Annotated in this window: 44 protein-coding genes and 1 tRNA gene (1 of these 45 running past the window's edge); 20 read left to right on the top strand and 25 right to left on the bottom strand. The window is 66.8% G+C overall.

Annotated elements, in window-relative coordinates:
• Positions 1 to 92: 92 nt before the first annotated feature.
• From JMF86_RS22985 to JMF86_RS23000, 4 genes are all read right to left on the bottom strand, one after another.
• Positions 93 to 1187, bottom strand: a complete 1095-nt coding sequence (locus JMF86_RS22985; protein WP_012338488.1) for a triacylglycerol lipase — start codon at positions 1185 to 1187, stop codon at positions 93 to 95.
• A gap of 219 nt (positions 1188 to 1406) precedes the next feature.
• Positions 1407 to 3539: a TonB-dependent copper receptor gene (locus tag JMF86_RS22990; protein WP_011548120.1), complete on the bottom strand. Its 2133-nt coding sequence runs from the start codon at positions 3537 to 3539 to the stop codon at positions 1407 to 1409.
• A gap of 84 nt (positions 3540 to 3623) precedes the next feature.
• Positions 3624 to 3992 (bottom strand): DUF2946 domain-containing protein, encoded by a 369-nt coding sequence (locus tag JMF86_RS22995; RefSeq protein ID WP_011548121.1) that lies wholly within the window; start codon positions 3990 to 3992, stop codon positions 3624 to 3626.
• Positions 3993 to 4147: 155 nt separating this feature from the next.
• Positions 4148 to 4684, bottom strand: coding sequence for a cytochrome b (locus JMF86_RS23000; RefSeq protein ID WP_006479377.1), 537 nt, complete (start codon positions 4682 to 4684; stop codon positions 4148 to 4150).
• Between the two features lie 226 nt (positions 4685 to 4910).
• On the opposite strand from JMF86_RS23000, the gene JMF86_RS23005 reads away from it, so the two are divergent.
• Positions 4911 to 5549, top strand: a complete 639-nt coding sequence (locus JMF86_RS23005; RefSeq protein WP_041489490.1) for a Pr6Pr family membrane protein — start codon at positions 4911 to 4913, stop codon at positions 5547 to 5549.
• Between the two features lie 65 nt (positions 5550 to 5614).
• On the opposite strand, the gene JMF86_RS23010 is transcribed toward JMF86_RS23005, so the two are convergent.
• Positions 5615 to 6349 carry a peptidoglycan DD-metalloendopeptidase family protein gene (locus JMF86_RS23010; RefSeq protein WP_011548123.1) on the bottom strand — a complete coding sequence of 245 codons (735 nt, stop codon included), beginning with the start codon at positions 6347 to 6349 and terminating at the stop codon, positions 5615 to 5617.
• 410 nt (positions 6350 to 6759) lie between these two features.
• Here JMF86_RS23010 and JMF86_RS23015 point away from each other — a divergent pair, with 410 nt between their 5' ends.
• Positions 6760 to 7080: a hypothetical protein gene (locus tag JMF86_RS23015; RefSeq protein WP_011694691.1), complete on the top strand. Its 321-nt coding sequence runs from the start codon at positions 6760 to 6762 to the stop codon at positions 7078 to 7080.
• Between the two features lie 109 nt (positions 7081 to 7189).
• Here JMF86_RS23015 and JMF86_RS23020 read toward each other — a convergent pair whose 3' ends face one another.
• From JMF86_RS23020 to JMF86_RS23035, 4 genes are all read right to left on the bottom strand, one after another.
• On the bottom strand, positions 7190 to 7534 hold the full coding sequence (locus JMF86_RS23020; RefSeq protein ID WP_011548125.1) for a DUF4148 domain-containing protein: 345 nt from the start codon (positions 7532 to 7534) through the stop codon (positions 7190 to 7192).
• A gap of 200 nt (positions 7535 to 7734) precedes the next feature.
• On the bottom strand, positions 7735 to 9147 hold the full coding sequence (gndA, locus tag JMF86_RS23025; RefSeq protein WP_006479382.1) for an NADP-dependent phosphogluconate dehydrogenase: 1413 nt from the start codon (positions 9145 to 9147) through the stop codon (positions 7735 to 7737).
• A gap of 97 nt (positions 9148 to 9244) precedes the next feature.
• The gene (locus tag JMF86_RS23030; RefSeq protein WP_006479383.1) at positions 9245 to 9886 is read right to left on the bottom strand and encodes a DUF938 domain-containing protein; all 642 of its coding nucleotides are present in this window, start codon (positions 9884 to 9886) and stop codon (positions 9245 to 9247) included.
• Complete coding sequence (locus JMF86_RS23035) at positions 9883 to 10797, bottom strand: NAD-dependent protein deacetylase (protein ID WP_012338489.1); 915 nt, start codon at positions 10795 to 10797, stop codon at positions 9883 to 9885. The genes JMF86_RS23030 and JMF86_RS23035 overlap by 4 nt, the downstream gene beginning before the upstream one ends.
• A 1218-nt stretch (positions 10798 to 12015) precedes the next feature.
• On the opposite strand from JMF86_RS23035, the gene JMF86_RS23040 reads away from it, so the two are divergent.
• A complete protein-coding gene (locus tag JMF86_RS23040) occupies positions 12016 to 12975 on the top strand; it encodes an LLM class oxidoreductase (protein ID WP_011548127.1) in 960 nt (319 codons plus the stop codon).
• 270 nt (positions 12976 to 13245) lie between these two features.
• Positions 13246 to 15714 carry a mechanosensitive ion channel family protein gene (locus JMF86_RS23045; RefSeq protein ID WP_011548128.1) on the top strand — a complete coding sequence of 823 codons (2469 nt, stop codon included), beginning with the start codon at positions 13246 to 13248 and terminating at the stop codon, positions 15712 to 15714.
• Between the two features lie 27 nt (positions 15715 to 15741).
• Here JMF86_RS23045 and JMF86_RS23050 read toward each other — a convergent pair whose 3' ends face one another.
• A complete protein-coding gene (locus JMF86_RS23050) occupies positions 15742 to 16578 on the bottom strand; it encodes a CerR family C-terminal domain-containing protein (protein WP_011548129.1) in 837 nt (278 codons plus the stop codon).
• Between the two features lie 91 nt (positions 16579 to 16669).
• Here JMF86_RS23050 and JMF86_RS23055 point away from each other — a divergent pair, with 91 nt between their 5' ends.
• The 12 genes from JMF86_RS23055 to JMF86_RS23110 all read left to right on the top strand — a co-directional run bounded on the left by JMF86_RS23055 (position 16670) and on the right by JMF86_RS23110 (position 35515).
• Positions 16670 to 17794 (top strand): HlyD family secretion protein, encoded by a 1125-nt coding sequence (locus JMF86_RS23055; protein WP_011548130.1) that lies wholly within the window; start codon positions 16670 to 16672, stop codon positions 17792 to 17794.
• Positions 17787 to 19373, top strand: coding sequence for an MDR family MFS transporter (locus JMF86_RS23060; protein ID WP_011548131.1), 1587 nt, complete (start codon positions 17787 to 17789; stop codon positions 19371 to 19373). The genes JMF86_RS23055 and JMF86_RS23060 overlap by 8 nt, the downstream gene beginning before the upstream one ends.
• A 13-nt stretch (positions 19374 to 19386) precedes the next feature.
• Positions 19387 to 20874, top strand: coding sequence for an efflux transporter outer membrane subunit (locus JMF86_RS23065; protein ID WP_011548132.1), 1488 nt, complete (start codon positions 19387 to 19389; stop codon positions 20872 to 20874).
• Positions 20875 to 21109: 235 nt separating this feature from the next.
• Complete coding sequence (locus JMF86_RS23070; protein ID WP_011548133.1) at positions 21110 to 22645, top strand: catalase; 1536 nt, start codon at positions 21110 to 21112, stop codon at positions 22643 to 22645.
• A gap of 79 nt (positions 22646 to 22724) precedes the next feature.
• The gene (locus JMF86_RS23075; protein ID WP_011548134.1) at positions 22725 to 23336 is read left to right on the top strand and encodes an ankyrin repeat domain-containing protein; all 612 of its coding nucleotides are present in this window, start codon (positions 22725 to 22727) and stop codon (positions 23334 to 23336) included.
• A gap of 404 nt (positions 23337 to 23740) precedes the next feature.
• Entirely contained in the window at positions 23741 to 24901 is a 1161-nt protein-coding gene (locus JMF86_RS23080) for an efflux RND transporter periplasmic adaptor subunit (RefSeq protein ID WP_011548135.1), read from the top strand.
• 20 nt (positions 24902 to 24921) lie between these two features.
• Entirely contained in the window at positions 24922 to 28065 is a 3144-nt protein-coding gene (locus JMF86_RS23085) for an efflux RND transporter permease subunit (protein ID WP_011694690.1), read from the top strand.
• Between the two features lie 4 nt (positions 28066 to 28069).
• Positions 28070 to 29500 (top strand): efflux transporter outer membrane subunit, encoded by a 1431-nt coding sequence (locus JMF86_RS23090; protein ID WP_011548137.1) that lies wholly within the window; start codon positions 28070 to 28072, stop codon positions 29498 to 29500.
• A gap of 101 nt (positions 29501 to 29601) precedes the next feature.
• The gene (locus JMF86_RS23095; protein ID WP_011548138.1) at positions 29602 to 30294 is read left to right on the top strand and encodes a response regulator; all 693 of its coding nucleotides are present in this window, start codon (positions 29602 to 29604) and stop codon (positions 30292 to 30294) included.
• 119 nt (positions 30295 to 30413) lie between these two features.
• Positions 30414 to 30917, top strand: coding sequence for a histidine kinase (locus JMF86_RS23100; protein WP_226292253.1), 504 nt, complete (start codon positions 30414 to 30416; stop codon positions 30915 to 30917).
• A 630-nt stretch (positions 30918 to 31547) separates the two neighbouring features.
• The gene (locus JMF86_RS23105; protein ID WP_011548140.1) at positions 31548 to 33380 is read left to right on the top strand and encodes a protease pro-enzyme activation domain-containing protein; all 1833 of its coding nucleotides are present in this window, start codon (positions 31548 to 31550) and stop codon (positions 33378 to 33380) included.
• Positions 33381 to 33832: 452 nt separating this feature from the next.
• Positions 33833 to 35515 (top strand): DUF3300 domain-containing protein, encoded by a 1683-nt coding sequence (locus JMF86_RS23110; protein WP_011548141.1) that lies wholly within the window; start codon positions 33833 to 33835, stop codon positions 35513 to 35515.
• 69 nt (positions 35516 to 35584) lie between these two features.
• Here JMF86_RS23110 and JMF86_RS23115 read toward each other — a convergent pair whose 3' ends face one another.
• Positions 35585 to 36235, bottom strand: coding sequence for a pyridoxamine 5'-phosphate oxidase family protein (locus JMF86_RS23115; RefSeq protein ID WP_011694689.1), 651 nt, complete (start codon positions 36233 to 36235; stop codon positions 35585 to 35587).
• Positions 36236 to 36469: 234 nt separating this feature from the next.
• On the opposite strand from JMF86_RS23115, the gene JMF86_RS23120 reads away from it, so the two are divergent.
• Positions 36470 to 37936, top strand: a complete 1467-nt coding sequence (locus JMF86_RS23120; protein WP_011548143.1) for a PLP-dependent aminotransferase family protein — start codon at positions 36470 to 36472, stop codon at positions 37934 to 37936.
• Between the two features lie 7 nt (positions 37937 to 37943).
• Here the strand turns inward: JMF86_RS23120 and JMF86_RS23125 are convergent, their stop codons facing one another.
• The 7 genes from JMF86_RS23125 to JMF86_RS23155 all read right to left on the bottom strand — a co-directional run bounded on the left by JMF86_RS23125 (position 37944) and on the right by JMF86_RS23155 (position 46601).
• The gene (locus tag JMF86_RS23125) at positions 37944 to 39494 is read right to left on the bottom strand and encodes a phospholipase D family protein (RefSeq protein WP_011548144.1); all 1551 of its coding nucleotides are present in this window, start codon (positions 39492 to 39494) and stop codon (positions 37944 to 37946) included.
• Positions 39495 to 39751: 257 nt separating this feature from the next.
• Positions 39752 to 39830: transfer RNA gene (locus JMF86_RS23130), tRNA-Ile, on the bottom strand.
• A gap of 137 nt (positions 39831 to 39967) precedes the next feature.
• Positions 39968 to 42385, bottom strand: a complete 2418-nt coding sequence (rpoD, locus tag JMF86_RS23135; protein ID WP_011694687.1) for an RNA polymerase sigma factor RpoD — start codon at positions 42383 to 42385, stop codon at positions 39968 to 39970.
• An 88-nt stretch (positions 42386 to 42473) separates the two neighbouring features.
• Entirely contained in the window at positions 42474 to 44351 is a 1878-nt protein-coding gene (gene dnaG, locus JMF86_RS23140; RefSeq protein WP_011694686.1) for a DNA primase, read from the bottom strand.
• Positions 44352 to 44422: 71 nt separating this feature from the next.
• Positions 44423 to 44869: a GatB/YqeY domain-containing protein gene (locus JMF86_RS23145; protein WP_006479409.1), complete on the bottom strand. Its 447-nt coding sequence runs from the start codon at positions 44867 to 44869 to the stop codon at positions 44423 to 44425.
• A 194-nt stretch (positions 44870 to 45063) separates the two neighbouring features.
• Complete coding sequence (gene rpsU, locus JMF86_RS23150; RefSeq protein WP_006479415.1) at positions 45064 to 45276, bottom strand: 30S ribosomal protein S21; 213 nt, start codon at positions 45274 to 45276, stop codon at positions 45064 to 45066.
• A 104-nt stretch (positions 45277 to 45380) separates the two neighbouring features.
• Positions 45381 to 46601 (bottom strand): NAD(P)/FAD-dependent oxidoreductase, encoded by a 1221-nt coding sequence (locus JMF86_RS23155; RefSeq protein ID WP_006479417.1) that lies wholly within the window; start codon positions 46599 to 46601, stop codon positions 45381 to 45383.
• A 130-nt stretch (positions 46602 to 46731) separates the two neighbouring features.
• Here JMF86_RS23155 and tsaD point away from each other — a divergent pair, with 130 nt between their 5' ends.
• On the top strand, positions 46732 to 47772 hold the full coding sequence (gene tsaD, locus JMF86_RS23160) for a tRNA (adenosine(37)-N6)-threonylcarbamoyltransferase complex transferase subunit TsaD (RefSeq protein ID WP_011548147.1): 1041 nt from the start codon (positions 46732 to 46734) through the stop codon (positions 47770 to 47772).
• A 94-nt stretch (positions 47773 to 47866) separates the two neighbouring features.
• Here tsaD and folE2 read toward each other — a convergent pair whose 3' ends face one another.
• The 4 genes from folE2 to JMF86_RS23180 all read right to left on the bottom strand — a co-directional run bounded on the left by folE2 (position 47867) and on the right by JMF86_RS23180 (position 51991).
• On the bottom strand, positions 47867 to 48676 hold the full coding sequence (folE2, locus tag JMF86_RS23165; RefSeq protein WP_011548148.1) for a GTP cyclohydrolase FolE2: 810 nt from the start codon (positions 48674 to 48676) through the stop codon (positions 47867 to 47869).
• Between the two features lie 154 nt (positions 48677 to 48830).
• Positions 48831 to 50735, bottom strand: coding sequence for a 1-deoxy-D-xylulose-5-phosphate synthase (gene dxs / locus JMF86_RS23170; protein ID WP_012338492.1), 1905 nt, complete (start codon positions 50733 to 50735; stop codon positions 48831 to 48833).
• 81 nt (positions 50736 to 50816) lie between these two features.
• Positions 50817 to 51701 carry a polyprenyl synthetase family protein gene (locus JMF86_RS23175; protein WP_011548150.1) on the bottom strand — a complete coding sequence of 295 codons (885 nt, stop codon included), beginning with the start codon at positions 51699 to 51701 and terminating at the stop codon, positions 50817 to 50819.
• Positions 51698 to 51991: an exodeoxyribonuclease VII small subunit gene (locus JMF86_RS23180; protein WP_006479428.1), complete on the bottom strand. Its 294-nt coding sequence runs from the start codon at positions 51989 to 51991 to the stop codon at positions 51698 to 51700. The genes JMF86_RS23175 and JMF86_RS23180 overlap by 4 nt, the downstream gene beginning before the upstream one ends.
• A gap of 269 nt (positions 51992 to 52260) precedes the next feature.
• On the opposite strand from JMF86_RS23180, the gene JMF86_RS23185 reads away from it, so the two are divergent.
• Positions 52261 to 53367, top strand: coding sequence for an aromatic ring-hydroxylating dioxygenase subunit alpha (locus JMF86_RS23185; protein ID WP_011548151.1), 1107 nt, complete (start codon positions 52261 to 52263; stop codon positions 53365 to 53367).
• A 117-nt stretch (positions 53368 to 53484) separates the two neighbouring features.
• Entirely contained in the window at positions 53485 to 54354 is an 870-nt protein-coding gene (locus tag JMF86_RS23190; RefSeq protein WP_011548152.1) for a sulfurtransferase, read from the top strand.
• Between the two features lie 84 nt (positions 54355 to 54438).
• Here JMF86_RS23190 and JMF86_RS23195 read toward each other — a convergent pair whose 3' ends face one another.
• The 3 genes from JMF86_RS23195 to polA all read right to left on the bottom strand — a co-directional run.
• Positions 54439 to 55314 carry a dienelactone hydrolase family protein gene (locus JMF86_RS23195; protein ID WP_011548153.1) on the bottom strand — a complete coding sequence of 292 codons (876 nt, stop codon included), beginning with the start codon at positions 55312 to 55314 and terminating at the stop codon, positions 54439 to 54441.
• 371 nt (positions 55315 to 55685) lie between these two features.
• A complete protein-coding gene (locus JMF86_RS23200) occupies positions 55686 to 57020 on the bottom strand; it encodes an NAD(P)/FAD-dependent oxidoreductase (RefSeq protein WP_011548154.1) in 1335 nt (444 codons plus the stop codon).
• Between the two features lie 277 nt (positions 57021 to 57297).
• A protein-coding gene (gene polA / locus JMF86_RS23205; RefSeq protein ID WP_011548155.1) for a DNA polymerase I crosses the window boundary here: on the bottom strand, positions 57298 to 57671 show its 3' end. It continues 2380 nt past the right edge of the window; only the last 374 of its 2754 coding nucleotides appear in the window; the start codon falls outside the window, past its right edge; it ends in the stop codon at positions 57298 to 57300.

Consider the following 57671-nt stretch of genomic DNA (forward strand, 5'->3'; position numbering starts at 1 on the left):
ATCGCGACGCCGGCGATCGCCGCCAGCCCCACGACACCATAGATCGCAGCGCGCCGCGCCAGCGGCGCGCGTCCCTCACGTGCCGCCATCGATCACACGCCCGCGAGTTTCAACCGGTTCGCATGCGTGCGGATCACCGCGACCGGATCTTCCGCATAGGCGCCGCGCACACCGAGCAACTGGTTGATCTCGTCGATATGGTTCCACTTGTAGCTCGTGCTCAGCACCTTGCCGTACAGCGCGCTGCACTTCGACACGAGCCCGTCGTTCTGGCCCGAGGCGCGATTGATCATCACCGTGCCCGTGCCGAGCAGCGCGAGTGTCGACAGGTCGAGCACGTTCGCCGGATCGACGAGCGGAATCGTGCTCGTGTCCGTCGCGCCCGTCACGCCGAGCACGGAAAACGTCGGCTGGATCGCCGTGCCGGCCCATGAATACAGCAGATGCGTGTTGCCGCCGACGGTTTCCGTCGGCGCGCCGGTCTGGCAGCTTCCGGGGGCGCCGAGGCCCGCGCTCGGATAGTTCTGGTTGTAGGTGGCGGCCTGCCCGGTCGTCAACGTCTTCAGTGCGGCGAGGGCGTCCTGGTTCGTGTTGTGGCTGCTGCTCGTCAGGATACCGAACACATTGACGAAAGCGGCGATCACCGTCGACGACAATCCGGTCGGATCGTATGCGAGCACGCCCTGCACGAAGTCGGCAAACTCGGAGCCGCGATGCGGCGTGCCGATCGTCGTCACCGACGCGACGAGATCGGGCGCGACGGCCGCGACATAGCGCGACGTCAGCCCGCCCTGGCTGTGACCGACGAGATTGACCTTGGTCGCACCGGTCGCGGCGAGCACCGTCTTCACGTAGGCCAGCAGCTGTTCGCCGCGCCCGTTCGGGCCGTCGTCGCTCTGGAAGCCCGACAGATTCGCGACGTAGACGGTCGCGCCATGCTGCTGCAGGTTTTCCTGGATGCCGTACCAGTACTCGAGTACGCCCGCGTACTTGTCGGTGCCGGTCAGCCCGTGCACGAGAATGATCGGATAGCGCGTCGCCGCATAGTTGTCGGCGGGCGCGGTTGCCGCCATCGCCGTGTGCGTCGTCGCGAGCGTCATCAGCGCGGTCGTCCCCGCGAACGGCGCGACGCTCATCGCGCATGCCACTGCCCCTGCCATTACCCTGGAACGCATCGATCTGGCCATGCATGTCTCCTGATTATTGTGCAGCCGGCGCGAATGACACCGGATCGACACGCACGCCGCATCGTGCACACGGTGGGTGTCGAAGCGGGAGTGAAGCACGACTCTCGAACGTTTGCGCCCCGACTAGACACGGTTCTCTAATCGGTTGACGCGCGCCGCCCGTTCGGGCGGTGCGGCGTTCAGGCGTGCGCATGCTGCGATGCACACGCGCGCTGCGGGCTACAGCTTCGCGCTCACGCGCACCCACGCGGTACGCCCCGGCTCCATCACCGGCGCGTTCGCCGGATAGCCGAAACCCGCGTTGCCGGCGAGGTTCAGATGCTCGGTGTAGGCCTTGTTCAGTACGTTGTCGACGCCGACCGAGATTTGCACGGTCTTGCTGACGTTGTATTGCGTATGCAGCGACAGCACGCCGAATCCGGCGCTCGGGCCGAAGTCCTTGCCGACCACGTTGCCCTCGTTCAGCGCGTAGCGATGCTGCGGCGCAACGATGCGCCACAGGCCGCCCGCCGACCACGCGCCGCGCGTGTATTCGAGGCCGATGCGCGCCTCGAGCGGCGGCATCTGCGGCAGCGGATCGCCGCTCGCCACGTTGCGCCCCCACGCATACGCGAGCGACGTCTCGACGCGCAGCGGCGCGACCGGCCGCCACGACACGCCGGCTTCGCCGCCCATGATCTGCGCGTTGACGTTGGTTGCCTGCGTGATCGGGCCCATCATGCCGGCCGCATAGTTGAACAGGATGAAGTCCTGGACGTAGCCCGCGTACGCCGACACCCATGCATCGAACCGGTCGCTCTTGTATTGCGCGCCGATATCGAGCTGCGTGGTCTTCTCCGGCTGCACCGCCGAGAACGCGTTGATCGAACCGGCCGGCCCGCGCGTCGCGGAGAACAGTTCCCAGTAGTCCGGATAACGCTCCGCGTGGCCGATCCCCGCGTACCACGTGACGGGTAGCGACGCGAGATCGCGCTCGTAGCGCACGAAGCCGCTCGGCAGCACCTTCGTCCGATCGTCGTCGAAAGTCGGGTTCGGCTTGCTCATCATCATGCCGCTCTTCATCGCGCGCTTGTCGCGTGCGCTCGCATAGTCGACGCGCGCGCCGCCGATCACACGCGAGACGTCGCTCGCATACCACGTCAGCTCGCTGAACACGCCCGCGCTCCACATGGTCGCCTGGGCATCCCACGGCTGGTCGCGGTAGTTCTGCTGCCCCATCGACGCACGCGAATCGAGCCGGTTCGATTGCGCATCGACGCCCGTGACGAGCTTGAAATCGTCGCCGAAGCGGAACGTCGCGGCGGCACGCGCGCCGACCGTGCGGCGCCGCACGTCCGCGGCCATGCGCATCGGCATGCTGCTCGTCGGGTCGGGCTGCCGCAACGTGTAGTTGTCCATCACGTGATCGGCTTCGTTGTAGTACACGCGCGCCTCGATCCGGTCGAGCACGTCGCCGAGATGCCGCTTGTCGAACGACAGGCCGAACGTCTCGCGGCGGAAATGCGCGCCATCCATCCCGCGGCCCGCGTAGCGCGCATAGCCGTCGCCGGTGCCGGCGGTCAGCTCGAGTCGCGTATGGTCGTCGGGCGTCCAGCCGAGCGCTGCATCGGCGTTCCATTTGTCCCACTGCGACGGCACGGTGTTGCCGTTGCCGTCCTTGTAGTCCTGCGAATGCGCGTGGTTCGCGGTCACGCGGCCATAGATGTCCGGCGTGCCTGCGGTCAGGTCGATGTTCTGGTCGTTGCGGCCGAACGACCCGCCGACGAGACTGCCGTCGAAGCGCATGCCGGGGCGCTCGAAACGCGGCGTCACGCGCTCGAACAGCACGGTGCCGGCCGACGCACCCGGACCGTACAGCACGGTCTGCGGCCCCTTCACGACGGTGACCTTGTCATAGCTTTCCGGCGCGATGTACGAGGTCGGCGCATCCATCCGGTTCGGGCACGCGCCGAGCGTCGGCATTCCGTTCGCCAGGATGTTCAGCCGCGAACCGAACATCCCGCGCAGCACGGGGTCGCCGTTCGTACCGCCGCTACGGATCGACGTGAAGCCGGGAATCGTCTTCAGGTAATCGGCGCCGTCGCTGGCGGGCAGCGGCTGGCGCGGCGCCTTCGGATCGGTGACGACGACGAGCGGCGTCGACAGCGGCGACGCGACGACTTCGACGGGCGGCAACAGCATCGCCGCATCGCCCGACGGCGCACCGGCCGCCGGCGTGGTTTCGGCTGCGGCAGCGCTCGCGGCCAGCGCGCCGACAGCCAGCGCAGGAACGGTGAGTTTCAGTACGCGCGGCAGAGGCCGCGCACCGGCATTGCGTGGCGCCCGCGGCGCACGCAACAGGAAATTGGTCATGATCGAAAGCCCGAGTGACGCCCTCCACGCGGCCTCGACGGACCGCACGGATATCGGCGGAAAATAGGAACGGCGGGAAACGCGTCAGGCGCGCTCGGGCGGTGCGCGCGGATAGGCGCGCGGATAGCGGTCGCCGCGCGCCGCGACGGCAGGCGACGCGACGGCGGAAACGAAAACGACGGGAATGAAGGCGACCGACGTGGCGGCAGGCGCGCCGATGGCCGGGCTATGAGCGAAGAAGCCGCAGTAGCCGCACGCGTCGAGATGCAGCGCATGATCGTGCATGCCGCCCACATCCGACGAGCGATGCGCACCATGCTCGGTACTGCAGACGATCGCCTCGGGCACGGCCGCCTGCGCGATACGCCACTGCGACACCAGCGGCGCCGCGATCGCGATCCAGATCGCGAGCAGGCCAAGCCAGGCAGTCAGGTGACGATGTCGGTGCAGCATGTGCGGCGACGAGTAAGCGGAATGTAAAAACAGCCGAGATGTTACAGAATGTTCAACGCGATGGCCAGCTTGGACGAAGGTAAACGAAGCGAGGGCGCATGGTTGTCAACACAACCATGCGCCCTCGCCTTCCGTGCGCGTCCGGAGCCGGACGATCAGGGCGCCATGCGCCGCAGCACGTCGTCGCGCCGGATGAAGTGATGGTAAAGCGCGGCCAGCGCATGCAGGCCGATCACGAAATAGAACGCGTTGCCGATCAGCTCGTGCGCTTCCTTGATCGTCGGCCGCAGCGCCTTGTCGGGGCCGAACAGCGTGAACGACACGCCGAGCCAGTCGAGCGACACCGGCTTGCCGCCCATGTTGACCATCATGATGCCGAGCAGCGGCTGCGCGATGATGAACACGTAGAGCGCGACATGCGCGAGCTTCGACAGCCAGCGCAGCAGCGTGGCCTGCGGAATCGCTTCCGGCACGCGGCTGACGACCCGCCACAGCACGCGCAGCACCGACAGCACGAGGACGAACGTCCCGGCCATCAGATGCACGTTCATCCAGAACGCCCGGCTGTCGCTACCCTTCGGTCCGCGGATCTCGATGGCCAGGTAGGCCAGCGCAACCAGCAGGAAGATGGCCCAGTGGAAGAAGATCGCGGGCGAGCTGTAGCGCGTCTGTTTCGCGAGGATGTTTTTCATGCTTCGTCTCGTGTTGTATGCGGGGAGGGGCGCCAGCTGCAACCGGCCTGCGCCCGGAAAGGCTGTGACGATTGTAGCCGCAGGGGCGGCCGGTTTTGCACGGCGCGATCAAATATCCGACGAATCGTCGACACGCGCCGCACGCGGCCCGCCTATGGAAAATCCGCATCGCGCGCCCGAGCGGCTGTGGCACGATGAAGCTTTGGTGCGACGGCGCGCGGGCATCATGAGCAAAGCGTTCTTCGTTGCAGCCTACCGGCTGATCGCCGCATTGCTCGCGGTGTCCACCACGCTGCACAGCGTCGCCGACTACTGGCGCCTGCCGACCTTCCATCTCGGCAACTACCTCAGCTACTTCACGCAACTGAGCAGCCTCTACGCGGCCGCGATGCTGGCCGCTGGGCTGTGGCGCATCGCGCGCCCCGGCTCGGCCCGCTACGAATCGATGCGCGGCGCGGCGGTGCTGTACGTGCTGATCACCGCGATCGTCTACGAACTCCTGCTCGCGCGGCTCGATGCGCTGCGCCACGTCACGCCGGCGTTCAACAACTGGGTACTGCACCGGATCGTGCCGCTCGTGATGCTGTGCGACTGGCTGTACGTCGAACCGCGCTCGCCGATTCCGCGCCGCAGTGCGTTCGCGTGGCTCGGCTTTCCGGTCGTCTATCTCGGCTATACGCTGGTGCGCGGCGCGGTGGAGGACTGGTATCCCTACCCGTTCGTCGATCCGCGTCCGCACGGCTACCTGCCCGTCGCGATCCAGTGTTCGCTGATCGCGCTCGGCGCGGCGGCGCTCGCACTGGGCATTCGCTGGCTCGGCAATCATGCGAGACAGTCTGGCAGCGCGACGCTTAAGGAAGGATGAAGGTGGAAAAATGAAGTGGGCGGGAACGTGTGCGCCGCCCGGCGCACACGTGGCGCTGGCAACAATCAGCCGCCGTTGCGCGGCAGGAAGTTCATCGGATCGACGACCTTGCCGTTCTGGCGGACTTCGAACTCGAACGTCGAACGACCGCTCGCGTCGGTGCCCATTTCGGCGACCGGCTGGCCCTGGCGCACCGCGTCGCCTTCATTGACGAGCAGCTTGCCGTTGTGCCCGTAGGCCGTGATGAGCCCGTTGTCGTGCTTCAGGATCACGAGCGGACCGTACGCCTTGACGCCGGAGCCCGCGTACACCACCCGCCCGTTTGCCGCGGCCCGCACCGAATGGTCGGGCCCGGATGCGGCGATCACGAGGCCGCGCGTCTTGCCGGCCGAGAACGGTGTCGCCACGACGCCCGTGGCCGGCCATGCGAGCGAACCCGGCTGGGCGGCTGCCGCGGGCGGCTGCCCGTACGAGGTCGCTGCCGGCGGCGGCGCGACCCGCAGTACCTGGCCCGGCGACACGGCGTCCGTGGGCGCCATGTGGTTCCAGCTGGCCACGTCCTGCACGCGCTGCCCGTAGGCGTTCGCGATGCCCGCCAGCGTATCGCCCGGGTTCACGCGGTAATAGCCGGCAATCACGCCCGGCGTCGCGGCCGACGTGGGTGCCGATTGGCGCGCGGGTTGCCAGCTGTCGGTCCACGGCGTCATCGTGCAGCCCGTCAGCGCGATGGCCGCGGCAACGAGCGCCGCCTGCGGCAGCCAGCGCGTGAGCGTGTCGTGGATGGGAATAGTTTCTCTCAAGGGTCCTCCCGGATTTGCGTCGTCGCGCCGCCCACCGCCCCCCGGCGCGCGACGCACGATGTCCGGCCCGACGGCCGGATCAACCAGTATCCGACCGCTCGCGCGGCCGTCAGTTTCCACAGCGGAACGTGGGCGCGAATGAGCTCACCGGCCCCTTTTTCGCGTCGTTCCGATCGGCAAAGATACCATTTGTCGCGGTCAAGGCCCCGACAGTTGCCCGGGCCGGAAACAATCTTGCGGCGTCGCCTGGGCACGCCAATCGCCGGCGAGCCGTGCCAGGCGGGCGCTTTGGGGAGTTCGCGGGCGCGGCCGCCACGCCTGCCGTATCGGCCCCGTCATATTGTCCGCTTCGATCGCCGCCTATACTCGGTGATGCGCAGCGCGATCCAACGACAACGAGGAGCATGACAATGAATAACGCGACGTTTCTCTCCGTGCAGCTCGACGCCGACGATTTCGCCGGTTCCAGCGGTCTGGTCGAATTGCTCAACCGGCACCTGTTGTTCGCGACCGACGTCGCCGAAGCGGCCGACGCGCTCGTTCAGCTGGCGAGCGTCACGCACCTGACCGGCGCCACGCGCCACAGCGTCGAGCTGCCGGTCCTCGCGATCGAACGGCTGCGCGACGCGCTCGACACGCTGAGCGGTTACGACGAAACGTGGCTGCAGGTACTGGAGCCGGCCGAAGCGCTGTTCCGCGATATCGGGCGCGGCCGACGCCCGCTGCACTGAACGCCGGCGCTTGGCGCGCCGCCAATGAAAAAGCCCGTTGTTCCGCATAGCGGAACAACGGGCTTCGTACTACAGGGGGTCGGATGCGGTCGCCAGCGCGGCCGTACCATTAACGACCCTTGTAGACCGGTGCGCCGTCCGAGACGCGCTTGACTTGCCAGCCGGTCTTGGCCGCAGCCGGGGCGCCCGATTCCTGGCCGGCGGCCGGTTGCGCACCGTAGCCGGTCGTATCGGCAGCGGCGACGTTCTGTTGCGGGTTCACGCGAGCTTCAGCAGCCTGGATGCCTTCCGGGTAGTTGGTCCGGTCGCTGCCCAGCTTGTAGCCAGCCTGTTGCAGCTGGACCAGTTCGGCCTTCACCTGGGCACGGGTGACGGGCGCGTTCTGTTGGGCGAACGAGACGGCGGGGACAGCGAGGACAGCAGCAGCAGCGAACGTTGCGATCAGCGATTTCATGATTACCTCCGGGATTTTTTTGCTTCGCCGCACACACCATGTCTGCAGCGATGGAACAGAGTTTAGTCCCGGCAGCACCTAGGGAAAACCATGAAAGAACGAAAACACTGTTTCCCCGGAGCCAACAATGTCGGCATCCGGGATAGAAAAACCCTATTCAAAGAATAGATTTTCGCAACAATGCCGCCTCGCCCAGCCGGTTACGACCAGTTCGCGTGGAAGCTGCCCGGCTTGTCGGTGCGCTCGAACGTGTGCGCGCCGAAGAAGTCGCGCTGCGCCTGCACGAGGTTCGCCGGCAGCCGCTCGGAACGGTAGCTGTCGAAGTACGCGACCGCCGATGCGAACGCCGGGACCGGCACGCCGGCCTTCACCGCGGCCACCACCACATCGCGCAGCGCCGTCTGGTAGTTCGCGGCGATGTCCTTGAAGTACGGGTCGAGCAGCAGGTTCGCGAGCGCCGGATCCTTCGCATACGCGTCGGTGATCTTCTGCAGGAAGCGCGCGCGGATGATGCAGCCCGCGCGGAAGATCTTCGCGATCGTCCCGAGATCGAGGTTCCAGCCGTATTCTTCCGACGCCGTGCGCAGTTGCGCGAAGCCCTGCGCGTACGAGATCACCTTGCTCAGGTACAGCGCGCGGCGCACCGCTTCGACGAACGCGGCGCGATCGCCGTCGAACGGCGCGGCGGCCGGGCCCGACAGGATCTTGCTGGCCGCGACGCGCTCCGTCTTCAGCGACGACAGCACGCGGGCGAACACCGACTCCGTGATCAGCGGCAGCGGCACGCCGAGATCCAGCGCGTTCTGGCTCGTCCACTTGCCGGTGCCCTTCTGCGCGGCGCGATCGAGGATCACGTCGACGAGGTGCTTGCCGGTTTCTTCGTCCTTCTTGCCGAAGATCTTCGACGTGATCTCGATCAGGTAGCTGTCGAGCTCGCCCTGGTTCCATTCGGTGTACACCGCGCCGAGTTCGTCGTTGGTCAGGCCCGCGACGTCCTTCAGCACCGAATAGCTCTCGGCGATCAGCTGCATGTCGCCGTATTCGATGCCGTTGTGGACCATCTTCACGTAGTGGCCCGCACCGTCCGGACCCATGTACGCGACGCACGGCTCGCCGTCCGACGGCGCCTTCGCGGCGATCTGCTTGAGGATCGGCTCGACGAGATCGTACGCGTCGCGCTGGCCGCCAGGCATGATCGACGGGCCACGCAGTGCGCCCTCTTCGCCGCCCGACACGCCGGTGCCGATGAAATGCAGGCCCGACTGCGCGAGTTCCTGGTTGCGGCGGATCGTGTCGGTGAAATGCGTGTTGCCGCCGTCGATCAGCACGTCGCCCTTCTCGAGCAGCGGCTTGAGCGAGGCGATCGTCGCATCGGTCGCTTCCCCGGCCTTCACCATCATCAGGATCCGGCGCGGCGTTTCGAGCGACGCGACGAATTCCTCGAGCGTATAGGTCGGCACGAGATTGCGGCCGGGGAATTCGGCGATCAGTTCGTCGGTTTTCTCGCGACTGCGGTTGAACACCGACACCGCGTAACCGCGGCTCTCGATATTGAGTGCGAGATTGCGGCCCATCACCGCGAGCCCGATCACACCGATTGCTTGTTTGCCCATTAGTCAATTCTCCGGAAAAAACGGGGCGCGACCCGAGCCGGGCCGCGCGCACAGGCGAAAGGATAGAGGAAACCCGGCCGCGCTGCCCGCTTGCGTGTCATTGCTCCGCGTGCGGCAGGCGCCGGAACACGACGCTCAGGTTGTTCGCCGGCATCTCGACGACCTCGCTGCAGTCGAGGCCGAGGTCGAGCCCGAGCGCGACCACGGTCTCGAGATCGCGCACGCCCCACGACGGGTCGCGGCTGCGCAACTGCCGGTCGAACGCTTCGTTCGACGGCGCCGTATGCCGGCCTTCGCGACGGTACGGACCGTACAGGAACAGCACGCCGCCCGGACGCAGCACGCGCGACGCGCCCGCGAACAGCGCGTCGGTACAGGCCCACGGCGAGATATGGATCATGTTGATGCAGACGATCGCGTCGAGCGCCGCGACCGGCCACGGCGCGTCGCGCACGTCGAACGCCAGCGGCCCGGCGACGTTCGCGAGGCCCGCATGCGCGACCCACGCGGCGATCGAACGCCGCGCCTGCGCATCGGGATCACTCGGCTGCCAGTGCAGGCCCGGCAACGCTTGCGCGAAGTGAACGACGTGCTGCCCGGTGCCGCTCGCGATTTCGAGCACGCTGCCGCTCGCCGGCAGCACACGGCGCAGCACGTCGAGGATCGGCCCGCGATTGCGTTCGGCCGCCGGCGCGGACAGCCGCTCGGACGGATCGGGCGAAGCAGCGGCGCCGGTCACGATGCATGCTCCGTCGTGTCGCTGGTGCTGGCGCTGTTGCGCCCGAGCCCCAGCCGCGCCACGAGTGCGTCGAGCGCGGGCGCGCAGTGCGCCTCGACCTTCAGCGTCAGCATCGGGTCGGCGCGCGTATGGCCGAGATTGAGTGCGGCAACCGGCTTGTGCTGCGCCTGCGCCCACACGCAGAAGCGGTAGCCGGAATACACCATCAGCGACGAGCCGACGACGAGCAGCGCGTCGGCCGCATCGAGCGCCTGCGACGCCAGCGCCACGCGCTCGCGCGGCACGTTCTCGCCGAAGAACACCACCGCAGGCTTCAGCAAGCCGCCGCACGCGGGGCACGCCGGAACGCGGAACGTATCGAGCGCGGCCCATTCCAGATGCGCGTCGCCGTCCGCGGCGGGCTCGGCCTGCGCGCCCAGCAGTTCGGGATTGTCGGCTTCGAGCACGGTCTGAATCGTCGCTCGCGCGTGATGCGCGCCGCATTCGAGGCAGGTCACGCCGTTGATGCCGCCGTGCAGTTCGATCACGTCGTCGCTGCCCGCGCGCTGATGCAGGCCGTCGACGTTCTGCGTGACGAGGCGCTCGATTCGCCCTGCGTCGCCGAGCCGCGCCAGCGCGACATGCGACCCGTTCGGCCGCGCGCGGCCGACGACCGGCCAGCCGATCATGCTGCGCGCCCAGTAGCGGCGCCGCGCGGCATCGGAACCGAGGAATTCCTGGAGTTGGATCGGCGGCGAGCGCATCCATTGGCCGTTGCGGTCGCGATAACCGGGAATGCCGGAATCGGTGCTGATGCCCGCGCCGGTCAGCACGAGCAGGCGCGGATGACGCTCGACGAAGGTCTGCAGCGCATCGAGCGCGGCCGGATCGGCGTCGGCGAGGGAGGAATCGGGCAAGGCTTTGTCGTTCATGTTGGCAACGTGATCGGTCGCGCCGGCAGGCCGTGCGCCCGCACGGGCAGCCAGGCACGCCAGCACATGATACAGAACGCCGTGCGATCGGGCGGGCCGCCGCCACGACGAGCCGTCGCACGCAAAAAGACGCCCGTCGCCGCTCGGCGACGGGCGCTTCAACAATTGATCCATCGGGGTAGTGGATCAACTGACAGCACAATATTGCGACGTCCGTCATGCCGCGATCGACGGACGCTCCCCGGACTCCACGTGTTCCTCGCTGCCGCGCACATCGGCGCGTCACCGGCTGTCCCGGCCCGGTCCTGTGCCGCTGGCTCGTCACGCCGACACGATGCGCGGCATGCAAACGCATTCGCCGCGCGGCGCCATGCGTTGCGCCATGGCATGACGATTCCGGGATCCAGGCCAGGGGCCATCCGCCTGCGTTCGTGGTGCATCCCCGACGGCCGACCGGCACGGGTCGGCCTCGTGCGTCACGGCTGCACGTCGTCGTTCAGAACGAACCTGATTGCTCGGATGGAACGGAAAGCCGCTCGCTCACGTCGCCGCAATCAATGGCGAAGCGAATACCCGGGCAGGTCGGCGATTCATGTTTGCAACACGCTGCGTTGCGTTTCGGTCTTTTTTCATTCTCTTGTCCCCGTCTCCGATACATCCGACCCACTGAAGCGATTGCCGGGTCGACAACACCCGCGATCGCGCTCACGGCCCATATAACCATGCAAGGAGCGCACCATGCTTCACGCCGCAAGGCCTCGCGGGCACATGCCGGGCCGCGGGTAGCCATCGCACCCCGTCAGAAAGCGCGAACGTTTCGAAACTGAAACGCGCCGCCAGACCAATTGGCATCGTCGCGTCGGCTCTGCGTGGGACGGGCAGTCGCCTTACAATCGCCTCACAGCTGGCGACGCGCCTCGACCGGATGCGTGCGCCGGCCTTGCCCTTTCCCGCGGCTCGCCGCCGCCCGCCCCGAACCCACCCTCGCCGTGATCACACTCGCCGTCGCTTCGCACACGCATGCCGTTCTACGGCACCGACCGCGACCACCGCGCATCGCGACGCGTGGCGTCACGCGGGGGGCTCGTGTTGCGTGGCACGACGCCGCAGGTCGTTTAGCGCAGCGCGGCGCCGTCCCGCTCGGGCATCGCGCAAACACGCTAGCATTCGGACACGGAACACTGTGCGTTCGCCCTGCCTCGCCTTCAAGGATTCGCCATGCCCCCAACCGTTCCCGCCCGCCCCGACGTCGCGCAGCGTGTCTTTGCTGACGGGCGGCTGTCGATCGGCCTCACGCTTCCGTTGCTTCGCAGCGGCCACATCGTCGCGGACTTCGACGAACAACTCGAACTCGCGGCGCTGGCCGATTCACTCGGCTTTCGCGCGCTGTGGATTCGCGACGTGCCGCTGAACAGCGCCGACTATCCGGACCCGGTCGGCCATCTCGACCCGTGGGTGCTGCTCGGCGCACTGGCGTCGCGCACCCGCCGGATCGCGCTCGCCAGCGGCGCGATCGTATTGCCGCTGCGCCATCCGCTGCATATCGCGAAAGGTGCGCTGTCGGTCGCGACGCTGTCGGGCGGACGCTTCATCCTCGGGCTCGGCTCCGGCGACCGGCCGCCCGAATATGCGGCGTTCGGCGTCGACGCGGAAACCCGGCGCGACCGCTATCGCGCGCACTGGGACGTCGTCGCGGCCGCGCTCGGCGCGCCGTCGCGCGTGCTGCCCGACCAGGCGCCGCCCGATGCGCCCGAATTCACGCTGCTGCCGCGCGACGGCGACGCGGTGCCGATGCTTGCGGTCGGCTCGGGCGGACAGAGCGTCGACTGGATTGCCCGCCATTCGATCGGCTGGATGACCTATCACCGCGATCCGGATACGCAGCGCGCCCGCTATTCGATGTGGCGCGCGGCGGTCGACCGGCTCGCGTCGCCGCAATTTCGCGCGTTCGGCGTATCGATGCGGCTCGACCTCGCCGCACATCCCGATACGCCCGCCACCGCGCTGCCGCTCGGTTATGCAACCGGGCGCCATGCGTTGGCCGATATCCTGCGGGACATGCGCACGGCGGGAACGCACCATGTCACGCTGAACCCCGGATCGGACCGGCCCGTGCGCGACGTCATCGAAGAAATCGCGGCGCACGTCTTGCCGGCATTTCACGACGATCCGGCCTGATTCATAGGAATCCGAATTCACCTGACGTGATGCCAGCGTGGAACGAGACCGGACGAACGCTCATCGGGTGACGCTTCGCCCATCGGCATCGGAAAGCACGCGTTACAGACGCCTTACGATCGGGAACGCAGGACACCCGCGTCGCGCCGCTCATGCCCGATCCGAATAGCCGGCGACGGAACTATTCGGTCGCGATCGCAATCATGTTAACTTCCGTCCATCATTCAGCCTCGCGGGCCGCGTGACGAGACGCACCCGCATGCCCACTCCATGCGACATATCCTCCTCGGCTGGCTGCTCGCCGCCGTCGTGTCGGCCGCCCACGCGGCCGCTCCCGCTCCGGCCGCCGCGTCGGCCGCCTCCGGCGCCGCGCCCGCACTGACGCCACAAGAGGCGCGGCAGGCACTGAACGTGCTCGAAAACCCGCGCGATCGCGCGCAGGTCGAAACGACGCTGCGCGCGATCGCGGCCGTCGGCGCGTTGAGCGCGCCCGCCGTGCCGGCCAGCGCGGCGCCTGCCACCAGCGGCGCCTCGGCTGCCGCGGCGCCGGCCGCGCTCACGTCGAACGGGCTCGCCTCGATGCTCGTCCGCCAGGGATCGCGCTGGGCCACGCAGATCGGCAACGCGCTGCAGGAATCGCTGCGCTCGCTGCTCGATATCGGTTCGGTGGGAAGCTGGTGGCACGACAAGCTCGTCAGCGCCGACCAGCGCGCGGATCTCACTCGCACGCTCGGCATCCTCGTCGCGGTACTGCTGCCTGCGCTCATCGTCGAATGGCTCGCGAAGCGGCTGCTGCGACGCGCGCTGGCCACGGTGGCCGCGCGCCGCGCCGACACGTTGCGCCACACCGCATCCGATTCCGCCGCGTCGGACGAAGTCCACGCGCCGCCGCCCGATACGTCCACCCCACCCGACACCGCAGCCGCAGACACCGCAGGCGCCACCCCCGCATCCTCGCAAAGCCGAGGCCACGCCCGCCGGCACACCACGCTGCTGCAGCGGATGCCGCGCGCACTCGTCAGTCTCGCGCTGCGCGCGGTGCCGCTGCTCGTGTTCGTCGGCGTCGCGAGCCTGACGATGTCGGTGCTCGTCGAAGCAGACACGCCGATCGAAGCCGCGCTCGAAGCGTTGATCGACACCTACGTGATCTGCCGACTCATCACGATCGTCAGCCGGCTGTTCTTCCAGCCCGATGCGCGGCAGTTGCGGCTGCTGCATATCAGCGACGCATGGGCCGATTTCGTGCAACGCTCGATCGCACGGATCGTGATCGTGGTCGGCGCGTGCACGGCGGCCGTCGAGATTGCCGCGAACTTCGGCCTGAGCGAAGCCGGCCATGTCGCGCTGCTGAAGGCCGTCGCCCTCGTCGGGCACGTGATGATCTCGGTGCTGATCCTGCAGTGTCGCCGGCCGGTCGCGGCACGGATTCGTGCCGCCGGCGCGGATCGTCCGGCCTTCACGGTCGTCGGCAACGCGCTCGCGGACGCGTGGGCGCCCGTGTCGGTCTTCATCGTGATGGCACTGTGGTTCGTGTGGGCGCTCGACGTCCACAACGGCTATCGCGTGCTGATCACGCTCGGCGGCCGCTCGATCGCCGTGATGATCGCGATGCGGATGGTGTCGATCGTCGTGTTCGGCGCGCTCGCGCGGCTGTTCCAGCGCCGCGACGACGACCGTACGCTCGTTCATCTGCACGCGTACCGCTACTACCCGCTGCTGCGCCAGATCGTGTCGGGGGCGATCGGCATCGTGACCGTCGTGCTGCTGCTGCAGATCTGGGGCGTGCCGATCTTCCGCGCGTTCGAGACGGGCACGATCGGCCACCGGCTCGCGTCCGCGCTGGTGACGATCGCGATCGCGGCGATCGTCGCGCTCGTCGTGTGGGAGGCGGCCAACATCGCGATCGAGCGCCGGCTGCAGCGCTGGACGCGCGAAGGCAACCTGGTGCGCGCCGCGCGGCTGCGCACGCTGCTGCCGATGCTGCGCTCGCTGCTGTTCGTGATGATCGCGCTCGTCGTCGTGCTGACGGGCCTCAGCGAGCTCGGCGTCAACGTCGGCCCGCTGCTGGCCGGCGCCAGCATCTTCGGCGTCGCGCTCGGTTTCGGGTCGCAGAAGCTCGTGCAGGATTTCATCACCGGGATCTTCCTGCTGATGGAAAACGCGATGCAGGTCGGCGACTGGGTCACGCTCGCCGGCGTGTCGGGCACGGTCGAATACCTGTCGATCCGCACGGTGCGGCTGCGCGCCGGCGACGGGTCGCTGTACACGATCCCGTTCAGCTCGGTGACGACCGTCAACAACACGAATCGCGGGCTCGGCAACGCGGCCGTCAAGGTGAGCATCGCGTACGGCGAGGACATCGACCGCGCGATCGCGACGCTGAAGGAAATCGGCGCCGCGTTGCGCGACGATCCGAAATACCACGACGGCATCCTGTCGGACTTCAGCTACTGGGGTATCGATCAGGTCGACGGCGCGGCGCTCGCGCTGGCCGGGCAGATGCAATGTACGGACTCGGCACGCTGGGGCGTGCAGCGCGAATTCAACCGGCGGATCGCGGAAACGTTCCGCGAACGCGGAATCCGGATCGCCAATCCGCAGCGCAGCGTCGTCGCCTATGCGGACGGATCGCGGCCGGTCGGCAGCGAGGAAAACGACCCGCGCCCCGACACGCGGAATGCCGCCGAGACGGCAGCGCCGTCGCCATCGCCCGACGGAGCGGAGCGCAAGCCAGGCTGATCGCCCCCAGCCGGTGACCCGCCGCGCTCAACGCGCGGCAGGCTTCTTCACGCGCGTCGTGCTTTTCGCGGCGGGCGGAACCGCCCCCGGCTTCGCCGCACGTCGTTTCGCCGCGGCACCCTGCGCCCGCTTTGCAGCGGATTCCGCGCTGGAGGCATGCGCATCGCGCTGCGCATGCCATTGCTCGAGCAGCACGCGCGTCTGGTCGGCAATCGTGTCGGTCACCAGCGCCGCGCGCTCGCCCTCGAACGCCTCCCATTCGAGCAACTGCAGCGCCGAACGCTGCGCGATGTGGAACACCGTGATCTGTCCGAACAGGCTCAGCGCGCGCAACCGCGTGACGGGATCGTCGGCCGGCCGCCCCGTGATGCGGCCGATCAATTCCGCGCTCACGTCGTTCAGCGGCTTGCGCATGCGCGTCATCAGGATCTCGCTCGCGCTCGCCGGCTCCTGGCCGCCCTGCTCGCGCGCGAAGAACATCCGCTGGTTCATCGTCTTCGGCGCGGTGAACATCCGGTCCGACAGCGCACGCAGCAGCCCGATGAACGCATCGATCAGCGCATCGACGCTCGCATGGCCGTCGAGCATCGCCCGCGCATGGCCGACCGCCGGCGCGAACACTTGCCAGCCGTGCTCGGCGATCGTCTCGACGCACGCGCGGTACACGCCTTCCTTGTTCTCGAAGTAGTACTGGAGCGCCGGCGCGTTCACGCCCGCCATCGCGGCGATCTCGCGCGTCGACGCGCCCGCGAACCCGCGTTCGCCGAACAGTTCGATCGCCGCCTCGATGATCCGCTGGCGCGTCTCGTCGCCGCGCGCGTAGCCGCCCGCCGACGTGCGGCGCAGCTTCTTCGCTTCGTTCATGCCTTCCTCGTCATTCGATCGATCCACATTCTACTTGACACAATTTTATCAACTGGAATAATTCTTCCACTTGGAATAATTTGGATCACGCATGTCGACGCCACAAGACCCGCCACAGAAAGCAGATCGTCAGGAAAACAAAACAACGCCGCGCAACGGCAACGGCGGAACGAGGCGGCGCATCCTGCTCGTGGTCGCCGTGCTCGCGGCCGTCGGCGGCGCGGTCTGGCTCGGCCGCTGGTGGACGGTCGGCCGCTTCATCGAAAGCACCAACGACGCGTACCTGCAGGCGGACAGCATGACCGCCGCACCGAAGGTCGCCGGCTACGTGACCGACGTCTACGTGCGCGACAACCAGCCCGTGAAGGCCGGCGATCCGCTCGTGCGGCTCGATGTCCGCCAGTACCAGGTGGCGCTCGCGCAAGCGCAGGCGACCGTCGACGCCCGCCGCGCCGATATCGCGCGCGCCGAAGCCGACATCAGCCAGCAGCGCGCGAATCTCGAGCAGGCCGACGCGCAGGCGAAGGTGTCGCGCATCAACGCGCAGCACGCAAGCGACGAGTACACGCGCTATGCGCCGCTCGCGGCGACCGGCGCCGAAACGCACGAACGCGTGGCCGATCTGAAAAGCACGCGCGACCAGGCGGCGGCGACACTCGCCGCGAACAACGCGTCGATCGCCGCCGCACGCACGCAGATCGCGTCGTTCACCGCGCAGCTCCAGCAGGCGCGCGCGCAGCTCGAGGCCGCGCAGGCCAGCGCCGCGCAGGCGCAGCTCGACCTCGACAATACGATCGTGCGCAGCACGCTCGCGGGCCGCGTCGGCGATCGCACGGTGCGCGTCGGGCAATACGTGCAGCCCGGCACGCGCCTGCTGACCGTCGTGCCGGTCGATTCGATCTACCTCGTCGCGAACTTCAAGGAAACGCAGATCGGCAACATGCGCATCGGCCAGCCCGTCGAGCTGCACGTCGATGCGCTGCCGGACGGCCCGCTGTCCGGCGTCGTCGACAGCTTCGCGCCCGGCACCGGCGCGCAGTTCGCGCTGCTGCCGCCCGAGAACGCGACCGGCAACTTCACGAAGATCGTCCAGCGCGTGCCGGTGCGCATCCGTCTCGCCGCGAACGCCCGCGCGCAACGCATGCTGCTGCCCGGGCTGTCGGTGACGGTCGACGTCGATACGCGCTCGGCCCGCGACGAGCAGCATCATGGCTGATACGCCCGCCACGATCCCCCTGCCGCCGCATGAAGGCCGCGCGAGCGTGACCGACTGGATCGCGGTCGCGGCCGGCGCGCTCGGCGCGCTGATGGCAACGCTCGACATCTCGATCACGAATTCTGCGCTGCCGCAGATCCAGGGCGAAATCGGCGCGACCGGCACCGAAGGCACGTGGATCTCGACCGGCTACCTGATGTCGGAAATCGTGATGATCCCGCTCGCCGCCTGGCTCACGCGCGTGTTCGGGCTGCGCAATTTCCTGCTGACGAACTCCGCGCTGTTCATCGCATTCTCGATGATGTGCGGCTGGTCGCATTCGCTGCCGATGATGATCGCGGGCCGGATCGGCCAGGGCTTCACCGGCGGCGCGCTGATTCCGACCGCGCAGACGATCATCCGCACGCGATTGCCGCTGTCGCAGTTGCCGGTCGGGATGACGCTGTTCGGCCTGATCGTGCTGCTCGGGCCGCTGTTCGGCCCCGTGCTCGGCGGCTGGCTCGCGGAAAACGTGAACTGGAGCTGGTGCTTCTTCCTGAACCTGCCGGTGTGCCTGCTGCTGATGGCCCTGCTGGTGTTCGGCCTGCCGTCGGACCGCCCGCAATGGAGCGCATTCTTCAACGCGGACTGGCTCGGCATCCTCGGCCTCGCGATCGGCCTCAGCTCGCTGACCGTCGTGCTCGAGGAAGGCCAGCGCGAACGCTGGTTCGAATCGCAGATGATCGTCACGCTGAGCATCGTGTCGTTCATCGGGATGGTCCTGATCGCGCTGTCGCAGCGCTTCGCGAAGCGGCCGATCATGCGGCTGTCGCTGATGCGCAACCCGCGCTACGCGAGCGTCATCGTGATCGTGTCCGCGGTCGGCGCCGGGCTGTACGGCGTGTCTTACCTGCTGCCGCAGTTCCTCGCGATCGTCGCCGGCTACAACGCGGAACAGGCTGGCGCGATCATGCTGCTGTCGGGGTTGCCGGCCTTTCTCGTGATGCCGATCCTGCCGCGCCTGCTCGGCAAGGTCGATTTCCGCATCCTCGTGATCACGGGGCTGCTGCTGTTCTGCCTGAGCTGCATGCTCGACATCAGCCTGACCGCACAGAGCGTGGGCCACGATTTCGTATGGTCGCAACTGATCCGCGGCCTCGCGCAGATGCTCGCGATGATGCCGCTCAACCAGGCGTCGATGGCGGCCGTCGCGCGCGAAGACTCGGGCGATGCGGCCGGGCTCTACAACATGGCGCGCAACCTCGGCGGCTCGATCGGGCTCGCGATCATCGGCACCGTGATCGACCGGCGCACGACTTTCCATACGGCCGCGCTGCGTGAATCGGTGACCGCGAACTCGCTGATCGGGCAGGATCGCCTGTCGGCCTATGCGGCCAACTGGTTCGCGCACACCGGCGATCTCGCGTATTCGAACCTGCGCGCCCTCGGTCAGCTGGCGCAGCAGATCCAGATCCAGGCCGTCGTGATGACCTATTCCGAAACCTTCTATCTGCTGGGCCTCGCGCTGCTCGCCTGCGTGCCGCTCGCGCTGCTGCTGAGAACGCCGCGCGGGCCGCAACCGATGTCGTCCGGCCATTGACCCGTCATACGCGATGAAACCCTTCTCCCTGCCCCGCCGCCCCGCGCTCACCCTGTGTGCGGCCGCGTGCCTGCTCGCCGGCTGCACGGTCGGCCCCGACTACCACGGCGCGCCCGCCGCACCGGATGCATCGACCTTCGTGCGTGCGCCGGCCACTGGCGTCGACACCGCGTCGCCCGCACCGAGCGCGTGGTGGCATGCACTGAACGATCGCCAGCTCGACGCGCTGATCGTCGCCGCGCTCGTGTACAACCCCGATCTGCACGCCGCGCAGGCCCGCTTGCGCGCGGCACGCGCACAGCTCTCGCAACAGCGCGCCGCGCAGATGCCGAAATCGTCGGCCACCGTCGCGGCCATCCGCATGCGCGAGCCGGACGTCAGCGCGCTCGGCTCGCTGCTGCCGTCGAACGGCTCGGAGCAATCGGGCGGCACGTCGCCGTCGCTCGGCGGCTCGGGGCCGCTGCAACTCTATTCGGCGGGCTTCGACGCGACGTGGGAAATCGACCTGTTCGGCGGCACGCGCCGCGCGGTCGAAGCCGCATCCGCCCAGGCCGAAGCGGTCGATGCCGATCTCGCCGACACGCAGGTGTCGATCGCGGCCGAAGTCGCGAATGCGTATGTCGACCTGCGCGACCAGCAGCAACGACTTGCGTTGTCGAAGCGCACCGCGCAACTGCAACAGCAGATGCTCGAACTGACGCAGCAGCGCCGCGCGCGCGGCGTCGCGGCCGATGCCGACATCGAGCGACTGACGACGCAGGTCGAGAACACGCGCGCGTCGCTGATCCCGCTCGACGCCCAGGTGACCGAATCGCTCGACCGGCTCGCGATCCTGACGGGCCGCGCGCCGGGCGCGCTCGACGCCGCGCTGTCGACCCCGGACGCGGCATTGCCGACGCTGCCCGGCAGCGTCGCGATCGGCGATCCGGCCACGCTGCTGAAACAGCGCCCCGATATTCGCGCGGCCGAACGCCGGCTTGCGTCCAGCAATGCGCAGATCGGCGAGCATGTCGCCGACTATTTTCCGAAGGTGACGTTGCTCGGCGATCTCGGCTTCAGCGCGACGGACCCGGGCCATCTGTTCCGCAAGCAGAATTTCACGTGGGTCGGTGCGCCGTACCTGCAATGGAACATTCTCGACTTCGGACGCACGCGTGGCGCGGTACGCGCGGCAGAAGCATCGCGCGATGAAGCGGAGGCGAATTATCAGAAGGCCGTGCTCGGTGCATTACAGGATGCCAACACCGCGTTGCAGCGTTACGGGCATCAGCGCGAGCACGTCGTCGCATTGACGAAGGTGCAGACGTCGGCCGTTCATTCGCGCGCGCTGATGGACCAGCGCTATCGCGCGGGCGTCGCGTCGATGATCGACCTGCTCGATACGCAACGTGAAGCGTTCGCCGCGCAGCAGAACGTGATCGCCGGGCAGGCCGAACTGATCAAGAACTACGTGTCGGTGCAGAAGAGCCTCGGGCTCGGCTGGCAGACGAGCGCCGGTTGACGCACCGCCGCAAATCATGCACGACCAATGCATCATGCTCGTTGAAACAATCCAGCAATAACTCATTGCGCGCGCAACAATCCCGCTTCGTTTCTTGCGCAACGAACGAGCTCGCGCCGCATCGACCCCACGGCTATCGAAAACATATCGAATATCAATTAGCCAATCGTCTGACGATCTCTTCTAATTCAGTCGGCTTCCCCACCACCGATCGGATTCAAGGAGTTCCATCGTCATGTCCTCATCTTCCCATCGCGTGCTGCGGCACGCAGTCGCCGCAATCTGCGTGGCACTCTCCGCCTCTCCGTACGCCGCCGAACTCACGCGCGACACCGGCGCGCCCGTCGGCGACAACCAGAATTCGCAGACGGCCGGCCCCGCCGGCCCGGTGCTGCTGCAGGATTCCGCGCTCATCGAGAAACTGCAGCGCTTCGATCGCGAACGCATTCCCGAGCGCGTCGTGCATGCGCGCGGCACCGGCGCATTCGGCGAGTTCGTGCCGAGCGCCGACATCTCCGACCTGACGAAAGCGAAAGTCTTCACGCCGGGCACCCGCACCCCCGTATTCGTGCGCTTCTCCACCGTGATGGGCTATCGCGGCTCGCCCGAGCAGGCGCGCGACCCGCGCGGCTTCGCGGTGAAGTTCTATACGCAGCAGGGCAACTGGGACATGGTCGGCATCAACTGGCCGGTGTTCTTCATTCGCGACGGCATCAAGTTCCCCGACTTCGTGCACGCGAACAAGCCGAGCGCCGTGACCGGCGTGCAGGACCCGAACCTCGCGTTCGACTTCTTCGCGCACACGCCCGAAGCGACCCACATGCTGACGCGGCTGTACACGGACGAGGGCATGCCCGATTCGTATCGCCGCATGGACGGCTTCGCGGTGCATGCGTTCAAGTTCGTCAATGCGCAAGGCGACGTGCACTACGTGAAGTTCCACTGGAAGAGCCAGCAAGGCGTGCACGGCCTGCGCCCGCAAGAAATCCCCGCGTCGATCGGCCGCGACTGGAACCTGATGACGAACGACCTGTACGGCGCGCTCAAACAGGGCGATTTCCCGAAGTGGGACCTGTACGTGCAGGTGCTCACGCCGAAGGATCTGAACCGCTTCGACTTCGATGCGCTCGACGATACGAAGGTGTGGACCGGCGTGCCTGAACGCAAGATCGGCACGATGACGCTCAATCGCGTGCCCGACAACTACTTCCAGTCGACCGAGGAATCGGCCTTCGCACCGTCGCGCCTCGTGCCGGGGATCGAGCCGTCCGAGGACCGGATGCTGCAGGATCGCCTGTTCGCGTACGCCGACACGCAGATGTACCGGCTCGGCGCGAACTACATGGATTTGCCGATCAATCGCCCCGTTGTGCCGGTCGTCAACAACAACCAGGACGGCAAGATGAACGCCGGCGACCGCAAGGGCGAGGTGAATTACGAACCGTCGACGCTGAACGAACTCGCGCAGGACCCGCAGTACAAGTCGGTCCGCATGACGCTCAGCGGCACGACGCAGCAGGAAGCGATCCGCAAGAAGCTGCCGTTCCGTCAGGCGGGCGAGTACTACCGTAGCCTGTCGCAGCAGGACAAGGACGACCTCGTCACCGCGTTGTCCGGCGACCTCGGCCAGGTGAAGAATGCGCAGAACCAGTACGCGATGCTGTCGTACTTCTACAAGGCCGACGCAGACTACGGTACGCGTCTCGCACAGGCCGTTCACGCGAACGTCCAGCAAGTGCAATCGCTCGCGGCGAAGCTGAGCGACAACTGATCCCCGCGACTCCGGTCGCTGCCGACGTGTGCGACACGCGCCGCGCACGTCGGCCCGGCCACTTCATCAGGACACCCTCATGCGATCCGAACGCTTCCCCCACACGATCCGTGCGGCCGTGGCAGCGCTCGCGCTGGCCGCGCTCGCCGGCTGCGCGCACCTGCCCGACCAGCCGACGTACGGCAAGGCCGACCCTGCCGCGCTGCGCCGCTATGACGGCGACTGGTTCGACGCCGCGCGCGTCGGCCGCGTCGATATCCTGCGCGCGTTGCACGATGCCGGCTATCCGGTCGACGCCACCGACAGCCACGGCTATACGGCCGTGATTCTCGCGTCGTACGACGGCCAGCCCGCGGCGCTCGACTACCTGTTGTCGGTCGGCGCCGATGCGTGCGTCGGCGATCGTCACGGCAACACGGCGCTGATGGGCGCCCTCTTCCGGAACGAGCCCGACATCGCGCGACGCCTGATCGACACGCGCTGCCCGATCGACCAGACGAACGGCGCCGGCGAAACCGCGCTGGGGTTCGCGACGCTGTTCAACCGCTTCGAGCTGATTCCGCTGCTCGTCGCGCATGGCGCGAATCCGAACCATGTCGACCGGCGCGGCCAGTCGCTGCTTCAACTCGCGCTGACGCACGACAACACGTATGCGGCGGACGCCCTGCGAAATGCCGGCGCCAAACCGTAGCGCGCCCGCGCGTCAAATGGCGCGCCCCATTCGCTGACCCGATCCACGTCGCCATCGCGCGATGCCGGCGCCATGTCGTGCACGTGTGCGCCCAGCGGCCCCGTCATGGCCAGCCAGCTGCAGACGCACCGCGCCTCGTCGTGCAGTTCCCCCGGTCCCCCTGCCGGCTCGATCTTTAACCACCAGCGCGAGCCGACACGCGCATCGAGCCGAAACACCGCGCGCCCGACACCGCGCCGCACCCTGTTCGTCCGAGCATTCCGCTTCGGCTCATCCCCTCCTTTCGGCGCCTTTCGCCGCCTCCATCGAATCTCCATCTTTCCGCATCAAAGCCCCCAACTAATCCAAGCACACTCCGCCCCGTCAAAGCAGGCAGTGGGCTGCCTGCGCTTCCTGGAGTCGCTATGAAGAATCAGAAACGATGCTGCCACGGTGCCGTATGCGCGCTGGTGGCGGCAATGCTGGCGGGGTGCGGACCGTCCGAGCAGCAGGCCGCCGCCCCGGCCACCCCGGTCGCGGCCATGACGGTGGCCGCCACGCGCGTCGACGTGACCGAAGACCTGCCGGGCCGCGTCGCGGCCGTGCGGGTGGCCGAGATCCGGCCGCAGGTGAGCGGCATCGTGCAACGCCGGCTGTTCGAACAAGGCACCGAAGTGCGCGCCGGCCAGCCGCTGTTCCAGATCAATCCGGCGCCGTTCAAGGCGGAGATGGACACGGCTGCCGCCTCGCTGCAGCGTGCGCAGGCCGCGCTCGAGCGCGCGAAGGTGCAGACGGCGCGCTTCAAGCCGCTCGTCGAGGCCGACGCGATCAGCCGCCAGGTGTACGACGACGCCGTATCGCAACGCGACCAGGCCGCGGCCGACGTCGCGCAGGCCCGCGCGACGCTCGCGCGCCGCCAGCTCGACCTGAAGTTCGCGACCGTGGAAGCGCCGATCGCCGGCCGCATCGACCAGGCGCTCGTGACCGAAGGCGCGCTGGTGTCGAGCAGCGACAGCCAGCCGATGGCGCGCATCCAGCAGATCGACCAGGTCTACGTGGACGTGCGGCAACCGGCCGCCTCGCTCGAGGCGCTGCGCGACGCGCTCGCGTCGCAGCCGCAAGCGTCGGACGGCAACGGCCTGCCGGTCGACGTGCTGCGCGACGACGACACGCGTTACGACGTGCGCGGCCGCATGCTGTTCTCGGGCGTCAACGTCGATCCGGGCACCGGCGACGTGCTGCTGCGCGTGCTGGTCGACAACCCGAAACGCCAGTTGCTGCCGGGCATGTACGTGCGTGCCCGGATTCCGCGCGCGCACTACGCCAACGCCGTGATGGTGCCGCAACAGGCCATCGTGCGCGCCGGCGGCAAGCCGCAGGTGTGGGTGCTCGACGCGAAAGGTACCGCTCGTCTGAAAGCGGTCGAGGTCGGCGAACTGACGAACCGCAGCTATCGGATCAAATCGGGCCTGCAGGCCGGTCAGAAGATCGTCGTCGAAGGCATGGAGCGCCTGACCGACGGCGCACCGGCTGCCGCAACCGACTGGAAGTCGCCTGACGCGGTCGCCACCGCGTCCGCGCACTGAGTCACGAGGAGCCTCCAGCCATGGCTGAATTCTTTATCCGACGCCCGGTGTTTGCGTGGGTGATCGCGCTCTTCATCATCCTGACGGGGCTGATCGCGATCCCGCAACTGCCGGTCGCGCGCTACCCGTCGGTCGCGCCGCCGTCTGTCACGATCACCGCGAGCTACCCGGGCGCCACGCCGCAGACGATGAACGACGGCGTGCTGAGCCTCATCGAGCGCGAATTATCCGGCGTCAAGAACCTGCTGTACTTCGAATCGTCGGCCGATACCTCGGGCCAGGCACAGATCACCGTGACGTTCAAGCCCGGCACTAATCCGGAGATGGCGCAGGTCGACGTGCAGAACAAGATCAAGTCGGTCGAGCCGCGCCTGCCCGCCGCCGTGCGTCAGAACGGACTAATCGTCGAATCCGCGTCGTCAGGGTTCCTGATGATCGTCAGCCTGCGCTCCGACAACGGCCGCTTCGACGAAGGCGCGCTCGCCGACTACATGGCGCGCAGCGTCTCCGAGGAACTGCGGCGCATCGACGGCGTCGGCCGTGTGCTGCAGTTCGGTTCGGAGCGCGCGATGCGCATCTGGGTCGATCCGCAGAAGCTGATCAATTTCGGCCTGTCGATGAGCGACCTGACGACCGCGATCGGGCAGCAGAACGTGCAGATCGCACCGGGCAGCCTCGGTGCGCTGCCCGCGCTGCCGGGCCAGCGCGTGACCGTGCCGCTCACCGCGCAAGGTCAGCTCACCACACCGGAAGCGTTCGCGAAGGTCGTGCTGCGCGCGAATGCGGACGGCTCGAAGGTCGTGCTCGGCGACGTCGCCCGCGTCGAACTCGGCTCGCAGAACTACACGTTCGTGAGCCGCGAGAACAACAAGCCGGCCACCCTCGCCGGCGTGCAACTCGCGCCGGGTGCCAACGCGGTGAAGACCGCGGACGCGATCCGCGCCCGCATGGCCGAACTGAGCAAGTCGATGCCGTCGGGCATGAGCTACTCGATCCCGCTCGACACGTCGCCGTTCGTGAAGATCTCGATCGAGAAAGTGCTGCACACGCTGCTCGAGGCGATGGTGCTCGTGTTCCTCGTGATGTACCTGTTCCTGCAGAACGTGCGCTATACGCTGATCCCGGCCATCGTCGCGCCGGTCGCGATGCTCGGCACGTTCACGGTGATGCTGCTGACCGGCTTCTCGATCAACGTGCTGACGATGTTCGGCATGGTGCTCGCGATCGGCATCATCGTCGACGATGCGATCGTCGTCGTCGAGAACGTCGAACGCCTGATGGCCGAGGAAGGACTGTCGCCGAAGGACGCGACGTCGAAGGCGATGAAGGAGATCACCGGCGCGATCATCGGCGTCACGCTGGTGCTGACCGCGGTGTTCCTGCCGATGGCGATGGCGAGCGGCTCGGTCGGCGTGATCTACAAGCAGTTCACGCTGTCGATGGCCGTGTCGATCCTGTTCTCCGCGCTGCTCGCGCTGACGCTCACGCCGGCCCTGTGCGCGACGATGCTCAAGCCGATCGCAGCGGGTCATCACGAGAAGCGCGGCTTCTTCGGCTGGTTCAACCGCCGCTTCGATCGCCTGACGAAATGGTACGAGACGCGCGTCGGCCGCCTCGTCGGTCGCACGGGCCGCGTGATGCTGGTGTTCGTCGCGATTTCGGGTGCACTGGTGCTCGGTTTCCGCAGCCTGCCGTCGTCGTTCCTGCCGGACGAAGACCAGGGCTACTTCATCACCAGCTTTCTGTTGCCCGCCGACGCTACCGCCGAGCGTACGCACGACGTGGTCAAGACGCTGGAGAAGCATCTTGCTTCGCGTCCGGCAATCCAGTCGAGCATTTCCGTGATCGGCTACGGCTTCTCGGGCCAGGGCTCGAACGCGGCGATCAACTGGTCGGTGATGAAGGACTGGAAAAACCGTGGCGGCGCGTCGACGATCGAGGAAGGCATGCTCGCGCAGCAGGCGATGGCCGGCGTGACCGAAGGCACGGTGATGAGCCTGCTGCCGCCGGCGATCGACGAACTCGGCAACAGCTCGGGCTTCTCGATGCGTCTGGAAGACCGCGCCAACCAGGGCGCGGCGGCGCTCAAGGCAGCGGAAGTCAAGCTGCTCGAACTCGCCGCGCAAAGCAAGGTCGTGACCGGCGTGTACCCCGACAGCCTGCCGGCCGGCACCAGCATCCGCCTCGAGATCGATCGCGCGAAGGCGCAGGCGCTCGGCGTGTCGTTCACGACGCTCAGCGACACGCTGTCGACCGCGATGGGTTCGACCTACGTGAACGACTTCCCGAACGCAGGCCGCATGCAGCAGGTGATCATCCAGGCCGACGCGCCGGCACGCATGCAGATCGACAACGTGATGAAGCTGTACGTGCGCAACGCGGCCGGCGGCATGGTGCCGCTGTCCGAGGTGGTGCGCCCCGTGTGGACCGACACGCCGCTGCAGATGGTGCGCTTCAAGGGCTATCCGTCCGCGCGTATCGCCGGCAACGCGGCGCCCGGCCAGTCGAGCGGCGCGGCGATGGCCGAGATGGAACGGCTCGCCGCGCAACTGCCGCCGGGCTTCGCGGTCGAGTGGACCGGCCAGTCGCTACAGGAACGCCAGTCGGCGTCGCAGGCGCCGATGCTGATGGTGCTGTCGATGATCGTCGTGTTCCTGGTGCTCGCCGCGCTGTACGAAAGCTGGTCGATCCCGCTGTCGGTGATGCTCGTGGTGCCGCTCGGCCTGATCGGCGCGATCGGTGCGGTGCTGTTGCGCGGGATGCCGAACGACGTGTTCTTCAAGGTCGGGATGATCACCGTGATCGGCCTGTCCGCGAAGAACGCGATCCTGATCGTCGAGTTCGCGAAGCAGTTGCGCGAGGAAGGCAAGGGCTTGATCGAAGCGGCCGTGCAGGCGTCGAAGCTGCGCCTGCGCCCGATCCTGATGACCTCGCTCGCGTTCGGCCTCGGCGTCGTGCCGCTGATGATCGCGACCGGCGCCAGCGCCGAAACGCAGCACGCGATCGGCACTGGCGTGTTCGGCGGCATGGTGACCGCCACGGTGCTGGCCATTTTCTTCGTCCCTGTTTTCTTTGTGTTCGTGATGAGTATCCAGGAGCGTATCGGCGCATGGCGGGCTTCCCGCAAGCAGCCGGCTTCCCCGACTCACGAACAGGAAGGTTGATGCCATGCGATTGCTTATTCTTCCCCTCGTCCTCGCGCTGTCGGCCTGCTCGCTGGCGCCCACGCTGGTCAAACCGTCGATGCCGGTGCCGACGGCCTACACCGCCGCCGCTGCCGCCAATCCCGACGCGAACGCCGCCGACCTCGGCTGGCGCACGATGTTCGGCGACCGCCGCCTGCAACGCCTGATCGAGCTCGCGCTCGAGCACAACCGCGACCTGCGCGTGGCCGCGCTGAACGTCGAGGCCGCCGAAGCGCAGTACGGCATCCAGCGTGCCGCGCGCCTGCCGTCGATCGGCGCCGGCGCGAGCTTCACGCGTCAGCGTACGTCGGACGACACGCAGTCGAATCCGCCGCTGTTCGGCGCGACGCAGAACCAGTACGGCGTCAACGTCGGCATCAGCGCGTTCGAGATCGACCTGTTCGGCCGCGTGAAATCGATGTCGGATGCGGCGTTCGCGCGCTACCTCGCGACCGATCACGGCCGCCGCGCGGTGCAGATCTCGCTCGTCGGCGGCGTGGCGGACGCGTACTTCGCGGAACGCCTCGCGCACGAGCAACGCCAGTTGTCCGAACGCACGCTCGCCGACTGGCAGCAGTCGCTCGATCTCGCACGCCGCCTGAAGGAAGCGCATCAGGCGAGCGGCGTCGACATCGCGCAGGCCGAAGGCCAGGTCGCGAGCGCGACGGCCGATCTCGAAGCGCGCACGCGCGCCGTCGAGCAGGCACGCAATGCATTGCGCCTGCTGATCGGCACCGAGCTGCCGAAGGATCTGCCCGAGCCGCTGCCGCTTCAGCAGCAACCGGTGATGACGCAACTGCCGGCCGGCTTGCCGTCCGAACTGCTGTTCCGTCGCCCGGATATCCAGCAGGCCGAACAAAATCTCGTCGCCGCGAATGCGGACATCGGCGCCGCGCGCGCCGCGTTCTTCCCGCGCCTGTCGCTGACGTCGTCGATCGGCTTCCTCAGCCCCGCGATGGGCAGCCTGTTCGACGGCGGCCAGCGCGCATGGAGCTTCGCGCCGCAGGTCACGGTGCCGATCTTCCAGGGCGGGCGGCTGCGTGCCGAGCTGCGTCTCGCGGAAGTGCGCAAGTCCAGCGCGGTCGCCGAGTACGAACGCGCGATCCAGGCCGCGTTCCGCGAAGTGGCCGACGGCATCGCCGGACGTGAAACCTTCGGCCGTCAGATCGAAGCCCAAACGCGCGTGGTCGGCTCGGCCGAACGCCGCGCCGACCTGTCGAACCTGCGTTATCGCGCGGGTGTCGAGGGGCGGCTGGAGCTGCTCGATTCGCAGCGGCAGCTCTATGCGGCACGACAGGCGCTGCTCGATCTGCGCCGCAGCGAGCTCGGCAATGCCGTCGCGCTGTACAAGGCGCTCGGCGGCGGCCTGACGGACCAGGACGTCGCACCGTCGAAGCGCGTGATGCAGAACTGAACGAACGGCGCCGTTCCGTCCCGCGCGGCAGCGTGGCGAAACGGTGCGCTCCGGCCCGGCAACGAGCCGCCCCGCTTGTTCGACACAGCACGGCACACTCCATGACGAATTCCCTGATACTGATTGCAGAAGACGAGCCCGACATCTCGGACATCCTCGATGCGTACCTGAAACACGACGGCTTTCGCACCTACCGCGTCGCCGACGGGCAAGCGGTGCTCGACATGCAGCCGCACCTGAAGCCCGACCTGATCCTGCTCGACGTGAAAATGCCGCGGAAGAACGGCTGGGACGTGCTCGCCGAACTGCGACGGCGCGACAACACGCCCGTCGTCGTCCTCACCGCGTTCGATCGCGATCTCGACCGGCTGCAGGCACTGCACGCCGGCGCGGACGACTACATCGTCAAGCCGTTCAACCCGGCCGAGGTCGTCGCGCGGTTGCGCGCGATCCTGCGCCGGTCCGCCGCGCCGCCGACCCTGCGCATGCTGCGCGTCGGCGACCTCGAGATCGACACCGACAGCTATCTGGCCCGCGTGCGCACAGCGGGCACCGAGGTGCCGATCACACTGACGCTGACGGAGTTCCGGCTGCTCGCGCACATGGCGAGATCGCCGAGCCGCGTGTTCACGCGCGGCGAATTGCTCGACGCGTGCATGGCCGACGTCAGCGCGCTGGAACGCACGGTCGACAGCCACATCTGCCGGCTGCGCAAGAAACTCGAACAGGCCGGCGCACCGGGCATGCCCGAAGTGATGCGCGGCGTCGGCTACCGGCTGCGGGGCGTGCAGTGACGCCGCCGGTCAGGCCCGGTCGGCAAATCGGGCAGACGATCGGCCTCGCCGCGATCGTCGTCGTGTTGCTCGCCGGCACCGTTGCGTTCGTCGTCCATGCACTGCATGCGCCGGCCGCGTTGCCGCACGACGCGAGCGCCGACGCGATGCTCCGCAGTGCGTCCACTTACCTGGTGCTGGCGACGGCGCTGTTCGTCTGCCTGCTGGCCGCCGCGTTCGACCTGTTCAGGCTGCTCCGCCGCATGCTCGCGACGCTCGACGCGATGGCGGACACCGCCGGCCGGATCGTGGCCGGCGATCCGTCGGCGCGCACGGTTTCCCGCGACGGCTGCCCGGCCGACCTCGCGCGCTTCATCGACCACTTCAATGCGATGACTCACTCGATGAAATCCACGAATCCTTCCGATGCGACGGCCACCGTCGCCAGCAGCAGTCGCGTCACGCTCACCCACCTCGCCGAACTCGAAACGCGGCTCGACGCCATCAAGGCGCTCGCCACCGATGATGCGGACGCTTCCTCGCGCGACGCGCTGCTTCAGCATGTCGACGCGCTGTTCCGGTGTGTCGAAGACCTTCAGGTAACCGAACGACAGGCGCCGGCGATTCGAACATTTCCTCGATAACGAACAGCCGTTTCAATACGCATCGGAAAGGATCGGCGAAGTCGCTTTCGGTATTACCTGCGTTACCGGTTTCGAACATTACAAAAAGCCACCGATCTTTTCAAAATCATTGCGGTTTATCCGATTTAATTTTATTTCATATAATCAAAAAAAGTTTGACACCGCGCTTTCGTTCTTGATACCGTCCGATGCAAGCAATCCGACGGATTGCCCGCCACGCAAACGATTCCGCTCCACGTTTTTTCGCTTCCGCTGCACCGAAGTACGCGCCGCCGAATGATGCGTTCGCCCGCCGGCGCGTGCAGTATCCCGATGCATTTCAATGGACGGCTGCCATCCGGCAGCGGGCCGAAGGATCGAATCAAATGAGCAGGACAACGAAGCTGTTGCTCTAGCAATCCCGCCCGCGCCGACTCCGGCGCGACTGCCCCGCCCTGCGGCGCAGCTTTCCCGTTACCGCGTTTTCCGTATTTCGCCTCCGGAGAAAAACCGCTTTCCGGATCGGGCGAAAGGCCCTGTCGCGTCCGTGCCATCCGCCCGCATGCGACAGAAAGCGGCGGTGCATGACCCGCACCGCTGTCGACCGTTGTTGTTCGTGCCGTTCGTTGTTCAACCGGAGGGGTAATTCAAATGAATCAGGTTGCAAACAAGAATCAAAAGCACATTCGCGTCGTCAAACTCGCATTCGCCGCAGCAGCAGCCGCGACGTTCGGCATGGCGACCGCCCATGCCGCGCCCGCGGCCGGCTGGACGGAAACGCACACCAAGGGCTTCCTGCCGCTCGTGCAGCAGAACGAAGCCGGTACGGCCGGCGCGCCCGCGGCGAGCACGGCAGCCGCTGCCGCCTCCGCGATCGACATGGCGCCCGGCGAATCGGTGGACATCGTGCTCGGGCTGAACCTGCGCAACGAAGCCCAGCTCGACCAGTACCTGCGCGACCTGCATACGCCCGGCTCGCCGCACTACCGGCAGTTCCTCACGCCGGCGCAATTCGCCGCGCAATATGCGCCGACCGACCAGCAGGTCGCCTCCGTCGTCGCCCACCTGCGCAAGGCCGGCTTCGTGAATATCGTGGTCGCGCCGAACCGGCTGCTGGTCTCCGCGTCCGGCACCGCGGGCACCGTCCAGTCCGCGTTCCGCACGACCCTCAAGCGCTTCACGCGCAACGGCCGCAGCGTCTATGCGAACACCGACGCCGCGCAAGTGCCGAACGCGATCGGCAACGTCGTCGGCTCGGTGCTCGGCCTGCAGAACGTCGAGCTCGTGCATACGGGCGCGGGCAGCAAGCCGCAAGGCAACACCAGCAACCTGACGATCCCGGCCGGCGCGTCGGCGGTGCCGCACAATCCGACCGAGTTCTCGTCGATCTACGGCGGCGACGGCACGCCCACGGCCTCGCAGACCACGGTCGGCATCATCTCCGAAGGCGACCTGTCGCAGACGGTGAGCGACCTCAATACGTTCGCCGCGAACAACGGCCTCGGCACGATCAGCAGCAGCATCGTGAAGACGGGCCCGGCCGGCAGTTCGTACACCGACACCGACGGCACCGTCGAATGGAACCTCGACAGCCAGTCGATCGTCGGCGCGGCCGGCGGCAGCGTGAAGCAGGTCGTGTTCTACGTCGCGCCGTCGATGACGCTCACCGCGATCACGGCCGCGTACAACAAGGCCGTGACCGACAACGTCGCGAAGGTGATCAACGTGTCGCTCGGCGTGTGCGAATCGTCCGCGAACAGCACCGGCTCGCAGGCAACCGACGACACCATCTTCAAGCAGGCGGTCGCGCAAGGGCAAACCTTCTCCGTTTCCGCCGGCGACCACGGCGCGTACGAATGCGCGAGCGGTACGCCGTCGCGCTCGACCTACACGGTGAGCGAGCCGGCCACGTCGCCGTACGTGATCGCGGTGGGCGGCACGACGCTGTTCACCAATACGTCGACCAATGCGTACAACAGCGAGATCGTCTGGAACGATCCGAGCTGGCAGCCGGGCACCGTGTGGTCGACGGGCGGCGGGTACAGCAAGTACGAGGCCGCGCCGACGTGGCAATCGTCGACCCTCACCGGCTCGACCAAGCGCGCGCTGCCCGACGTCGGCTTCGACGCCGACCTGCGCACGGGTGCGATTCTCGTCGTGAACGGCCAGACGTCGGACACGCTGTGGGGTTCGGGATACCTGAACAACGAAGGCGGCACGAGCCTCGCCGCGCCGATCTTCACCGGCATCTGGGCGCGGCTGCAGTCGGCCAACAACAACGCGCTCGGGTTCCCCGCGTCGAGCATCTACAAGTACTTCCCGACCAACGCGGCGCTGCTGCACGACGTCACGTCCGGCAACAACGGCAGCGGCACTTACGGCTACAAGGCGAAGGCCGGCTGGGATGCGACGACGGGCTTCGGCAGCGTGAACATCTCGAAGCTGAATACGTTCATCCAGAGCACGTCGGATTTCGCGCGCTGATGGGCCGTTGACCGAACCGGGTACGGTTGCGCAACGCATCACGTGCGCCGCAGCCGTACTCAACCGCGTTGAAGAAACCCGCGAAGGCCTCGCAACCTTCGCGGGTTTTTTGCATGCCGTGCCCACTCACCTCGCGCAGCAAGCATCACGCCTGCCCCCAACCTTGCAATCGTTGCGCAAACAACTTTCACGTCGGTTACCGCGCGCCCGCCTGTTCGCTTACGGACTGCAAGGCACACACACTGTTACACAACACCGCGACAACTTCCGTGCATGTCGTGCGTTTAACTGAAGGTATCGATTCGTCGCGGGACAACCGCCATGCGAACACGATCCAGCCGCCCGCTCCGGCCGATGCCACCGGAACCTGCGCGGACGGTCGCGACATGGTGTTCGAGCCGATCGCCCGGCCCGCGTGCCTGCCAACGCTGTCACCACATCGAACGAACAACATGAACCATGCCCGTGCACACCGCCCCGTCAGGACGCTGATCGCGTCGTCCGTCATCGTGTCGCTGCTCGGCCTGTCGGCCTGCAACAAGCGCGACGAAAGCAGCGCCGCCGCGCCGGCCAGCGATGCGAGCGCCGCCTCGGCGGCACAGCCCGCGTCGACGCCCGTCGCGTACACGCCGCCGAGTGCCGACCAGCTCTATCAGATGGTCGCGCCGATCGCGCTGTTCCCCGACAAGCTGGTCGCATTGGTGCTCGCGGGCGCAACGTATCCGGACCAGATAGCGGCCGCCAATACATGGGTGACGCAAAATCCGTCGTTGAAGGGCCAGGCGCTCGCGAGCGCCGCCGATGCGCAGCCGTGGGACCCGTCCGTCAAGGCGCTGACCGCGTTCCCCGCGGTGCTGTCGCAAATGGCGTCGAACCCGGCCTGGACCACCTCGCTCGGACAGGCGTACTACAACGATCCGACCGACGTGATGAATGCGATCCAGGTGATGCGCCAGCGCGCGCAGAAATCCGGCCATCTGCGCTCGAGCGGCCAGATGCGGGTCACGCAAGTCGCGCAAGCCGCGCCGGCGGGGTACACGCCGGCCACCGACGCGCCGGTGGTCTACAGCGGGCCGGCGATCGTGCCGCCGCCCGAGCAGGCGATCGAGATCGAACCCGCGCAGCCCGATGTCGTGTACGTACCGTCGTACAACCCGACCGTCGTCTACGGCGAGCCGGTTTCGTCCTACCCAGGCTATGTGTATCGGCCACCCGTCTACAGCACCGGCGAAGTCGTCACGGCCGGCGTGATCACGTTTGGCATCGGCATCGCCGTCGGCGCGGCGATCTTCGGGCATCACGACTGGGGCTGGCACGCATGGGGCGTGAACTGGGGCGCACCGCGCCCCGAAGGCCCGGCGTGGCACGGCGGCTGGCAGCGTCCGGCCGTGGTGTACAACCACACCACCTACGTGACGAAGTCGACCACGGTGATCAACAACATCACGAACATCCGCAACACACGCATCACGAACAACTACGGCGGCAACGTCACCAACAACAACACGACGATCGAGCGCAACACGGTCCGGCCGGGCGCGGAGCCGATGCGCGGCCAGGCCCTGGAGCAGCGCCCGGGTGCCGCGCCGATGACGATCCCGCATTTCGGTGCAAACGACGCGCGCCCCGGTGCACGACCCGCGCCCGAAGCATTCGCGCAGCATCGCGCGAATGCGCCGCATGCCGAGGTGCCTGTGCCGCATCCGCCCGGTGCGACGCACGACACGCGGCAGCAGGCGATGCAGCGCGAACATGCCGCGCAGGAGACTCGCGCGGCGGCGCAGCAACAGCAGCAACAACGCGCGGAAATGCAGCGACACGACGCGGCCCAGCAGCGCGAAGCGCTGCAGCAACGCAATGCCGCCCAACAGCAGGAACACGCTCAGGCGCAGCAGCGCGACGAAGCGCAACAGCAGCAACGCGTGGAAGCGCAGCAACGTGACGAGGCCCGGCAACAGCAGCGGAGCGAGGCAGCACAACAGCAACAACGCAAGGAGATGCAGCCGCACCCCGAAGCGCCGCCACGCGAACACGCGGCACCGCAGCCTCGGCAAGCAGCGCCCGAGCATGCGCACGCGCCGCATCCGGCCGAGTCGCACCCGCCGCACGAATCGCGCGAACATCGGCCGGGGTAAAAGCACGACACGCCGACATCTTGGCCAGGCGGGCGCTACGGCCCGCCACGCCACGCGCCGCCGCGCCCTTCAATCGGCCCAGTTCCGGACGTAGTCCGGCACCACCACGTTGCCGTCTGCATGGACCGGCGCGCCGCGTGTCGTCTTCAGTGGCAGGATCCCGGCCCACACCGCCAGCCCGAGATCTTCCTCTTTGTCGGACGGCAGCGAATCGCTGATTTTCACGGCCGCTTCCGCCATCGAAATCCGCAGCACGCTGGTCGCATTGATTTCCTTCGAATTGCCCGGCCGCGCTTCATGCTTGCGGCCCGGCGCGATCTTGTCCATCAATGCATCCAGCGCGGCGAGTTTTTCCGCGCTGCCTTCGATCACGTCGAACTGCCCGTAGATCACCGCGGATCGATAATTCATCGAATGATTGAAGGCGGATCTCGCCAGCACGAGGCCGTCCAGCAGCGTCATCGCAACGCAAGCCTGCGCGCCGGCCGACAATGCCTTGACCATGCGGCTGCCGTTCGACCCGTGGATATAGAGCGCGTCGCCCCTTCTCCAGTGCGCGGTCGGAATGCAGTGCGTGTTCTGCCCGTCGCCGAACGCGATGTGACAGACATACGCTTCGTCCACGATGCGGTGGAGCATCGTGCGATCGTGGCTCGCCAGTTCAGGCAGGCGGCGAATGGTCGTACGCGGCGTGGAAGAGAGATCGGTCTTTTCGTTCATCTATCTGTACTGCGAAATGAATGGTATCGGCATCGTGCCGTACCCGTGCATGAGCGCGCGACTACCCCGCCCATCGACAGTCGCTCGTCGAATCGAGCAAAATACGCGCATCCCGCCAGTCGCGCCGATCGCTGAAAATGCGCGTTGCCGGCCTGCCCCGCGAGAACGTGAACGATACGATGCGCGCGGCCTCTTCGAAAGAACCAGCATAACGAAAATTTCTGGAACCAGCCCATGGATCTCGCGCTGCTCATCTCGTCGCTTGCCAGACAGGACGGCGCGACAACGCATAGTCGGCAGGAAGCCCTCTACCGGAGCCTGCGCAACATGCTGCTGGACGGGCACCTCCCGCCCGGCACGCGGCTCGCGTCGACGCGCGTGCTCGCGGCCGAGCTGGGCATCGCGCGCAATTCCGCGGTCTATGCGTACGAGCGTCTTGCCGAGGAAGGCTTCGTGGCGGCCACGCGCAACGGCACGATCACGCTATGGGACGGATGCGACCGCTCGAACGTCGCAAAGGAAGACGGCCCCGCGCCAGTTCACTTGTCGGCGCGCGTGCACGGGCTGGAGAACGCCGACCCCGAGCCCGAACGCATGCTGCCGTTCGTTCCCGGCCTGCCGTCCCTCGACGAATTCCCGGTTGCCCAGTGGCGTCGTTGCATCGAGCGCGCATGGAAGACCATCACGCCCGCCCGGCTGGCGTACGGCCCGGTCGAAGGGCTGCCCGAACTGCGGCGCGCGGTCGCCGCATACATCCGCGTGTCGCGCGGTGTGCGCTGCGACACGGGCCAGGTGTTCATCACCGACGGCACGCAGAGCAGCCTCGAACTCTGCGCGCGCATGCTGGCGAATCCCGGGGAATACGGCTGGCTCGAGAACCCTTGCTACAACGGCGCGAGAACCGCGTTCCGGTCGACCGGCCTGAATCCCGTGCCGATCGAGGTCGATCGCGAGGGCATGGCGCCGACCCACGCGCAGTGGCGCACCCACCCGCCCCGGCTGATCTATACGACACCGTCGCACCAGTACCCGCTCGGCGCGCTGATGAGCCCGCGGCGCCGCGCGGCGCTCGTCGAGCATGCCCGTGCATGCGGCGCGTGGATCATCGAGGACGACTACGACAGCGAGTTCCGTCACGGTGGCCAGCCGCTGCCCGCGATCCAGGGCCTGCATGCGGATGCACCGGTATGCTATCTCGGCACGTTCAGCAAGACGATGTTTCCGGCCCTGCGGCTCGGCTTCATGGTGGTGCCGCCGGTGCTGGTCGACCGCTTCACGCGCACGCTGCGCGAACTCGTCCATCGCGGCCACTCGGCCGACCAGTTGGCGATGGCAGAATTCATCGATACCGGCCTGTTTGCGCGGCACCTGCGGAAGATGCGGGCGCTCTATGCCGAGCGGCGCGGCGGCCTCGAAGCGGCGCTCGCCCGCCATCTCGGCACATCGCTGAGCGTGCGGGAAAGCCCCGGCGGCATGCATCTTTCCGCGGATCTCGCGGCGCCGCTGCACGATACCGACGTCGCGCGCACGGCCGCCGCCCGCGGCTTGCTGCTGCAACCGCTGAGCAGCTATTGCATCGGCGACGGCCGCCGCTACAACGGCTTCGTGCTCGGCTATTCAGGGCTGAGCGATGCGACGATCGAGACAGCGGCGATGCAGTTTGCCGACGTCATCGAGCAGCACCGCCGCGCGCGGCACTGAGTGCCGCTCACAGTTGCGATTCGATCGGAAACAGCCCGAGAAACCACACTTCCATCCGCCGCGGCGCCGACACTTCCGGTTCGTGATCGATCTCGGTGACCTTCCCGTCTGCATCCGTCTGAACCCACTTGAGGCGCCCGCTGCCGGCCGGATCGGTTCTCGCCTCGACACGCCACGCGATCTGGTCGAGCCGCGCCTCCAGATCGTCGGCCACCTGCGATGCAATCGCCGGGCTCTCGCAGTAAACGCCGATCTCCGTATTGAGGTTCAGCGAGCGCGGATCGAGATTCATCGACCCGATGAAGATGCTCGTGTGATCGAATACGTAGGTCTTCGCATGCAGCGATGCGCGCGACGAGCCGATGATCACCTGCTTCGAAATGCTCTTGTCGCCCGAGGGCCGGCGCTCGTAAAGCCGCACGCCGGCATTCACCAGATCGCTTCGATAGCGGCGGTAGCCGGCATGCACGGCCGCCACATCGGTCGATGCGAGCGAATTGGTCAGCACCGTCACGCGCACGCCGCGCGCCGTGAGCGCGCGCAGCCGCTCGACCACTTCCTTGCCGGGCACGAAATACGGCGACACGATCAGCAGGTCGTGCCGGGGCTGCAACGCAAGCGCACGCAACTGCGGCATCAGGTGGCCGTCGCGGTCCTTCGGCGGATGCGCGATCTTCGACGGATCGTCGTACAGCACCGTCGCATGCCCCCACGACAGCTCCGTGCCCTGCCCGTGGACGATCCGGTCGAGCCGCTGGCGGGCCTCGAGCACGTACGGATTGTCCTCCATGGCCCTCAGGTAGTCGCGCAACCGTTCTCGCTCGCGCTCGAGGCCGCCCGGCGCCGCATCGTGCCCGACCAGCGTATCGACCGGATACGCGTACGGCGAATTCCAGAACGTATCGAATTCCGTCGAGATGTCTTTCACGACCGGCCCGTGAACGACGACATCGAGATCGCCAAACTCCAGCATCGACGATGCGCCGAAGTATTCGTCGCCGATATTGCGCCCGCCGACGATCGCCGCCTGGTTGTCCGCGATCATCGCCTTGTTGTGCATGCGCCGGTTGACGCGCGAGAACTCGAACAGGGTGCCGAGCTTCTTGAACCGGCGCGACGCCACCGGATTGAACAGCCGGATCTCGATGTTCGGATGCGCGCTGATCTCGAGCAGCTTGCGGTCGTCGGCGTTGGTGCCGAGATCGTCGAGCAGCGCGCGCACGCGCACGCCGCGGTCGGCCGCACGCATGACGGCGTCGGCCAGTTCGTGGCCGGTCAGGTCGTCGTGCCAGATGTAGTACTGAAGGTCCAGCGAACGCTCGGCGCGGTCGGCGAGCAGCACGCGCGCGTCCAGTGCGTCGACCGGATCGGTCAGCAAATGAAATGCGTCCTGCCCCGGATGGGCGGCAGCCTGCTGGCGAAATGCCACGCCGAGGCGCGTATCGTCGGTATCGGTGAATGCATGCGTCGGCGCGCGGTCGGCCTGCGGCGGCAGGCTCGCGCACGCGGCAAGCATCAGCAACGACAGAATCGCACCCCACGAACGCAGCCTGATCATGATCGCCGTCCCCGCTCCCGGGTGAAATCCGTTTGTTCTGGCCGCCGAATGGAGGCGGCATTGATCGGCGGTCCTGACGTGCGCGCGTATCGCGCCGTGGCCGGCCGCGCCACAGCATACTTCGATTGCCATCGGCGCGGCAGCCCCTCGTTGTTTTCCTGATTGCACCGCGCGGCCGCCCAAAGAAAAACCCGCGACGCATGACGCGATCGCGGGTTTTCGGCATGCCGCGATACTGCGCGGCGCGGCATGAAATCTGGTGGGCCCCCCGGGAGTCGAACCCGGCACCAACGAATTATGAGTTCGCTGCTCTAACCAAGCATGAGCTAGGGGCCCAGACGAGAAGCAAAGCGTGCTACACGCCCCCCGGCAACGAAGCCGGGCCGGCATTGTAACAACAAAGACGACAGAGGGAACGAACGCCACCGGCATCATGCGGATACCGGCGGCGTTCGTAAGAGAGACGCTGGAAATCAGTTCCCTTCGAGGAACGACTTCAGCTTGTCGGAACGGCTCGGGTGACGCAGCTTGCGCAGCGCCTTGGCCTCGATCTGACGGATCCGCTCGCGCGTGACGTCGAACTGCTTGCCGACTTCCTCGAGCGTGTGATCGGTGCTCATCTCGATACCGAAACGCATCCGCAGCACCTTCGCCTCGCGCGGCGTCAGCGAATCGAGCACGTCCTTCACGACGTCGCGCATGCTGGCATGCAGCGCGGCATCCGCCGGCGCGACCGTGTTGGTGTCCTCGATGAAGTCGCCGAGATGGGAATCGTCGTCGTCACCGATCGGCGTTTCCATCGAGATCGGCTCCTTCGCGATCTTCATGATCTTGCGGATCTTGTCTTCCGGCATCTCCATCTTCTCGGCGAGCGTTGCCGGGTCCGGCTCGAGACCGGTTTCCTGCAGGATCTGCCGCGAGATGCGGTTCATCTTGTTGATCGTTTCGATCATGTGAACCGGAATACGGATCGTGCGCGCCTGGTCGGCGATCGAACGCGTGATGGCCTGACGGATCCACCACGTCGCATAGGTCGAGAACTTGTAGCCGCGACGGTATTCGAACTTGTCCACCGCCTTCATCAGGCCGATGTTGCCTTCCTGGATCAGGTCGAGGAACTGCAGGCCGCGGTTCGTGTACTTCTTCGCGATCGAGATCACGAGACGCAGGTTGGCCTCGGTCATTTCGCGCTTCGCCTGACGCGCCTTCAGTTCGCCGGCCGCCATCTGGCGGTTGGTTTCCTTCAGGTCCTTCAGCGGCAGCACGACGCGCGCCTGCAGGTCGAGCAGGCGCTGCTGCTGTTCGCGGATCGCCGGGACGTTACGCGACAGCACCGCGCTGTACGGATGGCCTTCCGCGGTGATCTTCTCGGCCCAGTCGAGATCCGTCTCGCTGCCCGGGAAGCGCGCGATGAATTCCGAGCGCGGCATGCCGCACTTGTCGACGACGATGTGCAGGATCTGACGCTCGACCTGACGCACTTCGTCCACCTGCGCGCGCAGCGTGTCGCACAGGCGTTCGACGGTACGCGCGGTGAAGCGGATCGTCATCAGTTCGCTCTGGATCGTTTCCTGCGCCTTCAGGTAGGCCTTCGACTTGTAGCCTTCCTTCTCGAACGCGCGGCGCATCTTGTCGAACCACTCGCTGATCTGCGAGAACTTCTCGAGCGATGCGCGCTTGAGGGCTTCGAGCTGGGCGGCGTTCGCCGATGCCTGCGCGGCACCGTCGTCTTCCTCCTCTTCCTCTTCTTCCTCTTCCTCTTCGGCTTCCTCGTCCTCGTTCTCGATGGCTTCCGCTTCCTTCGCGGAGAAGCCGTCCGTATCGGCGGAGTCCGAAGCATTCGGATCGAGCAGGCCGTCGACGAGCTCGTCGACGCGGATCTCTTCGTTCGCGACGCGTTCGGCCATCGCGAGGATGTCGGCGATCGTCGTCGGGCACGCGGAGATGGCCATCACCATGTGGCGCAGGCCGTCCTCGATCCGCTTCGCGATCTCGATTTCGCCTTCGCGCGTGAGCAGCTCGACCGTGCCCATCTCGCGCATGTACATCCGGACCGGATCGGTCGTGCGGCCGAATTCCGAATCGACGGTGGACAGCGCGACTTCCGCTTCCTCCTCGACTTCATCGTCCGACGACGCGGCGGGCGCGTTGTCGTTCAGGAGCAGCGTTTCCGCGTCCGGCGCCTGCTCGTAAACCGCCACGCCCATGTCGTTGAACGTGCCGATGATGCCCTCGAGGGCTTCCGTCTCGGTGAAGTTGTCCGGCAGGTGGTCGTTGATTTCGGCGTACGTGAGGAAGCCGCGCTCCTTGCCGAGCTTGATCAGCGCGCGCAGTTTCACGCGGCGCTCTTCGAGCTCCTCGGCCGTGCCCGGCGTGCTCGTCGCGAACGCTTCCTTCAGCAGCGCCTTTTCCTTGGCGCGACGATCGCGCACCTTGGACTTGCCCGGTGCAGCCGCGGCTGCGGGCTGCTCGTCGCTCTGATTTGCGTCGTCTTCGACGGATACTTCGTTCAGCTTTTTGGTCATGGAGTTCGCCGTACCGGCTATATCGACTCGCGGCTGCTGGACGACAGCCGGTTGAACCGTGGGTGCATGAGTAGTACGTACTGCCGTTTCGTCCGCGTCGGCAGTCGTGTCCCTTGCGCTTTTCGCACTTGCCCGCTTCGCCGCCGGCTTGGCCGGCCCGGAGTCGGGTCTGGCGGCAGCCCGTGTTCTGGCTGCCGGCGCCGGCGCAGCCTGAGCAGTGCCGGCCGCGGTTTTCTTTCCTGCAGGGGCTGACGTGGCTGAAGACGTTGTCCTGGTGGAAGAAGCAGACTTGGCCGCTGTGACCTTCTTGGTCGGCTCCGTCGAGCCCTTGCCTGTTGCTTTCTTTCCGCCTGTCGTCTTTGCCATCGCGATTCTCGCCTCTGCTTGGAAAACAAACCGCTGGAAACCTTATATTATAGCACGCTGGGGAGCCCTCTCTAAGCGCCCCAGCCGCCTACAGCCCGAGCCGACGCTTCATGTCGGTTCGCTGCTGGTTCAATTCCGTCAATTCGGCCAGTTCCTCGGGGGTGAAGGTGGATTGCCGCGCCAGCCTGTCCAGCCGGTCGCAGCAGGCGTCATAGCGCATCTTGAGCACCGCTGCCTGCAGCTCCTCCCCCGCGATCCTCTCCTGCTCACGCTGCCGCTCGGGCACCGTCTCGTCTTCCGGATTCTGTAACAGCAAATCGCGGACGTTTTCATCATAGTCCAGAATTTCGCGGAAGATTTCCTCGTAAGTCGCCCCGTTCGAGGACGTCCTGAGGACATCCGACAGCAGCCGGAACTCCGCGCCGTCGCCCAGCGCGCGCGCATGATCGACGACTTCCGCGAACAGCTCGCCGATGCGCGGCAGCGCGCGCAGGGTCGCAATCTGTTCGTCGTCAAGCTGCGATGCGATGCGCGGATGCATCACCAGCGTACGCAACGCGCGCTTTTCGCTGTCCGTCACGCGGCGCCGCTCGCTGCGCGCGGGCGCCTGGCGCGGCGGCGTCGCGATGCGCGTATCGACGTCCGACAGCGCCGCGACCTCTTCGAACGGGATGTCGAGACGGTCGGCGAACATGTGCATGATCTGCGCGCGCAACGCGTTCGCGGGCAGCGCCTGCAACAGCGGCTTCGCATCGAAGAGCGCCTTCGCGCGGCCTTCCGGCTGATCGAGCGCCTTGCCGGCAATCGCTTCGTTCAACAGAAATTGCGACAGCGGCATCGCGCGTTCGACCTGCTCGGAGAACGCCTCCGCGCCGAATTCGCGCACGTAGCTGTCCGGATCGTGCTCGGTCGGCAGAAAAAGGAACCGGATCGTGCGGTTGTCGCCCGCATGCGGCAGGCAGGCCTCGAGCGCGCGCCGGGCCGCGCGCCGCCCGGCCGAATCGCCGTCGAAACTGAAAATGACCGTGTCGGTCTGGCGCAGCAGCTTCTGCACGTGAATCGGCGTGCATGCGGTGCCGAGCGTCGCGACCGCGTTCGGAAACCCGAGCTGCGCGAGCGCGACGACGTCCATGTAGCCTTCGACGACCAGCACGTACTTGCGCTCGCGAATCGCGAGCCGCGCCTCGAACAGCCCGTACAGCTCGCTGCCCTTGTTGAACAACGGCGTTTCAGGCGAATTCAGGTACTTCGGTTCGCCGCTGCCGAGCACGCGGCCGCCGAAACCGATCACCTGCCCCTTCACGTTGCGGATCGGGAACATGATCCGCTCGCGGAACCGGTCGTAGCGGCGCGCGACGCCCTGGGCGTCGGTTTTCTCGCTGACGATCACGAGCCCCGCCTCGACGAGCGACTCGTCGCGATAGTCCGGGAACGCGGCCTCGAGGTTCTGCCAGCCGTCCGGCGCATAGCCAAGACCGAAGCGTGCGGCGATCTCGCCGGTCAGGCCCCGGTTCTTCAGGTACTGGATCGCGACGGTCGCGCCGCGCAACTGCTTGCGGTAGTAGTCGCAGGCCGCCGTCATCGCATCGGACAGCGCGGTCGCCACCGATTTCGACACGGGCGCCGGATAGTCGCCGCCACCGCCTCCGCCCCCACCGCCGCCGCGCATCGACGGTTCGTGCGGCACGGTCAGCCCGACGGATTGCGCGAGTTCCTGCACGGCTTCGGGGAACGTGAGCCCCGCATGCTCCATCAGGAAGCCGATCGCGGTGCCGTGCGCGCCGCAACCGAAGCAGTGATAGAACTGCTTGGTCGGGCTCACGGTAAACGACGGGCTCTTCTCGTTATGGAACGGGCACAGCCCCATGAAGTTGGCGCCGCCCTTCTTGAGCTGCACGTACCGGCCCACCACGTCGACGATATCGACGCGGTTCAGCAAATCCTGCAGGAACGAATGCGGAATCACCGTGGGATCGAGCGAAAAAAGACAATACGACGCCCGGCGCACGCATCGCTGGGCGCGCCGGGAACGGGTTTTTACTTCGTGAGCGCGGCCTTGACTTGCGCGGAAACGGCCGTCATGTCGGCACGGCCGGCGAGCTTGCCCTTCAGCACGCCCATCACCTTGCCCATGTCCTGCGGGCCGGCCGCGCCGGTTTGCGCGACGGCCGCCTGCACCTCGGCCGCCACTTCGGCGTCCGACAGTTGCGCGGGCATGTAGCCGCCCAGCACGGTCAGCTCGGCTTGCTCCTTCGCGACCAGATCGTCGCGACCGGCGGCCTGGAACTGGCTGATCGAATCCTTGCGCTGCTTGATCATCTTGTCGATCACGGCCGTGATGCCCGCGTCGTCGAGCGTGACCCGATCGTCGACTTCGCGCTGCTTGATCGCGGCCATCAGCAGGCGAATCGTTGCCAGGCGCTCGCTTTCCTTCGCGCGCATCGCGGCCTTCATGTCTTCGCTGATCTGCTCTTTCAAACTCATCTTTCACCCGGGATGGAAACGTGAATCCGACGCCCGCGAATGGGCGTCAACACAAAAACCCGCTTGGGACAGTGTCTCAAGCGGGTTGCTCGAATCCGGCATCGGCGACTCGCCGCCTGATCGGCTGCGCGATCGCATTCGATCGCACGGAGTCCCCGGTGCGCCGCTCAGCGAACCGCGCGGCGCCCAATCGTTCAGTACAGCTTCTTCGGCAGCGTCTGGCTGCGAATCCGCTTGTAATGACGCTTCACCGCAGCGGCCTTCTTACGCTTGCGTTCTGCGGTCGGCTTCTCGTAAAACTCGCGCGCACGAAGCTCGGTCAGCAGACCGTTCTTCTCGATCGTGCGCTTGAAGCGACGCATTGCAACTTCGAACGGCTCGTTCTCTTTAACGCGAATGATCGTCATGATCCGACACGAATAAAGGTTTGCAAGGAAAGATTACTGAGTATAGCAGAGCGATTGTTCAAAGGCACGGACCCCAACCCGCCGGAACGGCGCCGGCCGGCGCGTCAGGCGCCTCGCGCATACTCGGCCGCGGCCTGCCCGGCCGCCGTGCCGGACGCCCATGCCCACTGGAAGTTGTAGCCGCCGAGCCAGCCCGTCACGTCCACCGCCTCGCCGACGAAGAACAGCCCCGGCACGCGCGCGCTCATCATCGTCGCCGACGACAGCTCGCGCGTATCGACCCCGCCCTTCGTCACCTCGGCCTTCTTGTAGCCTTCGGTGCCGTTCGGCGTCAGCGTCCAGCCGGACAGCGCGTCACCGATCTGGCGCAGCGTCTTGTCGGGCAGATCCGCGAGCCGCGCGTCGGCCGCGACGCGATGCGTGTCGAGCCACGCATGCGCGAGGCGCGACGGCACCCAGTCGGCGAGCAGTGAGCCGATCTGGCGCTTCGACGTGCGTTTCGCGTCGAGCAGATCGGCCACCGTGTCGCGCTGCGGCAGCAGGTCGACGCGGATCGGGTCGCCGGGCTGCCAGTAGCTCGAGATCTGCAGGATGCCTGGACCGGACAGCCCGCGATGGGTCAGCAGCAGGTCCTCGACGAATTCGCCGCCGCGCTTCTTGTCGCCGGTCGATACGCGCACCTCGAGCGATACGCCGGACAGCGGCGCGAACGGCGCCCAGTCCTGCGGCGCGAACGTCAGCGGCACGAGCGCGGGCCGCGTATCGACGAGCTTGTGGCCGAACTGCTTCGCGAGCCGGTAGCCGAAATCGGTCGCACCGATCTTCGGAATCGACAGCCCGCCGGTCGCGACGATCAATGCGCGCGCCCCGATCGGGCCGGCCTGCTGCGTGTCGAGCGTGAAGCCGTCGGACGGCGCATGGCGCACCGCGTCGACGACGACGGGCCGGCGCCACGCGATGCCGCCCGCGTCGCACTCGTGCTTCAGCACGTCGATGATCGCGTCGCTGCCGTGGTCGCAAAAGAGCTGGCCCTTGTGCTTTTCGTGCCAGGTCACGTGATGGCGCTTGAGCAGTCCGAGAAAGTCGCGCGGCGTATAGCGCGCGAGCGCCGAGCGCGCGAAATGCGGATTCGACGACAGGTAGTTGTCGGGCCCGGCGTACAGGTTCGTGAAGTTGCAGCGGCCGCCGCCCGAGATGCGGATTTTCTCGGCGAGCCGCGGTGCGTGATCGATCAGCACGACGCGGCGGCCGAGCTGGCCGGCGACCGCGGCGCTCATCATGCCGGCGGCGCCCGCGCCGATCACGGCGATGTCATAAGTTTCCATGGCGCGGATTGTACCCGCCCGGCCTCGGGCTCGGGCCGCCCGCAGGGGCCGTGAGCCCCCGCCTGCTATAATTTCGGGTTACGTTGACCTACCTGCGGCGCGCCCGAAACGGCGTGCCCCGCCCGCACCCATGCTCGTTCTCGGCATCGAAAGCTCCTGCGACGAAACCGGCCTCGCGCTCTACGACACGCAGCGCGGCCTGCTCGCGCACGCGCTCCATTCGCAGATCGCGATGCATCGCGACTACGGCGGCGTCGTACCCGAGCTCGCATCGCGCGACCATATCCGCCGCGCGCTGCCGCTGCTCGAGGAAGTGATGGCGCAAAGCGGCACGCGCCGCGACGACATCGACGCGATCGCGTTCACGCAGGGCCCCGGCCTCGCCGGCGCGCTGCTGGTCGGCGCGAGCATCGCGAATGCACTCGCGCTCGCGTGGAACAAGCCGACCGTCGGCATCCATCACCTCGAAGGCCACCTGCTGTCGCCGTTGCTGGTCGACGAGCCGCCGCCGTTCCCGTTCGTCGCGCTGCTGGTTTCCGGCGGCCACACGCAACTGATGCGCGTGACCGACGTCGGCGTGTACGAGACGCTCGGCGAAACGCTCGACGACGCGGCCGGCGAAGCGTTCGACAAGACGGCGAAACTGATCGGCCTCGGTTACCCGGGCGGCCCCGAAGTATCGAAGCTGGCCGAAACGGGCACGCCGGGCGCGGTCGTGCTGCCGCGCCCGATGCTGCATTCGGGCGATCTCGACTTCAGCTTCAGCGGCCTGAAGACGGCCGTGCTTACGCAGATGAAGAAATTCGAGGCGGCGAAGCTCGACGGCGAAGCCCTCGAACGCGCGAAGGCCGACCTGGCACGCGGCTTCGTCGATGCGGCCGTCGACGTACTCGTCGCGAAGTCGCTCGCAGCGCTGAAGAAGACGAAGCTCAAGCGCCTCGTGGTCGCGGGCGGCGTCGGCGCGAACCGCCAGTTGCGCGCGGCACTGTCGGCGGCCGCGGCCAAGCGCGGCTTCGACGTGCACTACCCCGATCTCGCGCTCTGCACCGACAACGGCGCGATGATCGCCCTCGCGGGCGCGCTGCGGCTCGGCCGCTGGCCGGAACAGGCGAATGCCGACTACGCGTTCACGGTGAAGCCGCGCTGGGATCTCGCGTCGCTCGCGGGCTGAATCGCGCCGCACGACACTGCCCGCCGGAAAACGAAAAAGCCGCTCGTTCGAGCGGCTTTTCTCATTGGCAGGACAAAATGCCGCAGTCGCGGCGTTATGCAGCCTGCCGCTTGTCGCGTTCGATCAACGCATACGCGCTGTGATTGTGGATCGATTCGAAGTTCTCGGCTTCGAGCACGTAAGCAACCACCCGCTCGTCCGCATCAAGACGTTGTGCGACGTCGCGCACCAGATCCTCGACGAACTTCGGGTTCTCGTATGCGCGCTCGGTGACGAACTTCTCGTCCGGACGCTTCAACAGCCCCCACAGTTCGCACGACGCCTCTTCTTCCGCGATGCGGATCAGCGCCTCGACCGGCAGATCGGCGGCCAGCTCGGCATCGATCGTCACGTGCGAGCGCTGGTTGTGCGCGCCGTACTGCGAGATCTTCTTCGAGCACGGGCACAGGCTCGTCACCGGCACGAGCACCTTCAGGAACAGGCGCGTGTCGCCGTTGCGGCTTTCGCCGGCGAGCGTCACTTCATAGTCGAGCAGGCTCTGCACGCCGGACACCGGCGCGGTCTTGTTCACGAAATACGGGAACGTGACTTCGATGCGGCCGGCCTCGGCTTCGAGCTTCACGAGCATCGACGCGAGCATCGCGCGGAAGCGCTCGACCGTCAGCGGCGCGCGGTTCTCCTCGAGCAGCGCGACGAAGCGCGACATGTGCGTGCCCTTCTGATCGGCCGGCAGACGGACGTCGAGATTCCAGACACCGACGGTCGGTTGCACGTCGCCGCTTTCGGTACACACCGTCAACGGATGCCGGACCGCCTTCACGCCCACGCGCTGAATCGGGATCTGACGGGTATCCACCGTGCTCTGCACGTCGGGCATCACGAAGGCGGGATTCATCTGGTTCATCTTGTTCAATCCTTGTAAGCCGCGCGTTCGACGACGCGCACGCCGCATCATGCGGCAGCCGGAAAAGCAACATGGGCCCGCAGGCCCATGTTTTCCGCATCAATGAAGACCGGTTGCGCCAGTCGCACCGACGCCGCCCGCAGGCGGCGCCAGCTTATGCGACGCGCTTCGCGTGGCCGGCGACATCGGCCGCCGGGCTCAGGAAGCGTTCGCGAATCGACTTCGCGATGCCCGCGCCGTCGAGGCCGCATTGCGCCAGCAGCTTCGCGTGGTCGCCGTGGTCGACGAACTGGTCAGGGAGGCCCAATTGTAGTACGGGTCGGATAACCCCACTCTCCATCAGGGCTTCCACGCAGGCCGAGCCCGCGCCACCCATCACGCAGCCTTCCTCGACCGTGACGAGGTAGTCGTGCGTTTCGGCCAGCTCGCGCACGAGCGCCGCATCGACCGGCTTCACGAAGCGCATGTTCGCGACCGTTGCATCGAGTTCCTCGGCAGCGGCGAGCGACGGTGCAACCATCGTGCCGAACGCGAGGATCGCGACGCGCTTGCCTTCCGGCTGCGACGTGCGGCGACGCACTTCACCCTTGCCGAGCGGGATCTCGGTGAATTCCTTCACCGTCGCCACGCCCGTGCCCGCGCCGCGCGGATAACGCACCGCAGTCGGGTTCGGCTGCTGCAGCGCCGTGTGCAGCATCTGGCGGCATTCGTTCTCGTCGGACGCGGCCATGATCGTCATGTTCGGGATGCAGCGCATGAACGCGAGATCGTATGCGCCCGCATGCGTCGCGCCGTCCGCGCCGACGAGGCCCGCGCGATCGATCGCGAACACGACCGGCAGGTTCTGCAGCGCGACGTCGTGGATCAACTGGTCGTACGCACGTTGCAGGAACGTCGAGTAGATCGCGACGACGGGCTTCAGCCCCTCGGTCGCGAGACCGCCCGCGAACGTCACCGCGTGCTGCTCGGCGATGCCCACGTCGTAGTAGCGATCCTTGAAGCGCTTCTCGAACTCGACCATGCCCGAACCTTCGCGCATCGCGGGCGTGATGCCGACCACGCGCGTATCGCGCTCGGCTTCGTCGCACAGCCACTCGCCGAACACCTGCGTGTAAGTCTTCTTCGCGGGCGTCGTCGACGGCTTGATGCCTTCGGCCGGGTTGAACTTGCCGGGGCCGTGATAGAGCACCGGATCGGCTTCGGCGAGCTTGTAGCCCTGGCCTTTCTTCGTCACCACGTGCAGGAACTGCGGGCCGCGCAGTTCGCGGATGTTCTGCAGCGTCGGGATCAGCGAATCGAGATCGTGACCATCGATCGGGCCGATGTAGTTGAAGCCGAACTCCTCGAACAGCGTGGCCGGCACGACCATGCCCTTCGCATGCTCCTCGAGCTTGCGCGCGAGTTCGAGCACCGGCGGCGCCACGCTCAGCACGCGCTCGACGCCCGCGCGCGCAGCCGCATAGAAGCGGCCCGACATCAGGCGGGCGAGATGGCGATTCAGCGCGCCGACCGGCGGCGAGATCGACATGTCGTTGTCGTTGAGGATCACGAGCAGCTTCGCATCTTCCGACACGCCCGCGTTGTTCATCGCCTCGAACGCCATGCCGGCCGTCATCGCGCCGTCGCCGATCACCGCGATCGAGAAGCGGTCGTCGCCGTTCAGCTGGCTGCCGATCGCCATGCCGAGCGCCGCCGAGATCGACGTGCTCGAGTGCGCGGTGCCGAACGTGTCGTATTCCGACTCGCTGCGGCGCGGGAAGCCCGAGATGCCGTCGTACTGACGCAGCGAATGCATCTGGTCGCGGCGGCCCGTCAGGATCTTGTGGGGGTAGGTCTGGTGACCCACGTCCCAGACGATGCGATCGTTCGGCGTGTTGAACACGTAGTGCAACGCGATCGTCAGCTCGACCGTCCCGAGGTTGGACGACAAATGGCCGCCCGTCTTCGACACGCTGTCGAGCACGAACGCGCGCAGTTCATCCGCGAGCGGTTGCAGTTGGCGACGATCGAGGCGGCGCAAATCCGCCGGGTCGTCGATGGTTTTCAGCAAGTCGTACATCGTCGTTCCATTGTAGGAAATCAAACGCGCCCGCATTCTTTTGCACGCACCGTAGCGTGTGCGCGGCGGCGGGCTTTCGCGTCAGCTGACCCGGTTCACTACCAGGTCGGCAAGTTCGGCCAGACGCTGTGCGCGTGCGCCGAACGGTTTCAGCGCGTCGTGCGCTTCGGCGCGCAGCTGCGCTGCCAGCTCGCGCGACGCCTCGAGACCGAGGATCGATACATAGGTCGGCTTGTCGTTCGCCGCGTCCTTGCCGGCCGTCTTGCCGAGCGTCGCCGAATCGGTCGTGACGTCGAGAATGTCGTCGACGACCTGGAAGGCCAGACCCACGGCCCCCGCGTAAACATCCAGCGCGGCCATCGTTTCCGCCGACGGCGTCTCGCCGGCCAGCGCGCCCATCCGCACGGCCGCGCGCAGCAATGCGCCCGTCTTCATCCGGTGCATCGTTTCGAGCTGTTCGCGCGTCAGCTTCAGGCCGACGCTCGCCAGGTCGATCGCCTGCCCGCCAGCCATGCCGATCGAGCCGCTCGCCAGCGCCAGCTCGCGCACGAGCGCCGCCTGCTGCACCGGCGACAGCGCCTCGGCATCGGTCAACGCCACGAACGCCTGCGACTGCAGCGCGTCACCGACCAGCAGCGCCGTCGGTTCGTCGTACTGCACGTGCACGGTCGGCTTGCCGCGACGCAGCGCGTCGTCGTCCATGCACGGCATGTCGTCGTGCACGAGCGAGTAGACGTGGATCATCTCCAGCGCCGCCGCCGCGGCGTTGCGTGCCGCCTCCGTCGCACCGGTCAGCTCGCCTGCCGCATGGCACAGCAGCGGGCGAACGCGCTTGCCGCCACCGAGGACCGCGTAGCGCATCGCCTCGTGAAGTTTCGCGGGCATCGCGGTTTCAGCCGGCAGATAGTGGCCGAGTGCGTCCTCGACACGGTCAAGCACGGACCGCATCCATTGTTCGAATGTCATAGATCGTCGTCTTCGCCGTCCGTGGCGGCCGTTCCGGACGAAAGCGGCTTCAGCGTCGCGCCGTCGAGCACGCGAACCTGCTGCTCCACTTTCTCGAGCTGCTGTTGGCAAAACGCAACGAGGGTCGCACCGCGGCGATACGCCGCCAGTGAATCCTCGAGGCTCAACGCGCCGCCTTCCATCCGGGCAACCAGCGTCTCGAGTTCCGCGAGCGCCATCTCGTAATTGTCCGGCAACGGTTCGGTGCCATTGCCGGGCGGCGTGGCGCCTGGGGATGCGGTTTTCGCCATGGACGAGGTGTCAAATTTCAAAACAAGTCGGACATTCTACGGCAAAAGAGAATTTTCCGACCTGCCGTCTTGGGCGCCCGCGCACAATTCCGGCCCCATCTCCAGCGCACAGTGTGCGCCTTTCGAGGGCAGCCCGACAAAAAATTGACACAAATCAGGCACTTAATCCTAGCCTTGCGAGGCGAACCGGGTATAATTCTCCGTTTCCCTAAATCGATTTTTCGATGGTTGGGTTGTTCACTGCTTTCACGCTAACACCGGGAGTGGGAATGTCCAATCTGAGCGATGCGCTTCAGTTGAAGTCGGCCCACAGCCAGCTTCCAGTCACTGCATATTTCGATGAGGCGCTACTCGAGCGCGAGATCGAAACCCTCTTCAAGAAAGGACCTCGTTACGTCGGGCACGAGTTGATGGTGCCCGAGGCGGGGGATTATTTCGCGCTGCCGTCCGAGCAGGAAGGCCGCGTGCTGGTCCGTAACCAGACGAACCAGATCGAGCTGCTGTCGAACGTGTGCCGCCACCGGCAGGCGATCATGCTCAACGGGCGCGGCCGCACGCAGAACATCGTGTGCCCGCTGCACCGCTGGACGTACGACCTCGAAGGCGAGCTGCTCGGCGCACCGCACTTCCCCGACAAACCGTGCCTGAACCTCGGCAAGAGCCCGCTGCAGAACTGGCAGGGGCTGCTGTTCGAGGCCGAGGGCCGCAACGTCGCGCGCGACCTCGCCAACCTCGGTACGAAGCATCACTTCGACTTCTCCGAGTACCAGTTCGATCACGTCGAAGTGCACGAGTGCGATTACAACTGGAAGACGTTCATCGAGGTCTACCTCGAGGATTATCACGTCGTCCCGTTCCACCCGGGCCTCGGCAGCTTCGTGTCGTGCGACGATCTCAAATGGGAGTTCGGCGACTGGTACAGCGTGCAGACGGTCGGCGTGCACAACGCCCTCGCGAAGCCGGGCAGCGCGACTTACCAGAAATGGCACGAGCAGGTGCTGAAATTCCGCAACGGCGTGCCGCCGGAGTTCGGCGCGATCTGGATGGTCTACTACCCGGGCCTGATGATCGAGTGGTATCCGCACGTGCTGGTCGTGTCGTGGCTGATCCCGCGCGGGCCGCAGAAGACGACCAACATCGTCGAGTTCTATTACCCCGAGGAAATCGCGCTGTTCGAGCGCGAATTCGTCGAGGCCGAGCGCGCCGCCTATATGGAAACGGCCGTCGAGGACGACGAGATCGCGATGCGGATGGACGCAGGCCGCCGTGCGCTGATGGCGCGCGGCGAGTCGCAGGTCGGCCCGTATCAGAGCCCGATGGAAGACGGGATGCAGCACTTCCACGAGTTCCTGCGCCGCCACCTCGGCGACCTCTGACGGCGGATGCGGCGCTTTGACGCCGCCCGGCCTCCGGCAAACGAAAAGACGGGCTTCGGCCCGTCTTTTTTTGTTTAGACTTGGAGTGTCAGGCCATTTGCACTCGAGGGAGCCGTCATGCCACACACTCATTACACCACGCTCATTTCCGCCGCCAATCTCGCCGAGCGCCTGGCCGCGGCGCCCGGCAGCGTGGCATTGTTCGACTGCCGCTTCGATCTCGCCGATCCCGGCGCCGGCGAAGCCGCGTACGCGGCCGGCCACCTCCCCGGCGCGCAATATCTTCATCTCGACCGCGACCTGTCGGGCCGCAAGACGGGCACCAACGGCCGCCATCCGCTACCGACCCGCGACGCGCTCGCGACGCTGCTCGCCAGCCGCGGCCTCAAGCAGGGCCAGCAGGTCGTCGCGTACGACGCGCAAGGCGGCGCCTATGCGGCACGCCTGTGGTGGCTGTTGCGCTGGCTCGGTCACGATTCGGTTGCGGTGCTCGACGGCGGCCTGCAGGCCTGGGAAGCGGCCGGCCAGCCGCTGACGACCGACGTGCCGCAACCGGTCGCCGGCGACTTCCGCTCGGCCACGCCGCTCGAATCGACGGTCGATGCAGCGGCCGTGCTCGCGAACGTGTCGTCGCCTGCGCGCGTCGTGATCGATGCACGCGCACCGGACCGCTATCGCGGCGAGAATGAAACGATCGATCGGGTGGGCGGCCACATTCCCGGTGCGCGCAACCGCTTCTTCAAGGACAACCTGGCTGCCGACGGCCGCTTCAAGACCGGCCATGAATTGCGCGAGGCATTCGCCACCGTGCTGGCCGGCACCGAGCCGAATCGCGTGATCCTGCAATGCGGCTCCGGCGTCACCGCCTGCCACAACGCGCTGGCGCTGGAAGTGGCGGGCCTGCACGGCGCGTCGCTGTACCCCGGCTCGTGGAGCGAATGGAGCGCCGATCCGTCGCGACCGATCGCGACCGGCCCGAATCCTTGAGCACCCGCGCGGCGCGACGACGATGAAACGGCGGCCGACGCCGCGGCGGCCGGTGCCACTGCGGTAGTTGCCGCCGCCCGTCGTTTACATCACGCCGTACTTGTGGAACCACTCGATCGCGCGCTTCCAGCCGTCCTCGGCATCGCCTTTCACGTAACTCGGCCGGTAGTCGGCAAAGAACGCGTGGCCGGCATCCGGATACACGACGATTTCCGATTCGCGCGCGAGCTTCGAATCGCTCGTCTGGATCGCCTTGCGCATGTCCGCGAGCGACGCCTGCGTGATGTTCTGATCCTTCTCGCCGTACAGCCCGAGCACGGGCACCTTCAACGACGATGCATGATCGACCGGGTTGAACGGCGTCATCTCGTCGGTCTTGCCTTCGACGAACCCGTACCACGCCACGGCGGCCCGCACGTGCGGATTGTGCTCCGCATACAGCCACGCCTGGCGACCGCCCCAGCAGAACCCGGTCACGCCGAGGCGCGTCAGGTCGCCGCCATTCTTGCCGGCCCAGGCCACGGTCGCATCGAGATCCTCGGTGACCTGGCGGTCCGGCACCTTGCTGATGATGTGGTCGTACAGTTCCTTCATCGTCGGATACTTCGCCGCGTTGCCCTGCCGGGCGAACAGGTCGGGCGCGATCGCGAGATAGCCGAGCTTCGCGAAGCGCCGGCAGACATCCGCGATATGCGCGTGCACGCCGAAGATCTCGTGAATCACGATGACGACCGGCAGGTTCGTCTTGTCGACCGGCTGGGCGCGATAAGCCGGCACGCTTGCATCGCCGGAGCGGATCTCGATGGTATCGACGTCCAGCCCGGTGCTGTCGGTCGTGACCGTCTGCGCCGACACGGGCAGCACGGCCGCCGCGAAGGTGCCGCCCAGCGCGGCCTGCATGAACTTGCGGCGCGAGAACGGGACATGGGGGACCAGGCTGTCGACTTCGGGTTTCAACATGAATGCACTCCTCGATTGGGCGCCGCCGTCACGCTCGCGGATACGGCATGACGGGGCATCGCACCGGCGGGCGGTGCGGATGTCGCGGCGGTTGGCACCCCGCCGCAAGCGAAAACCCGGACAAGATGCCCAATAATCCGTTGTCGCGTCAACTGTCAGATGTGTAAGACTCGATTACGACGCGTGGCGGCGATCGAATCGATCATCGCGCGACAGCGCGCGGGCCGCCCCTGCCGAATCACCGTGCGGTGGCGCGTATCGAGAATCGTCGCGCGACCGAATCGTTGCGAACCGAAAAGAAAAACGGGCGGCGAACACGCACGACATGCGCATTCCCCGCCCGCGCCACACGCGAGTATGCAAGTACGCGATCAGTGCAGCTTGACGCGCGGCAGCGTCGTGCGCCGCAGCCAGTGCGCGACCGTGTCGAGCATCATCCGCGGATAACCGTGCAGCGCCGCGATGTGCAGCCGGTACAGCGACATGTACATGAAGCGCGCGAACAACCCTTCGATCAGCATGTTGCCGCCGATCAGCCCGCCCATCAGGTTGCCGACCGCGCTGAAGTGGCCGAGCGACACGAGCGAACCGAAATCGCGATACGTGAACTCGGGCAGCGGGCGCCCTTCGAGCCGGCAGCTGATCGCTTTCAGCAGGAAACTCGCCTGCTGATGCGCCGCCTGTGCGCGCGGCGGCACGTTGCGTTCGTTGCCCGGCCATGCGCAGGCCGCGCAATCGCCGAGTGCGAACACGTTGTCGTCGGTGAAGGTCTGCAGCGTGCGACGCACGTCGAGCTGACCGAGCTTGTTGACCTGGAGGCCGTCGAGATGCGAGAGCACGGACGGCGCCTTGATGCCGGCCGCCCAGACCGTCAGGTCGGCGCGCACTGCCTTGCCGCTCGCGGTATGCACGAACCCGGGCGCCACCTCGGTCACACGTTCGTTGAGCATCAACCGCACGCCGAGCTTCTCGAGCAGTTCGGCCGTCGCCGCCGACACGCGCTCCTGCAGTGCCGGCAGTATCCGCGGCCCTGATTCGATCAGCACGATGCCGACGTCATGGCGGGGATCGAGCTTGTGCAGCCCGTACACGGACAGCACCTGCGCGGTATTGCGCAGTTCCGCGGACAACTCGACGCCCGTCGCGCCGCCGCCGACGATCACGACCTGGATGCGCGGCTCGGCCGACTCGCCCGGCGCACTCGGCGCCGGCGCCTGGTGCTCCGCGCGCATGCATGCCGCGATCAAGCGCTTGCGGAAGCGTTCGGCCTCCCCGACCGTATCGAGCGCGATCGCGTTTTCCGGTGCGCCCTGCACGCCGAAGAAGTGCGTCGTGCTGCCGATCGCGATCACGAGCGTGTCGTATTCCAGCTCGCGCGCCGGCAGCAGCTCCGCGCCGTCGCTGTCGTTGAGGGGCGACAGCGTGACGCGCTTCGCCGCACGGTCGAGCCCGGTCAGCTCGCCCTGCTGGAACTCGAAGCCGTGCCAGCGCGCCTGCGCCGCATATTCGAGCTCCTGCGTGAACGGGTCCATGCTGCCGGCCGCGACCTCGTGCAGCAACGGTTTCCAGATGTGCGTCGGATTGCGGTCGACGAGCGTGACGAGCGCACGCGCGGGACGATTGCCGCGCGCGCCGTAACGGTCGCCGAGCCGCGTCGCCAGTTCCAGGCCGCCGGCACCTCCGCCTACGATGATGATCCGATGCATCTGATTCCCCCTTTGCGATTCGAAACTGCTGCCGCCGGATGAAGCAAACGCGATGCACCCGCGCTGCCCGGTGGATTAACCGGTTCGGACATCATCGATGTGCAGTTCGAAGCACTTCGATGTGGCCGATCCGGAACGCGGGGTGCGCGCCCCGCGTCAATGACATGACTGACATGCATTGTCCGGGAGCTTGCGCGTTGACCACAAGCAAACCATCTCGATATTCAGCATCCCTGCAACAATATGCCGCGGGAACGGGGAACTGGCCGGGGGTGCGTCAGTGTGCCTCTTCCCAGTTCGCGCCGGCACCCACTTCGGCGACCAGCGGCACCTTCAGCTTCGCGACGCCGCACATCATTTCCGGCAGTTTCTCGCGCACGAGCGATAGCTCGCCTTCGGGCACCTCGAGCACCAGTTCATCGTGCACCTGCATGATCATTCGCGATGCGAGCTGGTCGCGCGTGAGCCAGCCGTCCACCGCGATCATCGACAGCTTGATCAGGTCGGCCGCCGTGCCCTGCATCGGTGCATTGATGGCCGCACGCTCGGCCGCCTGGCGGCGCGGGCCGTTACCGCCGTTGATCTCTGGCAGCCAGAGACGGCGGCCGAAAACGGTTTCGACGTAGCCCTTCTCCTTCGCCGTCGCGCGCG

This window comes from Burkholderia sp. E168m15 (assembly GCF_016586105.1).
Classification (GTDB): Bacteria; Pseudomonadota; Gammaproteobacteria; order Burkholderiales; family Burkholderiaceae; genus Burkholderia; species Burkholderia orbicola.

Bases quoted from the DNA above. Each gene is read 5' to 3' on its own strand.
- JMF86_RS22985 (WP_012338488.1), bottom strand. From the start codon at position 1,187: ATGGCCAGATCGATGCGTTCCAGGGTAATGGCAGGGGCAGTGGCATGC.
- JMF86_RS22990 (WP_011548120.1), bottom strand. From the start codon at position 3,539: ATGACCAATTTCCTGTTGCGTGCGCCGCGGGCGCCACGCAATGCCGGT.
- JMF86_RS22995 (WP_011548121.1), bottom strand. From the start codon at position 3,992: ATGCTGCACCGACATCGTCACCTGACTGCCTGGCTTGGCCTGCTCGCG.
- JMF86_RS23000 (WP_006479377.1), bottom strand. From the start codon at position 4,684: ATGAAAAACATCCTCGCGAAACAGACGCGCTACAGCTCGCCCGCGATC.
- JMF86_RS23005 (WP_041489490.1), top strand. From the start codon at position 4,911: ATGAGCAAAGCGTTCTTCGTTGCAGCCTACCGGCTGATCGCCGCATTG.
- JMF86_RS23015 (WP_011694691.1), top strand. From the start codon at position 6,760: ATGAATAACGCGACGTTTCTCTCCGTGCAGCTCGACGCCGACGATTTC.
- JMF86_RS23020 (WP_011548125.1), bottom strand. From the start codon at position 7,534: ATGAAATCGCTGATCGCAACGTTCGCTGCTGCTGCTGTCCTCGCTGTC.
- gndA (WP_006479382.1), bottom strand. From the start codon at position 9,147: ATGGGCAAACAAGCAATCGGTGTGATCGGGCTCGCGGTGATGGGCCGC.
- JMF86_RS23035 (WP_012338489.1), bottom strand. From the start codon at position 10,797: ATGAACGACAAAGCCTTGCCCGATTCCTCCCTCGCCGACGCCGATCCG.
- JMF86_RS23040 (WP_011548127.1), top strand. From the start codon at position 12,016: ATGCCCCCAACCGTTCCCGCCCGCCCCGACGTCGCGCAGCGTGTCTTT.
- JMF86_RS23045 (WP_011548128.1), top strand. From the start codon at position 13,246: ATGCGACATATCCTCCTCGGCTGGCTGCTCGCCGCCGTCGTGTCGGCC.
- JMF86_RS23050 (WP_011548129.1), bottom strand. From the start codon at position 16,578: ATGAACGAAGCGAAGAAGCTGCGCCGCACGTCGGCGGGCGGCTACGCG.
- JMF86_RS23055 (WP_011548130.1), top strand. From the start codon at position 16,670: ATGTCGACGCCACAAGACCCGCCACAGAAAGCAGATCGTCAGGAAAAC.
- JMF86_RS23060 (WP_011548131.1), top strand. From the start codon at position 17,787: ATGGCTGATACGCCCGCCACGATCCCCCTGCCGCCGCATGAAGGCCGC.
- JMF86_RS23065 (WP_011548132.1), top strand. From the start codon at position 19,387: ATGAAACCCTTCTCCCTGCCCCGCCGCCCCGCGCTCACCCTGTGTGCG.
- JMF86_RS23070 (WP_011548133.1), top strand. From the start codon at position 21,110: ATGTCCTCATCTTCCCATCGCGTGCTGCGGCACGCAGTCGCCGCAATC.
- JMF86_RS23075 (WP_011548134.1), top strand. From the start codon at position 22,725: ATGCGATCCGAACGCTTCCCCCACACGATCCGTGCGGCCGTGGCAGCG.
- JMF86_RS23080 (WP_011548135.1), top strand. From the start codon at position 23,741: ATGAAGAATCAGAAACGATGCTGCCACGGTGCCGTATGCGCGCTGGTG.
- JMF86_RS23085 (WP_011694690.1), top strand. From the start codon at position 24,922: ATGGCTGAATTCTTTATCCGACGCCCGGTGTTTGCGTGGGTGATCGCG.
- JMF86_RS23090 (WP_011548137.1), top strand. From the start codon at position 28,070: ATGCGATTGCTTATTCTTCCCCTCGTCCTCGCGCTGTCGGCCTGCTCG.
- JMF86_RS23095 (WP_011548138.1), top strand. From the start codon at position 29,602: ATGACGAATTCCCTGATACTGATTGCAGAAGACGAGCCCGACATCTCG.
- JMF86_RS23105 (WP_011548140.1), top strand. From the start codon at position 31,548: ATGAATCAGGTTGCAAACAAGAATCAAAAGCACATTCGCGTCGTCAAA.
- JMF86_RS23110 (WP_011548141.1), top strand. From the start codon at position 33,833: ATGAACCATGCCCGTGCACACCGCCCCGTCAGGACGCTGATCGCGTCG.
- JMF86_RS23115 (WP_011694689.1), bottom strand. From the start codon at position 36,235: ATGAACGAAAAGACCGATCTCTCTTCCACGCCGCGTACGACCATTCGC.
- JMF86_RS23120 (WP_011548143.1), top strand. From the start codon at position 36,470: ATGGATCTCGCGCTGCTCATCTCGTCGCTTGCCAGACAGGACGGCGCG.
- JMF86_RS23125 (WP_011548144.1), bottom strand. From the start codon at position 39,494: ATGATCAGGCTGCGTTCGTGGGGTGCGATTCTGTCGTTGCTGATGCTT.
- rpoD (WP_011694687.1), bottom strand. From the start codon at position 42,385: ATGGCAAAGACGACAGGCGGAAAGAAAGCAACAGGCAAGGGCTCGACG.
- JMF86_RS23145 (WP_006479409.1), bottom strand. From the start codon at position 44,869: ATGAGTTTGAAAGAGCAGATCAGCGAAGACATGAAGGCCGCGATGCGC.
- rpsU (WP_006479415.1), bottom strand. From the start codon at position 45,276: ATGACGATCATTCGCGTTAAAGAGAACGAGCCGTTCGAAGTTGCAATG.
- JMF86_RS23155 (WP_006479417.1), bottom strand. From the start codon at position 46,601: ATGGAAACTTATGACATCGCCGTGATCGGCGCGGGCGCCGCCGGCATG.
- tsaD (WP_011548147.1), top strand. From the start codon at position 46,732: ATGCTCGTTCTCGGCATCGAAAGCTCCTGCGACGAAACCGGCCTCGCG.
- folE2 (WP_011548148.1), bottom strand. From the start codon at position 48,676: ATGAACCAGATGAATCCCGCCTTCGTGATGCCCGACGTGCAGAGCACG.
- dxs (WP_012338492.1), bottom strand. From the start codon at position 50,735: ATGTACGACTTGCTGAAAACCATCGACGACCCGGCGGATTTGCGCCGC.
- JMF86_RS23175 (WP_011548150.1), bottom strand. From the start codon at position 51,701: ATGACATTCGAACAATGGATGCGGTCCGTGCTTGACCGTGTCGAGGAC.
- JMF86_RS23180 (WP_006479428.1), bottom strand. From the start codon at position 51,991: ATGGCGAAAACCGCATCCCCAGGCGCCACGCCGCCCGGCAATGGCACC.
- JMF86_RS23185 (WP_011548151.1), top strand. From the start codon at position 52,261: ATGTCCAATCTGAGCGATGCGCTTCAGTTGAAGTCGGCCCACAGCCAG.
- JMF86_RS23190 (WP_011548152.1), top strand. From the start codon at position 53,485: ATGCCACACACTCATTACACCACGCTCATTTCCGCCGCCAATCTCGCC.
- JMF86_RS23195 (WP_011548153.1), bottom strand. From the start codon at position 55,314: ATGTTGAAACCCGAAGTCGACAGCCTGGTCCCCCATGTCCCGTTCTCG.
- JMF86_RS23200 (WP_011548154.1), bottom strand. From the start codon at position 57,020: ATGCATCGGATCATCATCGTAGGCGGAGGTGCCGGCGGCCTGGAACTG.